This is a genomic window from Thermostichus sp. OS-CIW-32 (genome assembly GCF_054060415.1).
This window is the reverse complement of record NZ_JBSSDD010000002.1, coordinates 167,544-222,002: the sequence shown is the minus strand read 5'-3', so window position 1 is coordinate 222,002 and position 54,459 is coordinate 167,544. Positions and strand designations below refer to the sequence as shown.

Annotated in this window: 61 protein-coding genes, 1 tRNA gene, 1 pseudogene and 1 riboswitch (1 of these 64 cut by a window edge); of the genes and pseudogenes, 39 read left to right on the top strand and 24 right to left on the bottom strand. The window is 58.7% G+C overall.

Features of this window, described 5'->3' with window-relative positions:
- Positions 1–583: 583 nt before the first annotated feature.
- Positions 584–1,252, bottom strand: coding sequence for a RibD family protein (locus tag ACVWY8_RS03635; protein WP_457396050.1), 669 nt, complete (start codon positions 1,250–1,252; stop codon positions 584–586).
- Between the two features lie 112 nt (positions 1,253–1,364).
- Between ACVWY8_RS03635 and ACVWY8_RS03630 the strand changes: the two genes are divergently transcribed.
- From ACVWY8_RS03630 to clpS, 3 genes are all read left to right on the top strand, one after another.
- Complete coding sequence (locus tag ACVWY8_RS03630) at positions 1,365–1,760, top strand: hypothetical protein (RefSeq protein ID WP_414349609.1); 396 nt, start codon at positions 1,365–1,367, stop codon at positions 1,758–1,760.
- A 140-nt stretch (positions 1,761–1,900) separates the two neighbouring features.
- Positions 1,901–3,742, top strand: coding sequence for a hypothetical protein (locus tag ACVWY8_RS03625; RefSeq protein ID WP_457393036.1), 1,842 nt, complete (start codon positions 1,901–1,903; stop codon positions 3,740–3,742).
- Positions 3,743–3,919: 177 nt separating this feature from the next.
- Positions 3,920–4,225, top strand: a complete 306-nt coding sequence (clpS, locus tag ACVWY8_RS03620; RefSeq protein WP_011434126.1) for an ATP-dependent Clp protease adapter ClpS — start codon at positions 3,920–3,922, stop codon at positions 4,223–4,225.
- On the opposite strand, the gene cobT is transcribed toward clpS, so the two are convergent.
- Complete coding sequence (cobT, locus tag ACVWY8_RS03615) at positions 4,174–5,301, bottom strand: nicotinate mononucleotide-dependent phosphoribosyltransferase CobT (RefSeq protein WP_457393038.1); 1,128 nt, start codon at positions 5,299–5,301, stop codon at positions 4,174–4,176. The two genes, clpS and cobT, sit on opposite strands and share 52 nt — an antisense overlap.
- A gap of 150 nt (positions 5,302–5,451) precedes the next feature.
- On the opposite strand from cobT, the gene ACVWY8_RS03610 reads away from it, so the two are divergent.
- The 4 genes from ACVWY8_RS03610 (at position 5,452) to ACVWY8_RS03595 (ending at position 7,582) form a co-directional block, all read left to right on the top strand.
- Positions 5,452–5,775: a DUF1825 family protein gene (locus tag ACVWY8_RS03610; RefSeq protein ID WP_011434128.1), complete on the top strand. Its 324-nt coding sequence runs from the start codon at positions 5,452–5,454 to the stop codon at positions 5,773–5,775.
- A 29-nt stretch (positions 5,776–5,804) separates the two neighbouring features.
- On the top strand, positions 5,805–6,254 hold the full coding sequence (locus tag ACVWY8_RS03605) for a Fur family transcriptional regulator (protein ID WP_457393040.1): 450 nt from the start codon (positions 5,805–5,807) through the stop codon (positions 6,252–6,254).
- Positions 6,251–6,754, top strand: coding sequence for an AbrB family transcriptional regulator (locus tag ACVWY8_RS03600; protein WP_414330730.1), 504 nt, complete (start codon positions 6,251–6,253; stop codon positions 6,752–6,754). The genes ACVWY8_RS03605 and ACVWY8_RS03600 overlap by 4 nt, the downstream gene beginning before the upstream one ends.
- Positions 6,755–6,886: 132 nt before the next feature.
- Complete coding sequence (locus tag ACVWY8_RS03595) at positions 6,887–7,582, top strand: chorismate pyruvate-lyase family protein (protein WP_457393043.1); 696 nt, start codon at positions 6,887–6,889, stop codon at positions 7,580–7,582.
- On the opposite strand, the gene ACVWY8_RS03590 is transcribed toward ACVWY8_RS03595, so the two are convergent.
- Both ACVWY8_RS03590 and ACVWY8_RS03585 read right to left on the bottom strand, forming a co-directional pair.
- A complete protein-coding gene (locus ACVWY8_RS03590; RefSeq protein WP_011434132.1) occupies positions 7,579–8,406 on the bottom strand; it encodes a DnaJ domain-containing protein in 828 nt (275 codons plus the stop codon). The genes ACVWY8_RS03595 and ACVWY8_RS03590 overlap by 4 nt on opposite strands.
- Before the next feature lie 129 nt (positions 8,407–8,535).
- On the bottom strand, positions 8,536–10,107 hold the full coding sequence (locus tag ACVWY8_RS03585; protein WP_457393045.1) for a photosystem II high light acclimation radical SAM protein: 1,572 nt from the start codon (positions 10,105–10,107) through the stop codon (positions 8,536–8,538).
- A gap of 134 nt (positions 10,108–10,241) precedes the next feature.
- On the opposite strand from ACVWY8_RS03585, the gene ACVWY8_RS03580 reads away from it, so the two are divergent.
- From ACVWY8_RS03580 to ACVWY8_RS03570, 3 genes and pseudogenes are all read left to right on the top strand, one after another.
- Positions 10,242–11,621: a serine/threonine protein kinase gene (locus ACVWY8_RS03580; RefSeq protein ID WP_457393048.1), complete on the top strand. Its 1,380-nt coding sequence runs from the start codon at positions 10,242–10,244 to the stop codon at positions 11,619–11,621.
- A gap of 98 nt (positions 11,622–11,719) precedes the next feature.
- A pseudogene (locus ACVWY8_RS03575) lies at positions 11,720–12,273 on the top strand (IS5 family transposase); the annotation flags it as partial.
- A 94-nt stretch (positions 12,274–12,367) separates the two neighbouring features.
- Positions 12,368–13,126, top strand: a complete 759-nt coding sequence (locus ACVWY8_RS03570) for a TIGR00297 family protein (protein WP_457393050.1) — start codon at positions 12,368–12,370, stop codon at positions 13,124–13,126.
- A gap of 185 nt (positions 13,127–13,311) precedes the next feature.
- Here ACVWY8_RS03570 and ACVWY8_RS03565 read toward each other — a convergent pair whose 3' ends face one another.
- The 4 genes from ACVWY8_RS03565 to clpP all read right to left on the bottom strand — a co-directional run bounded on the left by ACVWY8_RS03565 (position 13,312) and on the right by clpP (position 16,663).
- Positions 13,312–13,644 (bottom strand): ribulose bisphosphate carboxylase small subunit, encoded by a 333-nt coding sequence (locus tag ACVWY8_RS03565; RefSeq protein ID WP_011434136.1) that lies wholly within the window; start codon positions 13,642–13,644, stop codon positions 13,312–13,314.
- Positions 13,645–13,652: 8 nt separating this feature from the next.
- Positions 13,653–14,060: a RuBisCO chaperone RbcX gene (rcbX, locus tag ACVWY8_RS03560; RefSeq protein WP_457393052.1), complete on the bottom strand. Its 408-nt coding sequence runs from the start codon at positions 14,058–14,060 to the stop codon at positions 13,653–13,655.
- A gap of 66 nt (positions 14,061–14,126) precedes the next feature.
- Positions 14,127–15,551: a form I ribulose bisphosphate carboxylase large subunit gene (locus ACVWY8_RS03555; RefSeq protein WP_011434138.1), complete on the bottom strand. Its 1,425-nt coding sequence runs from the start codon at positions 15,549–15,551 to the stop codon at positions 14,127–14,129.
- A gap of 509 nt (positions 15,552–16,060) precedes the next feature.
- A complete protein-coding gene (gene clpP / locus ACVWY8_RS03550; RefSeq protein WP_011434140.1) occupies positions 16,061–16,663 on the bottom strand; it encodes an ATP-dependent Clp endopeptidase proteolytic subunit ClpP in 603 nt (200 codons plus the stop codon).
- Between the two features lie 390 nt (positions 16,664–17,053).
- On the opposite strand from clpP, the gene ACVWY8_RS03545 reads away from it, so the two are divergent.
- A tRNA-Glu gene (locus ACVWY8_RS03545) sits at positions 17,054–17,126 on the top strand.
- A gap of 306 nt (positions 17,127–17,432) precedes the next feature.
- On the opposite strand, the gene ACVWY8_RS03540 is transcribed toward ACVWY8_RS03545, so the two are convergent.
- Positions 17,433–17,780 (bottom strand): DUF1815 family protein, encoded by a 348-nt coding sequence (locus ACVWY8_RS03540; RefSeq protein ID WP_011434143.1) that lies wholly within the window; start codon positions 17,778–17,780, stop codon positions 17,433–17,435.
- A gap of 485 nt (positions 17,781–18,265) precedes the next feature.
- Between ACVWY8_RS03540 and ACVWY8_RS03535 the strand changes: the two genes are divergently transcribed.
- Positions 18,266–19,513: a URC4/urg3 family protein gene (locus ACVWY8_RS03535; protein ID WP_457393054.1), complete on the top strand. Its 1,248-nt coding sequence runs from the start codon at positions 18,266–18,268 to the stop codon at positions 19,511–19,513.
- Here the strand turns inward: ACVWY8_RS03535 and ACVWY8_RS03530 are convergent.
- Together ACVWY8_RS03530 and cobO are read right to left on the bottom strand one after the other, a co-directional pair.
- On the bottom strand, positions 19,510–20,913 hold the full coding sequence (locus ACVWY8_RS03530; RefSeq protein WP_457393056.1) for a cobyrinate a,c-diamide synthase: 1,404 nt from the start codon (positions 20,911–20,913) through the stop codon (positions 19,510–19,512). The genes ACVWY8_RS03535 and ACVWY8_RS03530 overlap by 4 nt on opposite strands.
- A 16-nt stretch (positions 20,914–20,929) precedes the next feature.
- The gene (gene cobO / locus ACVWY8_RS03525) at positions 20,930–21,691 is read right to left on the bottom strand and encodes a cob(I)yrinic acid a,c-diamide adenosyltransferase (protein ID WP_457396868.1); all 762 of its coding nucleotides are present in this window, start codon (positions 21,689–21,691) and stop codon (positions 20,930–20,932) included.
- A gap of 131 nt (positions 21,692–21,822) precedes the next feature.
- On the opposite strand from cobO, the gene ACVWY8_RS03520 reads away from it, so the two are divergent.
- Positions 21,823–22,191: a hypothetical protein gene (locus tag ACVWY8_RS03520; protein ID WP_011434147.1), complete on the top strand. Its 369-nt coding sequence runs from the start codon at positions 21,823–21,825 to the stop codon at positions 22,189–22,191.
- Positions 22,192–22,258: 67 nt separating this feature from the next.
- A riboswitch (SAM riboswitch) is annotated at positions 22,259–22,370 on the top strand.
- Positions 22,371–22,668: 298 nt separating this feature from the next.
- Positions 22,669–23,928: a methionine adenosyltransferase gene (gene metK, locus ACVWY8_RS03515; protein WP_457393061.1), complete on the top strand. Its 1,260-nt coding sequence runs from the start codon at positions 22,669–22,671 to the stop codon at positions 23,926–23,928.
- Positions 23,929–23,956: 28 nt separating this feature from the next.
- Here metK and ACVWY8_RS03510 read toward each other — a convergent pair whose 3' ends face one another.
- From ACVWY8_RS03510 to ACVWY8_RS03495, 4 genes are all read right to left on the bottom strand, one after another.
- Complete coding sequence (locus tag ACVWY8_RS03510) at positions 23,957–24,472, bottom strand: MogA/MoaB family molybdenum cofactor biosynthesis protein (RefSeq protein WP_457393063.1); 516 nt, start codon at positions 24,470–24,472, stop codon at positions 23,957–23,959.
- Between the two features lie 34 nt (positions 24,473–24,506).
- Positions 24,507–25,043 carry a hypothetical protein gene (locus ACVWY8_RS03505; RefSeq protein ID WP_457393066.1) on the bottom strand — a complete coding sequence of 179 codons (537 nt, stop codon included), beginning with the start codon at positions 25,041–25,043 and terminating at the stop codon, positions 24,507–24,509.
- A 184-nt stretch (positions 25,044–25,227) separates the two neighbouring features.
- Positions 25,228–27,606 (bottom strand): tetratricopeptide repeat protein, encoded by a 2,379-nt coding sequence (locus tag ACVWY8_RS03500; protein ID WP_457393069.1) that lies wholly within the window; start codon positions 27,604–27,606, stop codon positions 25,228–25,230.
- Positions 27,607–27,975: 369 nt separating this feature from the next.
- A complete protein-coding gene (locus tag ACVWY8_RS03495) occupies positions 27,976–29,988 on the bottom strand; it encodes a hypothetical protein (protein WP_457393070.1) in 2,013 nt (670 codons plus the stop codon).
- A 470-nt stretch (positions 29,989–30,458) separates the two neighbouring features.
- Between ACVWY8_RS03495 and rplC the strand changes: the two genes are divergently transcribed.
- The 23 genes from rplC (at position 30,459) to ACVWY8_RS03380 (ending at position 43,963) form a co-directional block, all read left to right on the top strand.
- Positions 30,459–31,103, top strand: coding sequence for a 50S ribosomal protein L3 (rplC, locus tag ACVWY8_RS03490; protein WP_011434152.1), 645 nt, complete (start codon positions 30,459–30,461; stop codon positions 31,101–31,103).
- Between the two features lie 15 nt (positions 31,104–31,118).
- Complete coding sequence (rplD, locus tag ACVWY8_RS03485; RefSeq protein ID WP_457393073.1) at positions 31,119–32,111, top strand: 50S ribosomal protein L4; 993 nt, start codon at positions 31,119–31,121, stop codon at positions 32,109–32,111.
- The gene (locus ACVWY8_RS03480) at positions 32,104–32,403 is read left to right on the top strand and encodes a 50S ribosomal protein L23 (protein WP_457393075.1); all 300 of its coding nucleotides are present in this window, start codon (positions 32,104–32,106) and stop codon (positions 32,401–32,403) included. The genes rplD and ACVWY8_RS03480 overlap by 8 nt, the downstream gene beginning before the upstream one ends.
- A gap of 49 nt (positions 32,404–32,452) precedes the next feature.
- Positions 32,453–33,337, top strand: coding sequence for a 50S ribosomal protein L2 (gene rplB / locus ACVWY8_RS03475; RefSeq protein ID WP_457393077.1), 885 nt, complete (start codon positions 32,453–32,455; stop codon positions 33,335–33,337).
- Between the two features lie 66 nt (positions 33,338–33,403).
- The gene (rpsS, locus tag ACVWY8_RS03470; RefSeq protein WP_414331934.1) at positions 33,404–33,685 is read left to right on the top strand and encodes a 30S ribosomal protein S19; all 282 of its coding nucleotides are present in this window, start codon (positions 33,404–33,406) and stop codon (positions 33,683–33,685) included.
- A 45-nt stretch (positions 33,686–33,730) separates the two neighbouring features.
- The gene (gene rplV, locus ACVWY8_RS03465; RefSeq protein WP_457393080.1) at positions 33,731–34,102 is read left to right on the top strand and encodes a 50S ribosomal protein L22; all 372 of its coding nucleotides are present in this window, start codon (positions 33,731–33,733) and stop codon (positions 34,100–34,102) included.
- A gap of 36 nt (positions 34,103–34,138) precedes the next feature.
- Positions 34,139–34,909: a 30S ribosomal protein S3 gene (gene rpsC / locus ACVWY8_RS03460; protein ID WP_457393083.1), complete on the top strand. Its 771-nt coding sequence runs from the start codon at positions 34,139–34,141 to the stop codon at positions 34,907–34,909.
- A gap of 55 nt (positions 34,910–34,964) precedes the next feature.
- Positions 34,965–35,432, top strand: a complete 468-nt coding sequence (gene rplP / locus ACVWY8_RS03455; RefSeq protein ID WP_011434159.1) for a 50S ribosomal protein L16 — start codon at positions 34,965–34,967, stop codon at positions 35,430–35,432.
- Between the two features lie 13 nt (positions 35,433–35,445).
- The gene (rpmC, locus tag ACVWY8_RS03450; protein ID WP_011434160.1) at positions 35,446–35,667 is read left to right on the top strand and encodes a 50S ribosomal protein L29; all 222 of its coding nucleotides are present in this window, start codon (positions 35,446–35,448) and stop codon (positions 35,665–35,667) included.
- Positions 35,667–35,918 (top strand): 30S ribosomal protein S17, encoded by a 252-nt coding sequence (gene rpsQ, locus ACVWY8_RS03445; protein ID WP_011434161.1) that lies wholly within the window; start codon positions 35,667–35,669, stop codon positions 35,916–35,918. The genes rpmC and rpsQ overlap by 1 nt, the downstream gene beginning before the upstream one ends.
- A complete protein-coding gene (rplN, locus tag ACVWY8_RS03440) occupies positions 35,915–36,283 on the top strand; it encodes a 50S ribosomal protein L14 (protein WP_011434162.1) in 369 nt (122 codons plus the stop codon). The genes rpsQ and rplN overlap by 4 nt, the downstream gene beginning before the upstream one ends.
- Positions 36,283–36,681 (top strand): 50S ribosomal protein L24, encoded by a 399-nt coding sequence (gene rplX, locus ACVWY8_RS03435; RefSeq protein ID WP_011434163.1) that lies wholly within the window; start codon positions 36,283–36,285, stop codon positions 36,679–36,681. The genes rplN and rplX overlap by 1 nt, the downstream gene beginning before the upstream one ends.
- Positions 36,682–36,747: 66 nt before the next feature.
- On the top strand, positions 36,748–37,290 hold the full coding sequence (gene rplE / locus ACVWY8_RS03430) for a 50S ribosomal protein L5 (RefSeq protein ID WP_414328930.1): 543 nt from the start codon (positions 36,748–36,750) through the stop codon (positions 37,288–37,290).
- A gap of 59 nt (positions 37,291–37,349) precedes the next feature.
- Positions 37,350–37,760, top strand: coding sequence for a 30S ribosomal protein S8 (gene rpsH, locus ACVWY8_RS03425; protein WP_011434165.1), 411 nt, complete (start codon positions 37,350–37,352; stop codon positions 37,758–37,760).
- Positions 37,761–37,793: 33 nt separating this feature from the next.
- Complete coding sequence (rplF, locus tag ACVWY8_RS03420) at positions 37,794–38,339, top strand: 50S ribosomal protein L6 (RefSeq protein ID WP_011434166.1); 546 nt, start codon at positions 37,794–37,796, stop codon at positions 38,337–38,339.
- A gap of 7 nt (positions 38,340–38,346) precedes the next feature.
- Positions 38,347–38,715 (top strand): 50S ribosomal protein L18, encoded by a 369-nt coding sequence (rplR, locus tag ACVWY8_RS03415; RefSeq protein ID WP_457393085.1) that lies wholly within the window; start codon positions 38,347–38,349, stop codon positions 38,713–38,715.
- 18 nt (positions 38,716–38,733) lie between these two features.
- Positions 38,734–39,270: a 30S ribosomal protein S5 gene (gene rpsE, locus ACVWY8_RS03410; protein ID WP_011434168.1), complete on the top strand. Its 537-nt coding sequence runs from the start codon at positions 38,734–38,736 to the stop codon at positions 39,268–39,270.
- Between the two features lie 37 nt (positions 39,271–39,307).
- Positions 39,308–39,760 (top strand): 50S ribosomal protein L15, encoded by a 453-nt coding sequence (rplO, locus tag ACVWY8_RS03405; RefSeq protein WP_414406639.1) that lies wholly within the window; start codon positions 39,308–39,310, stop codon positions 39,758–39,760.
- Between the two features lie 152 nt (positions 39,761–39,912).
- The gene (secY, locus tag ACVWY8_RS03400; protein WP_457393088.1) at positions 39,913–41,211 is read left to right on the top strand and encodes a preprotein translocase subunit SecY; all 1,299 of its coding nucleotides are present in this window, start codon (positions 39,913–39,915) and stop codon (positions 41,209–41,211) included.
- Complete coding sequence (locus tag ACVWY8_RS03395; RefSeq protein ID WP_414406637.1) at positions 41,211–41,792, top strand: adenylate kinase; 582 nt, start codon at positions 41,211–41,213, stop codon at positions 41,790–41,792. The genes secY and ACVWY8_RS03395 overlap by 1 nt, the downstream gene beginning before the upstream one ends.
- 38 nt (positions 41,793–41,830) lie before the next feature.
- Positions 41,831–42,604: a type I methionyl aminopeptidase gene (map, locus tag ACVWY8_RS03390; protein ID WP_414344308.1), complete on the top strand. Its 774-nt coding sequence runs from the start codon at positions 41,831–41,833 to the stop codon at positions 42,602–42,604.
- Positions 42,605–42,734: 130 nt separating this feature from the next.
- Positions 42,735–42,959 (top strand): translation initiation factor IF-1, encoded by a 225-nt coding sequence (infA, locus tag ACVWY8_RS03385; protein ID WP_011434173.1) that lies wholly within the window; start codon positions 42,735–42,737, stop codon positions 42,957–42,959.
- A 23-nt stretch (positions 42,960–42,982) separates the two neighbouring features.
- The gene (locus ACVWY8_RS03380; protein WP_457393090.1) at positions 42,983–43,963 is read left to right on the top strand and encodes an alpha/beta fold hydrolase; all 981 of its coding nucleotides are present in this window, start codon (positions 42,983–42,985) and stop codon (positions 43,961–43,963) included.
- Between the two features lie 157 nt (positions 43,964–44,120).
- On the opposite strand, the gene ACVWY8_RS03375 is transcribed toward ACVWY8_RS03380, so the two are convergent.
- The 7 genes from ACVWY8_RS03375 to ndhN all read right to left on the bottom strand — a co-directional run bounded on the left by ACVWY8_RS03375 (position 44,121) and on the right by ndhN (position 51,319).
- Positions 44,121–44,960, bottom strand: coding sequence for a PRC-barrel domain-containing protein (locus ACVWY8_RS03375; protein WP_457396814.1), 840 nt, complete (start codon positions 44,958–44,960; stop codon positions 44,121–44,123).
- 108 nt (positions 44,961–45,068) lie between these two features.
- A complete protein-coding gene (locus tag ACVWY8_RS03370; protein WP_414330180.1) occupies positions 45,069–46,217 on the bottom strand; it encodes a glycosyltransferase in 1,149 nt (382 codons plus the stop codon).
- A gap of 93 nt (positions 46,218–46,310) precedes the next feature.
- On the bottom strand, positions 46,311–46,763 hold the full coding sequence (locus tag ACVWY8_RS03365) for a QcrA and Rieske domain-containing protein (RefSeq protein WP_414408871.1): 453 nt from the start codon (positions 46,761–46,763) through the stop codon (positions 46,311–46,313).
- A 235-nt stretch (positions 46,764–46,998) separates the two neighbouring features.
- Entirely contained in the window at positions 46,999–47,568 is a 570-nt protein-coding gene (locus ACVWY8_RS03360; RefSeq protein ID WP_414422398.1) for a Uma2 family endonuclease, read from the bottom strand.
- Between the two features lie 237 nt (positions 47,569–47,805).
- Complete coding sequence (locus tag ACVWY8_RS03355; protein WP_457393324.1) at positions 47,806–49,692, bottom strand: R3H domain-containing nucleic acid-binding protein; 1,887 nt, start codon at positions 49,690–49,692, stop codon at positions 47,806–47,808.
- A gap of 54 nt (positions 49,693–49,746) precedes the next feature.
- Entirely contained in the window at positions 49,747–50,787 is a 1,041-nt protein-coding gene (locus ACVWY8_RS03350; protein ID WP_457393095.1) for a Light dependent period protein LdpA domain-containing protein, read from the bottom strand.
- An 88-nt stretch (positions 50,788–50,875) separates the two neighbouring features.
- The gene (gene ndhN / locus ACVWY8_RS03345; RefSeq protein WP_414344253.1) at positions 50,876–51,319 is read right to left on the bottom strand and encodes an NAD(P)H-quinone oxidoreductase subunit N; all 444 of its coding nucleotides are present in this window, start codon (positions 51,317–51,319) and stop codon (positions 50,876–50,878) included.
- Between the two features lie 275 nt (positions 51,320–51,594).
- Here ndhN and msrB point away from each other — a divergent pair, with 275 nt between their 5' ends.
- Together msrB and ACVWY8_RS03335 are read left to right on the top strand one after the other, a co-directional pair.
- Complete coding sequence (gene msrB / locus ACVWY8_RS03340) at positions 51,595–52,086, top strand: peptide-methionine (R)-S-oxide reductase MsrB (RefSeq protein WP_414384090.1); 492 nt, start codon at positions 51,595–51,597, stop codon at positions 52,084–52,086.
- A gap of 49 nt (positions 52,087–52,135) precedes the next feature.
- Positions 52,136–52,939: an FTR1 family iron permease gene (locus tag ACVWY8_RS03335; protein ID WP_457393098.1), complete on the top strand. Its 804-nt coding sequence runs from the start codon at positions 52,136–52,138 to the stop codon at positions 52,937–52,939.
- Positions 52,940–53,337: 398 nt separating this feature from the next.
- Here ACVWY8_RS03335 and ACVWY8_RS03330 read toward each other — a convergent pair whose 3' ends face one another.
- A complete protein-coding gene (locus ACVWY8_RS03330) occupies positions 53,338–53,550 on the bottom strand; it encodes a CP12 domain-containing protein (protein WP_011434185.1) in 213 nt (70 codons plus the stop codon).
- Between the two features lie 256 nt (positions 53,551–53,806).
- Positions 53,807–54,459, bottom strand: partial view of an energy-coupling factor ABC transporter ATP-binding protein gene (locus ACVWY8_RS03325; protein ID WP_457393101.1) — the 3' portion only. Its footprint extends 28 nt past the window's final position; the window shows 653 of its 681 coding nt (coding positions 29–681); its start codon lies beyond the right edge, outside the window; the stop codon is at positions 53,807–53,809.

Genomic DNA, 54,459 nt, shown 5'->3' with positions numbered 1-54,459 from the left:
ACGGCATCCCGCAAAACCTGCGGCCACAGCCAGAACTTGGGCAGCCCGAACAGAGCGAGCCCGCAACACCAAAACCCAACCTAGGTAGGCTAGGGGCCTCAGCAGGCCTGCAAGAAGAAAAGCAAGCGATATAGGTTCATAGCTTGCCCCTATCCCGGCGGATGGGAGGGAGGGCATTCACAACTGTTCCTAAGCCTGTCGTGGGCCGTAGAACAGATGAAGTCTTTTCTTTCTAAGGAGAGCGCTCGGGAAAATCTCCACACCACTCGCCCTCAGGTGGGGCTATTCTGCCCTCTGCCCTATGGGGGATGTCAATCCCAAGCCAGGGATCCAACAGGACAAAAGCTCTCCATTGGCCTTGATGGGATCGGAAAAAACGGCGCGATCCCGTTACGTTTCTCAGGGTGTAGTCGCCTGAACCTTACCCACCTCCACTTTTCCACAGAAACCCCCGATGCCGCCCCCCGAGGAAAAAGCCCTGTGGAAAACGGCCCGCCCGCCTGTGGAAAGCCTGGGGAAAACCTGTGGATTTCTGGGAAATCTGAATTTGTCCAAAAATTTTTGTGTTTGTGTCGAGCATTTCTCAGGGCCACTCAACTCCGTAGCGCAAAAACAGCTCCTTGGAGCCACGGCGGCATTCCAGCAGCTCCAACTGGGGCGGGGATCCCTGCACTTGCCAACCCTCAATGCTGGCAGGCGCATCGGCATATCCACTCAGCAGCACCGGAGCGAGGGTAACCCACAGCTCATCCAAGGCCCCTGCCTGGAGAAATGCCCCCAAAAGCCGCCCCCCGCCCAACAACCCCACCCGTTCAATGCCCAAGCTGCGCAGGCGCGCCAGCCGTGCCGGCAGATCCCAATCGGCAGCCACCCAGATATCCTCAAAGCCGGTTCGGTTCTGCCAAATTTGGGATCCCTTGGGAGTTGTCCACAGCCAACGGGTGAGGGGCTGGCGAAAAAACGGCAAATCCTCAGGAATATCCCCGCTGTCGGAACAGATGATCGTCAGGGGCTGGGGAGAGAGGCCCTGAGCGGTTCTGCGTTGGATCAACTCGGGATCCCGAATACGCAGACTGGTGCCGTAGGCCCGCAGAGTGGCTGCCCCCATGATCAAAGCCTGTTGCTGGGCAGCTTGGGTTTCCAAATGCCGATAGTCCTCAGGGCTGCTGAAGGAGGGCCTCTGCGCTCGATGGGCTGCGATCTTTCCATCCAAGCTCTGGGCGAAGATGGCTACCAAATGGGGACGATTCAAAGACAAGATTGCTGAGAAAGGGTGGGCAAACCCTACAAATTGACCAGAATAGAGTCAGGCATCGCCGGGGGAACCGTGGCACCGGTCACCAGAGCGCCCACGCGGAACGGATATGCTAGGGACATTTCAATCCTCCACCATCCGGGTTGAAGTCGAGGCCAGTGCATCGACCGTGCAGCGCTGTCTGACAGAGGTGGGATTGTTGCAGCAGTGGATCTGGCCCCAGCAACTGCAGGGATCCCTTCCCGAAAGGCTGGAGCTGGGCAGCACCTTTGCGGCCCAATGGGGCCCCCTCTCGATCATGCACCAGGTGGAAACCCTGCTGCCGGAACGGCTGCGCCTGCTGATGTGGGGAGGAGCCGATGGCTACTGTGACTGGCTGTGGGGGAACGGCTGGGTGCAGTTGCGGGTAGAGGCCGTCTCTCTCCTGCCCTTGGGCTTGGGACAATTGCTGATGCTGCGGCGGCTGCAACAGTTTGCCCAAAGCCAAGAACAGCGCCCCTCTTAGGACTTAAAAAGCGACCTTCCGGCAAAATCCGTGGATCCTCGGCTTGACAAAATGCGTTTCGGTTGCAGCATGCTACTTCTCTAAGGATTTTCCACTACGATAGTTGTAGCAGAGCTTACTCTTCCCGTCCGAGAGGCCCGATGAATCCGCCGACCAGCCCCACCCCAACCGCCATTGAGCAGGAAAAGTTTGAGATCCGCTTGGGAGAAGCCCTCAACCGAGCAGGACTGCTCACCCCCGCCCAACTGGCTCAGGCCATGTGGGAAAAGGCCGACAACCCCTTGATGTTGGGGGAGCTGTGTATGCAGCACGGCTGGATTGCCCCCCAAGATCTCTATCCGTTGATCCCGGTCGAACTGGTGCGTATCGGCGAGATCTTGATGCTGCATGGGTATCTGGAGCTGGAGCACATCCATCAGGCTCTGATTCAGCAGCGGCAGCACCCGGAGCGCAAGCTGGGGGAGATCTTGGTGCAGCAGGGCTGGGTGCAACCCCACTGGTTGGAATGGGCCTTGGACAAGCAACAGCGGCTGCGGCGCCAGAAAGGAGCTGCCAACAGTTGGGAAGTGATGGTGGAGCAGTGGTCCACCATTCCCGATCAGCCCCCTCTTTATGTCTCCCCTCTACAGGTAGCCCAAGAGACCTACAGAGTTACCCAGCAATACAAAGCCCAGCTGGAGCGCTACCAAGAGCAAATTGCCACCTTAGAAGCGCAACTGGAGCAACAGCGGCAGCAGCAACAGCTCCTGGTCGAACAATCGCTGCAGCAGGTTGCCGACCATCAAGCCCGCCAGCAGGAACAGCAGCAGCGCATTGCCCAATTGGAAGCCCAAATTCAACAGGAGACTGAACAACAAAAGGCTGCCCAGCAGCGCATTCGGGAACTGGAGGAGCAACTCCAAGCCCAGCAAACTCAGGGATCCGCGCAATTGCAAGCCGCCCAAGCAGAGCTGGAGACCCTGCGGCGCCGCTGCCACGAGCTGACAGAATGGCAATCTCAAGCCAAACACAAGCTGCAAGAGCTGGGATCCCGATTGCAGGAGCAGCAGAAGATACAGCAGGCTCAGGCACAGCAGCTCCAAGAGCAAACCCACCTGCGTCATACTCTGCAGCAAATGGAAGCCCAAGTGGCCGCCCTGAACCAATCGCTGCAGGAGCACCAACATCAACTCCAACTGGCCCAGTCCACGAAACAGCGCTTAACTGCCGACCTGGCCCACGTTCGCCAAGAAGCTGCCGAGGCCACCCACCGCCTGCAAGTGCAGCTCCAAGAAACCCAAGCCCAACTGCGAGAAACTCAAGATCGCTTGCAGCAAGCCCAAGCCCAAGTGAGCCAGCTCCAGGCCCAACTGCAGGCGGCCCAAGCGGAAAACCGTGCTCTAGCCGCAGCGGTAGCCGAAGCCCGACGAACTTCCCCACCTGCAGCCGCACCGACCCCAGCTTCGGAGAAAGCCCGGCCAGAGGCAGAGGATCTCAAGGCCCTGACCGTAGCCGACTGGGCAGCGGAGCTGAGTGCCCCAGAAAGCGAATTGCCCCCGCAGCAGTATTTGGGGGAAGAGGACTTGGAAGCCTTGCAGCGAGCCACCCCCTGGGTACAGCGGGTATTGACCCAATTGCGGGCGGCTGGCCTAATCGACAATGCCGGCATCGAAACCGTCATTCACGCTTGGGAAAAGGAAGGGGGCACCTTCACGGATGTGCTGGCCCACCACAGCGGCCTCAAGCCGGAGACCGTCAAATTTTTCAGCGAAGGGGGCTACTCTGTTCAACTGGCGGGGGGACGCCACGTGGCCGACTACCTCAAGGCTTCTGGATTGGTCAGTGCCACCCAAATCGAACAGATCCAGAAGCACCTGCCGCCAGGGGGATCCCTGTGTCAGGCCCTTGCCCAAGCCGGGATTCTACGCCGGGCCACTGCCCTGTATTTCGAGCGCCACTTCGGCGGGCAAAAGCCCCGCCGCCCGCTGCGGGAAGAGCTTTAGAGGAACCATGCTCTATCGCTGACGCCAACGACCGACAAGGGATCCGAATACAGACACAAGCTGCCAACAAGATGCCAATTAGACTAGAAACTAGATAGAGATAGATCATCAGAAGCGACCGGTTTCTCACCCCTGAGAGACCCAAGTTACTCGGTAGTTGTGTCGATCTCTTCTGCTATGACTACGGAAGCTCCAACTCGACCTGCTCAGCAGTTCTCGCCCTCGAGAACCCAGGTTCGCCAGCCCTACCCCCACTTCAAGGTGATCGTCTTGGATGACGATTTCAATACCTTTCAGCACGTTACGGAATGTCTGCTGAAATACATCCCCGGCATGACTTTGCCCCTAGCGCGGCAACTGACCGTGCAGGTGGATGCCGAAGGGCAAGCAGTTGTTTGGGTCGGCCCTCAAGAACAGGCGGAGCTCTACCATCAGCAATTGCTGCGGGAGGGGTTGACCATGGCCCCCTTGGAGCCGGCCTGAAGCACCAGGCGTTCGTAGCTGCGCTCAACTGCTGCCAACAGCTCCGCTTGGCCCCAACCGGCGTAAAGGCTGCTGGCAATGGCCAGCCCACCCGCCCCCACCCCTTCCTTGACATAGCCCCGCTCGTAAGCCTGTAGAGGCAGATAGCGGCTATTGGCAAAGCTCAGTTGGGTGGCCAAAAGGGGAGCAACCCCCAACAACTCTGCCAAGGCCACCGTATTGCCCGAGGGATCCTCTGCCACCCAGCGGGTGGTTCCCACCACCACGTTCTCTGGGGGCCAAGGGATCCCCTGCTCTTCCCCCCAGCGCTGCATCAAGGCCAGCACTGCCAGCATTTGGGTTCCCCCTGCCAGCAGCACCGCTCCCCGTTGCGCTGCGCCCATCGCCAACCCGGCCACAAAGGGCTGCATGGGATCCCCCACTGCCGCCACCACCTCAGCAGCAGAAGCTCCCCTTGGCAGACGGGCCAATCCCTGCCGGGCCAAGGCCAGCTTTTGGGCGTGGTTGCAGACCGGGTGGCTGCTGTTTACCATGCCCTCTGCTGCCCACCCCAGTCCCAACAACACCGCCAGCGCCGTGGTGGTGCCCCCTGCCACACACTCCCCAATCACACAGTAGCCTTGCTCCAGCCGGGATCCGCGGTCGTACCCTTCTTGCCAAAGGGATCCCACCTGCTCCAAAGACAGAGCCTGTCCTGTGCTCAAGCAGCGGGCCACTCCCCCAGAGCTCACCATTTCTGCCCCCGGCAAAGGTTCCGGCAAGCCACAATCGAACACTCGGCACGGGATCCCCAACTCCCTCAGGATGGCGCAGCTGATCACCACTGGGGAAGGATAGCCATCCGGAGAGGTGGGCAAGCGGTGAGAATGGCCCGCCAGCAACACTTCCCCATCGGCAAGAGCTGTGTAGCGACGCAAGGAGGGGGTAGCGCCGGCAGCCGAAATGCCCGGAACAAGAGCCGTTTCGGTAAACCCCAAGCAGGTCAGAAACAGAGGTCGGGATCCCTGCACCCGTTCGCACCACCGCCGGGCCACAGCCGGCTGAGTGTAAGCCTTAACGCAAGGAAACGGAAGCATACCGGACACCGAGGCAAACAAGCCAGAGTCTATCCTGAGCCAGAAGGGCGGGATCCCGTACTCGCAGGAGGGGTTGCCTCCTGCTGAGGCAATCGGATTCGGATAGGATGGGTATACCCAATGCAGTTTATTCAGGGCAAACGGAAGGCCATGAGCTTCTTCGACTCTGAGATCGTCCAAGAGGAAGCCAAGCAACTGTTTCAGGATTTCCAAAACCTGATGCAGCTTGGTCAACGGTACGGCCAATTCGACCGGGAAGGCAAAAAAATCTTCATCGAACAGATGGAGGAGTTGCTGGAGCGCCAGCGCATTTTCATGAAGCGGCTGGAACTCTCCGACGACTTTATGGCTCAAATGACCATCAAACAACTGCAAACTCAGCTTGGGGGGTTTGGGCTCTCCCTGACCCAAATGTTTGACCAAATGCACCAGACCCTAGAGCGCATGAAAGCTGAGGCAGACGCTGAGCGTTGACCCCCAAGAACGACCTACACGAAGGGATCATGTCTTCTTCCCGCCAGACCCGCAACCAGAAATTGATTCTGGAGGTGCTAGAGCATCGTTCACAACCCCTTTCGGCGCAAGAGATCTTTTTGGAGTTGCGCAATGCCAACCACACCGTCGGTCTGGCCACGGTTTACCGAGTTTTGGATGCTCTGCGCAATGAGGGCAAGCTGCAGGCGGTCAACTTGGGAGATCAGCAAACCTACTACCAGGTTCTGCCCAGCAATGGCCACAACCGCCATCACCTGATCTGCACCGAGTGTCGGCAGGTGGTGCCTTTGCCCGATTGTCCGGTGGAAGATTTGGAGGCACAGCTTTCCAGCCGATACCAATTTGCGATCGAGTACCATGTGCTTGACTTCTACGGCGTCTGTGCCCAGTGCCGTAGAGGGGTTGGGCCAAGCCCGGACTCACGGCGTTCCTCTTTTCTCAAAGCTAAGCCCAAATGATGAGCTATCTCTGGACGGTGTTGATCGGGCTGGCCGGCGCCCTGATCGGGGTCAAGCTGAGGCTTCCGGCAGGAGCGCTGGTGGGCTCCATGGTGGCGGTGGGTCTGGTGAATGTTTGGGGAGCGATCCCGATTCCCGCTCCCCCAGCCGGGATTCGCTTTGCCATGCAGGTGGTATTGGGCATCCTCTTGGGTACCAAGCTCACTGCCGATACGCTTTTGGCCCTAAAAGATCTGTGGCGACCAGCCCTGCTCTGTACAGTGATTGCGGTGGGCACGGGGGTCTTGTCGGGGTACCTGATCTCCCGTTGGCTGGGGATCGAGCGCTTGACTGCCATCTTGGGCACAGCTCCGGGGGGCATTTCCGACATGAGCTTGATAGCCCTGGATATGGGAGCCCAAACCAGCACAGTGGTGGTCATGCACTTGGCACGCCTGATCAGTGTCGTCGTGGTCGTCCCCTGGGTGGTGCGACTGCTCGTTCAGCCGGGCACGAGTTAGCTAGACCGCCGGGAAGCCCCGCCCTCTGTGCATCAGCATGAGTGCCGGAGTATGTCACGAAAGTCCTCGGAGCAGAGACGGCGGGTGGGTTAGACTAGGGGCGATACAGAACTTAACAACTGAACCGCCGCCTTGGAACTTTCCCCCTCTCCCCTCACCTGCCATGCCGCCGCTGCCGGATCCCCTTGGAGCGCTGCTCTCCGTTCTGCAGATGGCTCTTTGGGCAATGTCTCCTCTGGCCAAGGCGATTGGTGGCCTCTACAGCTGCATTGGCAGGGGGAGCCAGACCCGGTACAGCCTGAGCTGGTGCAGGTGGATCCCGTGCTGCGCTTGCTGCTTTTGGGGGATGGCTTTACCACCCGTAATCTTGCTGCCTTGATCCAAGAGCCGATTCAGGCTCATCTGCTGGACACGGGCCGGGTTGATTTACAGGCAGAGCAGGGCACTGCCCCCAAGTCCATGCAACAGCTGGCCAGAGATTTGGGGCGGCTGGGATCCCCTTTGATGCGGCGGCGGGTTTGGCTGTGCGGAGTAACCTCTCAACAGCCCTTGCTCTATGCCACCTCTTGGTGGAACTCCGAACATCTGGTTCAATACTTGCCCCATCCCGATCGGCCCATTGGCCAAAATCTGATCCAAGAAAAACTGGAGACCTTTCGCGAGCTGCGCGGCCTTTACCACGGCGAGGCAGACCCGGTTGCCCGGCTGCTGCAGTGTCCCGGTCCCTTCTGGGCTAGGCATTATCTTTTGTTGCACAGGGGCCAGCCTTTGACCGTCATCTACGAGGTGTTTTCTCCACGGCTGGCCGCAAGGGCCCTGTCCCGCTAGCGCGACGGAGACCTCCAACGGCGCACGGCTGCGGTGATGGCGGCTGCCACCTGCGGATCCAATTGGGCGCTGGCGGAGATGCGCTGATAGTCCTCTGGGGTCAGTTGATGGGCGACGATGATCTCGGCAGCAGCAGCCTCAAACTGTTGTTCGATTTGCCGACGTTCCTCGCTGCTGTTGGCCTGTTGGAGGCGATTTTGGGTGCTCTCCAGAAGAGGTTGCACCGCCAGGAGGGTGCGGGCAAAGCGGTCAATCTGCTCAGAAGAAGGTGGAGAGGTGGCTTCAGAAAGACTAGCCGGGGCCGAGGTCATCGTCTCTGAAGAGGTTGCGGGCAGATCCCCATCCCATCCGGAGTCTGGCCTGGGCGAGGGAGAGGGATCCGGGTTGGCAGGAGCCTGGAGGGCCACTCTGCCGGCTGCGTCCAAGTCTTGGGCCGGGTTGAGGGCATTCCAAAGGGCCAAGCCCGCCAAACACAGAGCAGCCCCTATCAGTCCAGCACTCAAGAGGGCGAGCCAACTGACAGAGGTCGCAGTCGGCTCAAGCACCACCTGCACCGGCGCATGAGGAGGCAAGGGTTTGGACATGAGGCTGAGATCGTAAGCCCGACGCTGCTGGCTATCGCTGAGAACTCGGTAGGCGTGTTGTAGCTGGAGGAACTCCCGCTGGGCCAACTGCCGCAACCCTGCGGGGATATCGGCAGGCAACCGATCCGGGTGCAGTTCGCGTGCCCGCTGGCGGTAGGCAGCTTTGATCTCCTCCAGGCTGGCTTGGGGAGAAAGCCCCAGCTGTTGGTAGTAGGTGGGGGAAGCAGGCAGAGTAGGCATGGGAGCAGTTGGTTGCAGAACAGAGGGAGAACCGGCTGCCTTCGAAGGCCAGCCACCTTACCCCAACAGGGATCCCTCCTTTCGGACCAGCATATCCTGCCCGGTTCAGCGAGGCTGCTGGCCCAAGAGCTAAGACACGTAAACCCCTGTTAGAGGCGCGCTCAGGGCTTCTTCCAACTCTGCCAGGCCAAGACGACGCTCCAGAATATCCATCACCTCGCGGCCAAAATCATGGGGGTTGCGATCCCAGGCTTCCAGACACACTTCCCCAAAAAAGGATCCCAGGGGTTCTGGGTTCCAGAGCAGTTTGCGCGCCGTCCAAGGAGTCATGTGCATGGGGTTAAAGCGGTCGTCGATAACACCGATTTTGCGAGCAAAATCTTCTAGATGAGTGTGGGGTTGCAGGCCGATGAAGAAGATGGCCGGCTCAACTTTGTCGCGACCAAAGATGGCTTCCAGCTCGCGATGGTACCGTACTGTTTGCCGAATGGTTTCCGGTCGCTCGTCGATAACATTAAAGGAGTAATTGACCGAAACCAGGTCGTTAAATCCTGCCTGTTTGAGGTAGCGGCAGCTCTCCAGTACCGTGCGCAGGTTATAGCCCATGCGCATTTTGCGCACCAGCTCCTGGGATCCGCTGGTGATGCCGATCTCGAAGTAGCTCATGCCAGTTTTCACCATGAGCTCGGCCAGCTTTGGGGTGAGGTTGTCGGCCCGAATATAGGCAGCCCAACGAATATCGGTCATGCCGGCATCAAGGATTTTCTGCAGCAATTCCTCCGCATCCTCAATGTAGCGGCGGGCAGGGATAAACTGGGCGTCAGTAAACCAAAAGTTTCGCACTCCTCGCTCGTACAACTGCATCATTTCTCGGATCACCTCATCCACAGGGTTGAGGCGCACCTGCTTGCCTTCGATGACGGTGTAGATGCAGTAGCAGCAGTTGTGGGGGCAGCCGCGCTTGGTTTGTACCCCAATGTAAAAGTCGCCCCCTTCTAAGTAGTAGTCAATTTCCGGCCAAATGGCGGTGATGTAGGTGTAATCACAGGCGGTTTTTTGCAGAGGTTGGGGCGGCTCGTGGATCAAACCTGGGCGAGGCTGTTCCAGCTTGGCCCGATAGCAGCGCTCTGCAGCAAGGCTTTGCCCTTGGATCACTTTTTCCAGCAGGGTTTCCCCCTCCCCTACCGAGATGATGGTGCCTTTGGGCAGATAGCGGCCCAATTGTTCGTAGAAGACGCTGACTGCCCCACCTCCCAGCACCGCTTCAGCGTGAGGTTTGTAGCGCCTGGCCCTGCGGAGCCCCTGCCAGACCAGCCGGGTGTTGCGCCAAATCTCGCCATAGTAGGCCAGCACCAGCCTGAGGCTATTCAGGGATCCCCGCAATTTTTTCAGGGGGTTGCGGGCGTAGAAAAACTCAAAAGAGTGTTGCAGTAGATTGCCGGCCCGCCCGTTCACCGGCGCATAGACTTGAATATCCCGCCAAGAGAAAACCAGCAAATCCGGCTGAAACTGATCGATTTGCTCCAGCATGCGGCGGCGAAAATCCAAGGGCGGGAAGGTGCCCATATCGAAGATGCGCTGCTCAACTTGGGGGAACAGCTTGTGGACGTGATCGGCCAAATAAACCACCCCAATGGGAAAAATGGGGTTGCAGGGCAGCCGCACATAGAGGATTTTTTGAATCTTCAGGTTCGAGGCCATATAACCTGAGAGCTTACTTTACATCTCTTCACTCACTCTAATCGCTTTTTGAGAGGCGCGGCGGCAGGGATCCAAAAGGGACAAAGATAAGCTAAAGCTGAAGCAACCAGCAGGGTCGGACCTGAGGAGAGGGTATGGCTCCAGAGCGTCCAATTTGGCACAGTCGCTATCGGCCAGAGCGGCGATTGAGCAAGCGCAGCGGCAGACACACCTATCTGGCCCAGGATTTGCTCACCTCGGAGCAGGTTGTGATCAAGCTGCTGCTCTTCGGGCCAGACTTCGATTGGGCCGACCTGAAGCTGTTCGAGCGGGAAGCCCAGATCCTGCAGACCCTCTCCCATCCGGCCATTCCCCAATACCGCGACCACTTCGAGATCAGCCTAGAGGGAGGACGGGGCCTAGCCCTGGTGCAAACCTACATCGACGCCCCCTCGCTGCAAGAGTGGATGGAGCAAGGGCGGCGCTTTGCCGAGCCGGAGGTGCGGGAGCTGGCGCAAAAGCTGCTGCGCATTCTCGTCTACCTGCACGAACTCCATCCCCCCGTCATTCACCGGGATCTCAAGCCCAGCAACATTCTCTTGGGATCCGACCAGCAGGTGTACCTAGTGGATTTTGGCTCGGTTCAGGCTGCTGCCCCACGGGAGCAGGGATCCTACACTGTGGTGGGAAGCTACGGCTACATGCCCCTGGAGCAATTTGGCGGCAGAACCGTGCCCGCTTCCGACCTCTACAGCCTGGGTGCCACCCTGATTCACCTGCTCACCGGCCAACACCCGGCGGATCTGCCCCAGGAGGGAGCCCGGATTGTGTTCGAGCAAGCGGTGCACCTGAGCCCGCCCTTTCGCGACTGGCTGCGGTGGTTGACGGAGCCTCTGGTGGCGAATCGTCCCGCCTCTGCCCGGCAGGCCCTGGAGGCGCTGGAGCATTTGGATCGTCGTCCCGCCTTGATTCCCTCAGACGCAGCAGCAGTCCCTACTCGACAGCCAGCAGGCAGCCGGATTCAACTGCACAAGTCCGAACAGACCTTTCAGGTGGCGATCCCGGCCCGGCAAACCGATGTTTTGTTGTTGCTGTCTATCGTCTCCTCCATCACCTTTTCCGCGATCATGTTGGTTGGGCTTGTGCCTTTTCCGGGCAATCTGGTGTTTGGCCTATTCATGCTGCCCTTCTGGACGGTGGGGTTGGAGATGGCGGGCAGGATCCTCTACGGTCTATTCGGCAAAGTCCACCTGCAGATCGACACAGAATACATTCGCCTGGTTCACGAGGTGTTTGGCCTGCGCTTTCGCAACGTTCCCCCCAGTCGGCGATGGGATATTGACCGGCTGGAGCTGATCCCACGCCATACCCGACGGGATTCCGATGGGGATCGGGTGGAGGTAAGCCCACAGTTGAACGTCTGGGCGGGCAACCGCAAGTACGAGCTAAAGGATCTGCAAGAGCCAGAGTTGGAGTGGCTGGCCGCGGAGCTAAGCCGTTGGCTGCAGATCCCAGTTGAACGGCAAAAGGTGTAGTCGTTAGGTTTTTTGCATTTAGTTATGATAAGGACAGTTTTTGGGTAAGGTCTGATGAGTTATCTTGCTGCAGATCACAGCAAATAAAATAGCAAAAAATTATAGCTTTCCTGAAAACAGAATCCAGACCCACATCGGCAAAGAGGCAGGATGCAAACAGTTTATCCAAGGCCTGCTGTAATAGCTCGCTCTGGATCCCCGTGGCGCTACCTCCCAAAAAGATATGGAAAATGATACACCAGAGATTCCATCGCTGGAGTTGCTTGGGAGTTTGGGAAAGACCCTGACTTAGAGCATCTTATCCTTGACTCAACTGTCGTTCGTGCTCACCCCTGGGCAGCCGCAAAAAAAGGGGAGCAAGCTTTGGGGAGGAGTCGAGGTGGATACAGCACTCAGATCCATGTGAGTGTGGATGGTTTGGGGAAGCCGTTAGTGTTTAGAATCACAGCAGGGCAAAGCAGGATATTACCCAAGCAGAGGCATTACCAGAGAGTTGGCAAGAAGAGCATACGAAGGTGATAGGGGATAAGATTCTCAGGAATTCAGGGAGAGGATAGACAAGGGAAGGCCGGGTGCTGATTCCTTCTAAGAGGAATAGGAGGGTGGTGGGAGATTTGACCGGCACGTTTACAGGGAGAGGCATTTAGTCGATAAAAGATTTTTTTGCGATTTAACACGGATTGCTATATTGGTGCTTGTGCTGAGAATTATCTGGCCAAATTGCTGTGGCTAAAGTTTAAGGGTATATGTGGCAAGCGTGGCTTCTGAGTCAGTGGGGGGTGGCACTCTGGCTCAACCTGGCTCTGGTGGTGCTGGGTCTGCTGAGCCCTCAGAAGGCTTTGACGCGAGCAGGGGTCATCCACGCGGGCCTGCTGGGCCTGCTGGTGTGGGGGGGGCTGGGGGGGCGGGGCTACGCGGTGGTAGCTGCCTATTTTTTAGTGGGAACAGCCGTAACCAAACTGGGGATCCGGCGCAAGCAGGCGCAGGGGATCGCCGAAAAGCGAGAGGGGGCGCGAGGGCCGGAGAACGTCTGGGGATCCGCTTTAACCGGGGCAGTATGTGCGCTAGGATACGCTTTCTTCCCGCATCCCCTGTGGTGGTTGGGATACAGCGCCAGCTTTGCAGCGAAATTGGCCGATACCGTCAGCAGCGAGGTGGGGAAAGCCTATGGCCGCAAGACCTTTTTGATCACCACCTTCCAGTCCGTGCCGGCGGGCACAGAAGGAGCTGTAAGCCTAGAGGGATCCCTGGCGGGGGTGGCGGCAGCGGCAGGGATGGCCGGGTTGGCCTGGGGGATTGGCGGGGAGTGGGTGGGGGAAAGCCCATTTTGGTTGGGCATCTGCTGGCTGGCTGGGATCCTGGCCACCTTGGCAGAAAGCTGGATGGGAGTGGTGTTGCAACCCCGCCTGGCCTGGATGAGCAATGAAGTGGTGAACGGCATTCAAACAACCTTGGCCGCTCTCCTGGCCGTGGGGTTGGGAGCGCTTTTGGGGATCGGATCCTGAGAACAGGGTTGCTTCGGGACAGTTGCCCAACTCTGGCCCAGAGCAACTGCGCCGCTAACGCCAACACGGGACAAACTGTTGCCCTGCAATCGGGAAGGCTCCCGTTGGATCCCCTCGCATAAGAAAAAGGAGAGAGACGCTCCAGAAGCTCTCTCCCCCAAGCTGGTCAAAACTCTGAACCTCTCTCAGCGCAGGCCGCTGGGCTTGTAGACCAGGAAGCTGAGCACCTGGCACTGCTTAATGTTGTCGAACCCCACCACGCGAATGAAACAGTTGGGGTAGGCGCTGCGGCAAGCCTGCACTTCGCTGAGCACCTCCTGGGGAGAAGTGGCGCTGAACAGGGGCAGCTTCCACAGCGTCCAATAGCGAACCGTTGGTTCAGACGATTCGTTGAACTCTATGGCCGGGATGTAGCCCTGATCCAAGATGTACTGCACCTGCTTGATGATCTGCAGATCCGTCAGCGGCGGCAGATAGGAGAGGGTTTCGTAGCGGCGCTCTTTCGGTAAGGTTTGCATGATGGGTATCACTCCGTTTCGGGTCTAGGGTTTTGTGGGGGGGATCCCGCTTCCGGGTGGGTAACGGGTAGGGATCCTGTTGCTGAGGTGATCCGTTCTAGATGATTGCGGCGGTGCTCCATGTTGGCTTGCTGGATGCCGGCTTTGGCCATTTCCGGCAGGTAATCGACCACCTCCGCAGCAATGTGTTCACGAACGGTCATGATGCGATAGGCCAACTCAGGACGCTCAGCCAGCAAAGCCCGCAGGTAGGCTTCCCCATCCTGAAGGTTTTGCCGAGCGGAGAACTGCTGTAGCCAAAGAGCCCTGGGGGGATCTGTTTCGCTCAGTTGAGCCAGCACCGTGCGCATCGCCTGATAAGTCAGGTAGCTGATCAAGGTCTTGACGGTGTCTTTGGCGATCTGTTTCAGATCCATTGCCGATCCAGGGAGGGAGCCAGTAGGGCAAGAGAACCGTAGGGATCCCTTGCCCCCAGCAGATCTCTAGAGGGTGTCGACGGCCTTGAACTCGAACTTGATTTCCTTCCACAGCTCGCAGGCAGCCGCCAGCTCCGGCGACCACTTGGCCGCTTCCCGGATAATGTCGTTGCCTTCGCGGGCCAGATCTCGACCTTCGTTACGAGCTTGAATACAGGCTTCCAAGGCCACCCGGTTAGCGGTTGCGCCCGGCGCATTGCCCCAGGGGTGCCCCAGGGTTCCGCCGCCGAACTGCAGCACCGAATCGTCGCCGAAGATTTCCACCAGTGCCGGCATGTGCCAAACGTGGATCCCGCCGGAAGCCACCGGCATCACCCCTGGCATGGAAGCCCAATCTTGGGTGAAGAAAATGCCGCGGGAGCGATCGGCCTCTACGTAGTTTTCCCGCATGAGATCCACAAAGCCCATCGTGATGGCGCGGTCGCCTTCCAGCTTGCCCACCACCGTACCGGAGTGCAGGTGGTCGCCACCGGACATGCGCAAACACTTGGCCAACACCCGGAAGTGGATGCCATGGTTCTTCTGCCGGTCGATCACCGCGTGCATGGCCCGGTGAATGTGCAGCAGAATGCCGTTATCCCGGCACCACTTGGCCAAGCTGGTGTTGGCAGTGAAGCCAGCTGTCAAGTAGTCGTGCATGATGATAGGGGCGCCCAACTCCTTGGCAAACTCGGCCCGCTTGAACATCTCTTCGCAGGTGGGCGCCGTCACGTTCAAATAGTGGCCCTTGATCTCGCCGGTTTCCGCTTGGGCCTTGTGGACAGCCTCCATCACGAACAAGTAGCGATCCCGCCAGCGCTGGAAGGGCTGGGAGTTAATGTTTTCGTCATCTTTGGTGAAGTCCAGGCCGCCCCGCAGAGCTTCATACACGGCCCGCCCGTAGTTTTTGGCAGAAAGGCCCAACTTGGGCTTGATGGTGCAGCCCAGCAGCGGACGGCCATACTTATTCAATTTGTCCCGCTCCACCTGAATGCCATGGGGAGGGCCCTGGAAGGTTTTCAGGTAGGCCACCGGGATCCGCACATCTTCCAGCCGCAGCGCCTTTAGGGCCTTAAAGCCAAAAACGTTGCCCACAATCGAGGTGAGCATGTTGGTCACCGAGCCTTCCTCAAACAGATCCAGCGGATAGGCGACGAAGCAGAAGTACTGGTTGTCTTCGCCGGGAACCGGCTCGATGTCATAGCAGCGGCCCTTGTACCGATCCAAGTCGGTCAGCAAATCGGTCCATACCGTTGTCCAGGTGCCCGTCGAGGACTCAGCCGCCACGGCTGCCCCCGCCTCTTCGGGAGGAACACCCGGCTGAGGAGTAACCCGGAAACAGGCCAAGACGTCGGTATCCTTAGGCGTGTAGTCGGGAGTGTAATAGGTGAGTCGGTAATCCTTCACACCGGCTTGATAGCCGCTTTTGGATTGGGTTGCTGAGTAGGCCACGTTGATCTCCCTCTGAACGAATTACAGAACCAGAAAATGCCCTTCACGGATGCAACCAAGAGGAAAAAACCCAGGGCCAAAACTCGAGACCGCCGAGTTTCCGTGAATAAGACCGCCCCACAACCATGAGGCCAAAGTTGGGCTTTAAGACACTCTTCATCCCGGCGGATGGAAGCCCTAAACCCTTCTTTTCGAGCGCCTTCAATTACTAGCTTCGACTCCCTGGATTTGCAAATCCAGCGGAAAGGAATTTATACAGCGCCTAAGCTAGAATCTCGGCAAACACAACTCTATATAGGTTTAATCCTAAGCTACCATCCGCAATAATGGGCTGATCATTACTTTCTTTATGAGTTTGATTAGTTTAATTAAAGTGAGGCCCCCTGCTTCCCGCTGAGAATACAGATTTCTTTGGCTTTCTTAATATCCTTTGGGTGGAATCCCTGGCCAAAACCAAAAGCTCCCTTCTTTGAGGGAGCGGAGCAAGTCCACCCACAGGATCTGGAGGGTCAAGAAACGGCTGCCAGGGTTGGCTGGGGTCTCTTGCTGATCACCTGGTCGATAAGGCCGTACTCTTTGGCTTGTTCTGGGGTCATGAAGTTGTCGCGGTCGGTATCTCGTTCGATGCGCTCTAGAGGTTGGCCGGTGTGGTAGGCCAGCAGGCTATTGAGGCTGTTTTTGATGAAGAGGATCTCTTTGGCCTGAATTTCAATATCGGTAGCTGGCCCCTGAGCTCCACCAAGGGGTTGGTGGATCATGATGCGGGCGTGGGGAAGGGCAATGCGCTTGCCTTTGGTGCCCCCTGCCAGCAGAAAAGCTCCCATGCTAGCAGCCAAACCAATGCAGATGGTGGAGACATCCGGCTGAATGTGCTGCATGGTGTCGTAAATGGCCATGCCGGCATAGACAGAGCCACCGGGGGAGTTGATGTAGAGGTAGATGTCTTTTTCGGGGTCTTCCGATTCCAAGTAGAGCATCTGGGCCACAATCAGGTTGGCAATGTCGTCGTCCACCTGGGTGCCCAAGAAAATGATCCGATCCCGCAAAAGACGCGAGTAGATGTCAAAGGCGCGCTCGCCTCGCGCAGATTGCTCAATAACGGTGGGAATCATGCCAGTCCAAGCGATGGGTCAGTCCTTACTAGTGTAGTCTAAGCCACTGGATGGATGCTTTGCTTAGGACGGCTCACCGGCCTTGCTCGGTACCGGGCTCGACGGGGTGTGAGTCTGCTAGAACAGCAGAGAGATGGGGTGGTTGTGGCGGGATCCCTCTTCTTCTGGGATGTGGAACGGGTCTGAGGTGTGGCTCTTTGTGATGTGGTGAGGTGAAGCCAAGATGGACGTGATCCCAGATGAACCGATTGTGATTGCCAGCCTGCTGAGCCTGGCTTTGCTGGGGATCTTGATTCTGAACTTGGCAGGGCGTGGGTCTGGGGATGCAGATTAAAAGGTTGACAAGCTTACTTATCCTTCTTTAGGATTAGGATCGCCTTGTCGGAGAGCGCCCCCATCGTCTAGAGGCCTAGGACACATCCCTTTCACGGATGCGACAGGGGTTCGAATCCCCTTGGGGGTATTGGGTCAGAGTTATAAGATGAAGCCGTCAACAGGGGATCCCTGGCAGCGGTGACACCTTACTCAGACTTTACTCAGAGAGGCTTTGCCGCCACAAACCACTCCAGATACAAGCTGGGAGAGCGGGTCATCTGGGATCCCCATACAAGCGGCATGGGCAGCCAACTGCCACTCCCTCGAGGGGGATCCCTATTCCACCCTTACTCCTCAACAGGGGAAAAATCTCCAAAGCAGCGGCCTAGAAGGTTAGGCTTAGTTGTCCAATCGGCTACGGCTTGGGTTTGAGCAGACCTAGGGCCTGCCAGGATCAGGTGCTGGCCACCAGAGCTTCAGCCGGCGTGGCGGCGACCAACAGCTCATCTTTGATAAGCTCTGCCAGCTCCTGCAGTTGGCGAATCGCCTCTGCCCCTTCCAATTTCATAAGCTCCCGGTCATCCCGCATTTCTGTCCAGCTAATGGAGCACTCGGAAACCAAAAAGCGGATTAGGTGCCCCTCTCGTAAACTGACCATAAACGAGGCACTCTCGAAAGACGTACCACAGGTGTAGCAAGAGGCTGGGTAGCCCCGCTTCTCCAAAACGATGGCCAGAGCCTGCAAACTCATCACCAGATCTTGAACATAGCTGCGGTATTGTTCCGCCAACCGTGTGAACATCACACTCCTCCCTAACGGATTGGCACTTTTGGGGCTTAGCCTAGCTGCAAATGACCTAACTAGTAATTTATGCTTAGGACTAGGATTACATCTATCATAACAATCGACAATCCCTCAAGGAAGTGATTAAGGCCACAGAGTAGGCAAGGTCTACCTCAGTGAAATGTAGTATTCAACACTTCTCTTAACAAAGACATCAAAGTTTACTCCGAGTCAACACTCTTATCGACTGGGATCCTCACTCAGTGCTCGCCCAGTCTTTTCTCAAAATGGCTCAGCGGCTGCTCGCGTCAGCAGGACAGTTGCCTCAAAGCTTTCTCTTGCAAGGGTCTCACCGATCGCGAAGTAAGACGCGGTCTTTTGACAAGAGACCGGCGGGAGTGTCAAGTGGGCCAAGGCTTGCAGACGAATGCAGATCAAGGTGGGTTCCCGCCCGATTATGCTGAGAAAATTCTCGGCATGGACAATTGAGAAGGAACGGCTTGATGCTGACACCTGTTGATCTGGAAAAACGAGTGGCTTATTTGCAGAGTCCCCAAGCCATTCGGGATCGCTGTCAGTTGCTATTGGAAAGGGTTTTGGCCGGTGAATCAGAGCACTTTCGCCTCGACCTGAATCAGATGGGATCCGTAGCCGACTATGTGATCACCACAATGCGGGCCCATTATCCCAACGGGGAAATTCCCTTCCACAGCCGCTGGCAACATTTTCAGGTGGGATCCGGGGAGCGCCTAGCCCGTTTGGAAAATCGACTTAAAGACATGGATCCGCTGGAGCGGCTGCGATGCAAGTGGGATCTGGCCATCGTCAGCGTGTTGCTGGACGCAGGGGCAGGCTCTGCCTGGAAGTACCGGGATCCAGAAGGTCAGGCGGTGGTGGGTCGTTCCGAAGGTTTGGCCTTGGCCAGTTTCGACTGGTTCTGGCGAGGTGGGTTTTCCAGCGATCCCCAGCAGCCTCTGCAGGTGGATGCGGCGGGCCTGGAGCGGATCACCTTGGCGGATTTGGCAGCAGCTTTCCAGGTGGGATCGGAAAATCCTTTGCTGGGACTGGAGGGGCGCTGGCAACTGCTGCAAAGGTTGGCACAAGCTTTGTGGGCTCAACCTCATTACTTTGGATCCGGTCACAATCTTCCCCGTCCTGGCCGGTTGTGGGACGCCATCCAGCCTGAGGATCCCAGCGGTGGGATCGAGGCAGCACAGGTCTTACAGGCGGTTCAGAGGGGGGTTGGCCCCATTTGGCCTGGGCGAGTCTCGCTGGCCGGGATCCCTCTGGGGGATGTCTGGCCCTATCCCCACCTGCCCCAAACGGAGCCGGGGAGCCATTGGGTGCCTTTTCACAAGTTGTCCCAATGGATGACCTATTCCCTGCTGGAGCCGTTGCAGCAGGAGGGGATCCCGATCTGGGGTTTGGATGAGCTGACGGGTTTGGCGGAGTATCGCAACGGGGGGCTGTTTGTGGATTTGGGGGTGATCCAGCTCAAGCAGCCGGAGATTGGGCAGCAACCGCATCCCCCAGATTCGACGGTGATTGTGGAGTGGCGGGCCCTGACGGTGATTTTGCTGGATCAAGTTGCCTCCTTAATCCGGGAAAGGCTTGGCTGCTCTGCCCAGGAGTTGCCCCTGGTGAAAATACTGCAAGGGGGAACCTGGACGGCAGGGCGGCAAATCGCTGCCCAGCTCAGGCCAGATGCTTCTCCCCCCATCCAACTGCTCAGCGATGGCACGGTTTTTTAGGGATCCCCTTTCGAGATTCTTAAGAAGTTCTGTAATAATCTCAGGGCCAAATCAGGACGGGATCCCCAGTGCAGATGCAGGTACGAAGCGTGAAGGCGCTCGGTGGCCCATCCTTCCTGTTGAAGCTGGGCGGGGGATCCCCAGCCATAGATTGGGCTGGGGGAGATGGGGGTGCTGCGGGAGCGGTGAAATTCATGCCCGCGCAGGCGATCCCCGGCTGGGGCCAGCAGGGTTGGGCGCAAAACGGCAGCTGCGCGGTAGCCCAAACACAGCCGGTCGGCCATGTCTACTGTGATGGGCAACAGCCCGGCCATCGGGTAGGTCTTTCCCTGAAAATCGGTAAGGGATTGGCCCAGCACCATCAGTCCGCCGCACTCGGCGTAGAGGGGTGGGTGGGTGGGCGGGGGAGGTTGTTGGTTAATTCTCTCAGATAGAGGTGCTGCAAACAATTCCGGGAACCCTCCCCCCAGCAGCACGCCGTCGCAGGGATCCGGCGGCCATAGTCCCACCTGGAGGGGGGAATACTCCAGCAGCTCGGCCCCACAGGCCCGCAACAGATCCAAGTTGTCGGCGTAGTAGAAGTTAAAGGCGTGGTCTTGGGCCACCGCCACCCGTACCTGTTCGCAGCGGCGGGGCGGAGTCCTTTCGGTGAGAGGGGGGATCCCTGGCCACAGCTCTCCTACCGCTGGAGGAAGCCTCCGAATGAGGGGCAATAGGCTATCCCAATTGACGTGTTGCTCGGCCAGCTCGGCCCAGGCAGCTTGCCAGTGGGGGAAGTGATCCAGTTCTGAGACAGGCACCAACCCCAGGTGTCGGCTGGGCAACCGCAAATCCTCCCGCCGGGGAAACTGGCCCAAGACTGGGATCCCCGCTGCAGCCGCTGCCTGCTGCAAGATTTGTCCATGCCGCTCCGAGGCCACCCGGTTGAAAATCACCCCAGCAATGGAGAGGCGGGGATCCCAGCGGCTCAAGCCGTAGAGCAAAGCGGCCACCGTCGTTCCCATGCCGCTGCCATCGATCACCAGCACCACAGGGATCCCGAGCAGGCGGGCCACATGGGCGCTGCTGGCAAAAAAAGGCTCCGTTCCGCCCTCGGGGAGGGGTAGGGATCCAGGCGCTCGCCCATCGAAGAGGCCCATCACCCCCTCTACAATGGCTCCATCCTTGCCCTGGCAATGGTGGCGAAAGCAGCGCTGCACAAAGTCCTCGTCGGTCAAGAAGGGATCCAAAGTGCGACAGGGGATCCCGCTCACCGCCGTGTGAAACAGAGGATCAATGTAATCCGGCCCCACCTTGAAAGGTTGGATGCGCAGGCCCCGTCGCCTCAGAGCGGCCAACAGAGCCAGAGTGATGGTGGTTTTGCCGCTGCCGCTTGCTGCCGCCGCCAGCAGAATGGCCATCTTTCCTGCCCAAGGGTTAGAACTCGATGCCGATTTGCGCCTTGATCCCCTGGTCACGGAAGGGATGCTTGACCAAAGTCATCTCCGTCACCAGATCGGCTCGGTCGATCAACGCTGCCGGCGCGCCCCGCCCCGTCAAGATCAGGTGAACCCGCTCCGGTTTCTCCGCTAGCCCGGCCAACACCCTGTCCGGCGAGAGATATCCCAACTTGAGGGCGACATTGATCTCATCCAGAAGCACCAACTGAAACTCCCCGCTGGTGAACAGCTCCCGCCCCTTTTCCCAGGCCGCCTGTGCATGGGCGATGTCCCGCTCCCGATCCTGGGTTTCCCAGGTAAAGCCCTCTCCCATGGCGTAAAAGGCTATTTTCCCCAGGCCCAGCTCTGGATGCTCGGCCAACTTTCGCAACAGCTTGGCTTCCCCCGGATCCCAGGCCCCCTTGATAAATTGCACCACCCCCACCGACAGCCCCTGGCCGAGGGCGCGGAAGATCATGCCAAAGGCAGCCGTGGTCTTGCCCTTGCCCTGCCCCGTGTGCACGATGATCAAGCCCTTGTCATCTCGCATGCCCGACAGACGCTGCCGCTGGATCTGCTGGCGTTTTTGCATTCTTTGGCGATGCCGCCAGTTTGGGTCAGCCTCTGTGCCCGGTGAGCTATCGCAAGCAGCCTCAAGTTCTGTTGTCGAGGGGGGCAGGGGCTGGGATCCCGAAGCCGGTGCAGGCCAGCCAGACAGGGCGGGTTGGGCCATAATCATAAAAATTGAGATTCGCCACACAAGCTGAGGGGAAGGTGCTGTGCCTACGGCAGGGGAACTGCACCACTGGCGCGACCGTCGGGGCAAACCCAAGTTCCCCACAGTGAACCGCCTTTATCCTAATCCCTCATCTGGTTGCATTGGCTGGGATCATGAGAGAACCGGCTGCTGCTTTCCGAGATAGCCTGCTAATGTACTGCTTCATCTGGGCAGTGCTGGCAATAGGGTGTTTTCAAGTCTTGCCCCGCATCCAAGTCGTATCTGCCGCCGAGTTGCAACCGTGGCTAGCGCCCAGCTACTTTGCAGGTCTGGGGGGATCCCTATTGGCAGCCTTGGGATCCCTGTTGGCCATCTCAGCCGAAACGACGCCAAATCCTGCCGACAAAAAGCATCTGCACCGCTTGGCTTGGGGATTGGGGACAGTTGGCTTTCTCGGCGTTCTCTCCCCCCTGGGCTTGGCCGGCGCATTCTTTCTCAAAGCCGCTCAGGGGACAGACTGGTGGCAGGGTCTGTTTGGCTGAAGCCGCCCACAGCTTATTTTTTTGACAAATGGGCGGAGGTTGGGGGTACTATAGGGACAAGTTCCGTTCTTTATCCAGAGCAGACTGAGGGACCAGGCCCAATGAAGCTGCGGCAACCCGGCGGAAGCCTCCGCTACGGTGCCAATTCCTGCGGTTAGTCAGTAACCGAAAGATAAAGGCAATAAAGTTTTCTCTAGAGGATAGCCCTCTTTGGCGGGGGACTTTTCTGGCAACTTTATCCTTTAGCAGCTCCCATAGCTCTGGTCGCGGCAGCGAGGCAAGGCCTTCGCGGCAGTGCTGGTGCGTCAGCGGTGCAGAACGCTTGCTGGTTGCTGGGCCTTTCCTCTGGCTGAGTTGGGGCTGGTGCGGAGCACCTGGGGATCCCTGGCCGGCTCTTTCTCCGACGGATAATGAACGAGCGGGTGAGCCTTGTTTTTTGTTCAGGTTCTCAGTTCTAGCTTATAAGGAGAAGGTTCGTTGTCCAAGTCGTTCTTGTTTTCCTCGGAGTCGGTGACGGAGGGGCACCCCGACAAAATCTGCGATCAGATCTCCGATGCCATCGTGGATGCCCTCTTGACGGCGGATCCCCTCAGTCGGGTGGCCGCCGAGGTGGTGGTCAATACGGGCCTGGTTTTGTTGACCGGGGAGATCACCTCGCAAGCGCAGGTCAACTTCACCCGTCTGGTGCGGGACAAGGTGGCCGAAATTGGCTATACCGATGCCAAGAATGGGTTTTGTGCAGAAAGCTGCGCGGTGTTGGTGGCTTTCGATGAGCAATCTCCCGATATTGCCCAAGGGGTGAACATGGCCCTGGAAAGTCGCGGCTCCCAGGAAGATCAATTCGACTTGGTCGGGGCCGGGGATCAGGGGTTGATGTTTGGCTTTGCCTGCGATGAAACTCCCGAGTTGATGCCCTTGCCCATTAGCTTGGCCCACCGCCTCAGCCGCCAGTTGGCCACGGTTCGCAAAAACGGCACCCTGCCCTATCTGCGCCCGGATGGCAAAACGCAGGTGACTGTGGTCTATGAGGAAGGTCGCCCGGTGGGCATTCACACCCTGCTCATCTCCACCCAGCACACACCCACGATTGGCGCCATTACGGAAGAGGCGGCGGTGCAAGAGCGGATCCGCGCCGATCTCTGGGAGGCAGTGGTCACGCCGGTGTTTGCCGAGCTGCCCATCAAGCCGGATAGCCACACCCGCTTCCTTACCAATCCCACCGGCAAGTTTGTCATCGGCGGCCCTCAGGGAGATGCGGGCCTGACCGGGCGCAAGATCATCGTCGATACCTACGGCGGTTATTCTCGCCATGGGGGCGGGGCCTTCTCCGGCAAGGATCCCACCAAGGTGGATCGCAGCGCTGCCTATGCGGCTCGTTACGTGGCCAAGAACATCGTGGCAGCTGGCTTGGCGCAAAAATGTGAAGTGCAGGTGAGCTACGCCATTGGGGTAGCCCGCCCCATCAACATTTTGGTGGAAACCTTTGGCACAGGGCGCATCCCCGACGAAGAGCTGTTGCGGCTGGTGCAGCGCCACTTCGATCTGAGGCCGGCAGCCATTTTGGCCCAGTTCCAACTGCGGGAGCTGCCCCGCCAACGGGGGGGACGCTTCTACCAAAATGTAGCGGTCTATGGTCACTTCGGGCAAACTCACCTGGATCTGCCCTGGGAGCGCACCGATAAAGCCGCTCTGCTGCGGGAGGAGGCTCTTGCCAAGGCGACTGCCCTCTTGGCCTAAGAGGGGATCACTAAGACGGCCTGCTGCCTCAATGCTTGCCCTGGTGCAGTTGCTTAACCAGGTGGGGTAGCTCCGGCAGGATCAGGCTGCGCATAGCCAGTTGCACGGCTGCTGGGGAGCCAGGCATGGAAAAGATCAAGCACTTTCCGTGGATCCCGGCGATGGCCCGAGAGGCGATGGCCCGACTGCCAATCTGGGCATAGCTGAGCTGGCGGAAGATCTCCCCAAAGCCGGGCAAGGTCTTTTCCAGGAGAGCCTCGATGGCGTCGTAAGTGGTGTCGCGGGGGGCGATGCCTGTGCCACCATTCAACAAGATCACCGGCAGGGATCCGGCCCAATCCTGAACCTGCTCTCGAATGAGCTGCGGTTCATCTCGGAGAATGCAATATCTCTCCACCCGGTGGCCGGACTCCTGGAGGGCTGTGCAGATAAACTGGCCGCTGTGATCGGTTTCAGGGGTGCGCGTGTCGCTGACGGTGATCACCCCACAGGGCAAGGAGGCAATGTGCTCTGCACCGCTGTCGCAATCAAGGGGAAAGGTCATGGCGGGGATCCCTGAGGAAAAGGTGGCAAACCCATCAAGACTGTCCCTGAGGAGGCTCGGCAGGAGTTGGCGGGTCAACGACCGTCTGCGGAATCTCCGGGAATGTGCTCTGCACCTCTGTCGCGAACGATGAGGACTCTGTCCCACTGGCACGAGGGGACTGGGCGAGCAGGCGGCGCAGCTTGGGGGGAAGCTCCTGCAACTGCTCCAACAACAAGTTTAGAGATATGGCCGGTTCTCGGGAAAACAGGGATCCCGCGGGGGGTACCGGCGGCAGAGGAGAACAGGCAAAGGCAGCCGCAGCCAAAGAGCGGATCCGCTCCTGCTGCTCCTGCCAAAGGAACTGGCCGATTTCTGGGGGAAAGGTAAGATGAGGAGAGCCGCGACGCTGCCAAAGGCGGAGAAGCTGCTCCACAGAGGCGGCCTTGTACCGCCCCTGGTAGAGGGCTTCTAGCAAGGCTGCCGGGATCCAAAGATCCGGGAACAACTGGCTCCAGCGCTCCACCCAAACCTGGCTGGGTTGACCTTCCAGCTCAAACCCATAGTGCTCCAGAAAGGTGGCAGGATCCATCAGCCCATGGCAGCCCAAGGAAACTCAACCCAAGCTAGTCCAGATCCGCCGAGACAAAGGGGAGATAAAGCCTTTCTCCCTGGATCTCGCAAGACAGCTCTCGTCCAAGAATACCCCTATTTGCCTTTCATGAAGGCTCTGTGAAGAGGCTATAAAGCTGCAAAGCTGCGGTACGCTTAAAGACTCAGTGGCTGACGGGCCCCAGCTCAAGCGCTGCCTCCAGAGCGCGCTCGCTATCAGGAAACTGCGTCAGCAGCCGTCCTAGGAAGGCGACATCTCCCGTCAGGCCGTACAGAGCCATGAGCACATCCCCAGCATGGCGGCTCTGGGGGAAGCGGTTCAGCAGCTCATTGCCGGCGTAGATCGCCTGGCGGGCATAGCCATCCTGCAGGGCTTTGGCTTCCAGAAAGTAGCTGTAGCTGAGGCTGCCAGGATCCACGTAGTCCGGCAGTGACGTGTCGAACAAGCTGGTATCTTCTGTCACTCCTGGGGGGAAGCCCGGCAGCGGATAGATGGCTGCCGTTTCCTCGGGAGGGTAGGTGGTGTACTGGCGGTAGAGGATCAGCACCTGCCGGTACAGGCTTTCTTCCTGAAGATGGGCAGGGGCGGTGGGATCCGCCAGCACAGAGCCGAGTAACTCTGCTGCTACAGCATGGTGATTGGCCCGCTGATAGTCCGATAGAGAACTGGAGGAAGCTGGTTGCGGCGGCGCGCTTCCATCAGCATCCCCACTCAGGCCACCGGCACGGGTTTGGTTAAACAGCCACAGGTACCCATTGCGCCAACCGTCGGCAGCGGCCCAGTGGGCGGCCAGTTGATAGCGTTGTTGGGGAGTGGATTGGGCTTGCCAACGGCTCAATTGGCGCCAGCGTTCTCGTTGGGCCTGGATTTTCGGTTGCAGAGGGGTGCGGCTGGCGGGCACGGGATCCCAGTCGTCCAGCCAGTAGCCGCCATCCAGCAAGGGGTAGCGATCCAACACAGCATCCAAAGCCAGATTTTCCGTCAGCTGCAGGGCTAGGTCGTAGCGGTGTTCGCGGGCGAAGCGAACCGCCAGAGCATAGCGGACGGCGGCGGCCAGAGGATGCTCGCCGTGGCGGTCGAGAAAAGCTTGCAACTCGCTGGGGGTTGCACCGCTGTCTAAGAGCAAAAGCAGGCGGCGGCGCAAGACGTAGCGCATGTCTCCATCGCCGAAGGGATCCGCCAGCCAATTGGCCAAAAGGACCAGTGCTTCTTCCCTTTTGCCCTGCCACTCCAAGGTGCGTGTCAGCCAGAAGAGGGCATCGTCGGCACCGGGATGATTCGGGTAGACGGTCAGCCAAGTCCGCCAAAGGGTCTCTTCCTCTGCCGGGGGGAAAGGCCGCGGGATCGGTTCGCCGGTCTCGGGGTTGTAGAGGGAATGGCCAAAATAGCTGCCCCCCCGAATGCGGGCGTATTCCCGGCAAGCTTGCGTAAAGCGGGAATTGGGAAAAGCTTCTGCCAACTGCAGCAAAACCAGGTGGTCGTCGATGCCGTGAAGAGAGGCAAAGTCCTCGTTGAGAGCCTTCTGCAGCAGCGGCTCCCCGCTGGGATCCCCTTTTAAGTAGAGAAGAGCCGCCGCCAAAAACCGCTGCGGGTCAGCATCATCGCCCACCACGCTGCGCAGCAACACCTGAGCGGCAGGGGGGAGAGTTTCTGGATCCGCTATCTGCAGCAGAAAAAAGTGTCGGGATGGGGGCGGTAAATCTTCGTACAAAGGGCGCACCGTTTGCACCGTCGGCTGTTCTAGGATCAACACTTGGCCGGCACGCCCATAAACATCAGTGTATGGAGAAACATTCCCCGCAACCCGCTGCCGCACCGCCTGCACCTGCGACAGCGCCCAAGAGGGGATCCTTTCCTCCTCGTAGGGCAAGGCGCTCAAGAGTTTCTTTGCCCGCTGCGGAGAGCTGCTTTCCAAGGCGGGGAGCAGCGCTCTGTAGACCTGATCTCGCAAGGGAAATTCTTCTTGGGTCAGCAAGCTGTTGAGCCAGTTGAGATTAAAACTCCACTCGGGGCTATCGGCTTGGATCCCGGCCAAGGCCAGCTCGGTGAGGCGCTGCACCGACTCTGGCCGATCCAGCCCAAACAGCTCGTATTGAGGCGCAATCTCCTGCCCGCTTGAGTAGTCATAGCCCCCGAACAAAGCTGCTGGGGCGAAAAACTGAGCCGAATTTTGCCGCAGCCGATCCTCCAACCACCAACGGCTGTAGGGCAGGCCATGGCTTTGCAAGGTGTAGAAGGCGTAGCTGCGGCGGCTCGGGTCGGCGGATCCCCCCCAGCGGGCCAACACCGGATAGGTAAGAGGAAACCAGCGATCACTTTGGCCGGGATCGAACGCTGGCGAGCCTCCATAGCCAAACTCAGAAAAGACGGTGTACCGATAGAAGATCAGATCCCGGTGCATCTGCAGCCGTAGCCGCTGCAGTAAGGCATAGCCCCCCGCTCCTAACCCCGCCAAGAAGCCGGCAGTGAGGGCCACCATTGCTACGGGACGAAGGGGAAAGCGGCGGGACGAGGGCGCAGCAGGAGGGGTAGCTGGATTCATAAAACCCAATCCAAATCAAAGCAGGCGCCCCCACTCTACTCGATACTCGACTGTGTTGGAAGACAGAGGGAATGCCCACAGCCGTTTCCAGCCGGCTTGAGACGCCGGCCCTCTGCGCCACCCAAGGTCATCAGTCTTACCCCTGCCTGAGAGGGATCCCGGCCAGCCATTTCTTGGAAAGGCTCTGCTGTATTGCTTTATCGTTGTTTCAAACAAGATTAAGACACTTTGCCGCCGACTCCTACCCCCACAATAAGAGGGGCGGCTGCGCCGCTCTTCTAAAACCCTTGCCTTTGACCATTCCTGCAGTGCATCCCCCGATTTCTTGGAGGCCTGAGTTGCCAGCACCCTTTCAGGATAGGCTCTCCCTTAGCCGGCGGTTGCCATGGCCTTCAACCCCTTCAAAATCAGGTAGTCCAGAATACTGGTGTTCTCCTCGCCGCGATAATTAAAATTGGAGCGCACCAGCCACAGCCCCTTCTGAGTGCGGCAACAGAGGTTCAGCAGCGTGCGGGCCAAAATCTGTTGACGCGCCTGTAAATCCCGCGCCGCATCGAAAACCTCCCCGTCCCATTCCGGCGTCAGCACACGGCTGTTGTAGAGCACATGCCAGAGGGAGCGGGACCAGCTGGGGTTGGTGATATCAAACCAAAATTGGTAATCCGCCTCCAAACCCCGAGTGATGTAGGCCCCCGGAGTTGCAACTACCAAGTAACGGGAATAGTCGGGCTCGAAGCGGCTGCTGCTGGGGGTCTGTCCCGAGCGGATCATGGCCAAAAAGGCGGGATCCCCTTCGGCAGGGAAGGCCTGACGAAACCGCCGTGCCGCTTCCATCAACACGCGCAGCAGCTCTTGATCCTGAGGGGAAGCAATCACCGAGGCCAAGTGATCGGCAAAAAACTGCTGGAAGAAAGCGGCCAATGAAGGGCCGGGATGATAGCCGCGCAGCCAATCGAACAGTCGCTGGTAGCGCTCCAGGTTGGCAAACCCCACCCGCTCCGGCTGCCGTACTGCCGTTCGGGGACGCAGAGAACGCCCCACCGGATCCCAGGTATCTTCGGCCAACAGAGCTGCCCGGATGGGATCCAGCCCCAGCACCCAGCTCAACATCAGCCGCCAAGCCGGCAAAGTGGGAAAAGCACCCCACTCGGGATGGGCCAATTCTGCTGCCGTCAGCACCGCCCGCACCAAGGGATAGCGGATCAACGCCGGGAAGGGGGCAATCGACAAAACCGGCACTTCCGACAACTGCTCCTGCAAGCTCAGGCTCACCCCCACATCCATACGGGGCAGCAAAACAGCAATGCGATGGGCCGGGATCCCGGCCCCCAAAAGCCGGCGAATTTGAGCAACCATCACCTCCACTGCCGCAAACTGGGTCTCTTCCTCCAGCGTTTGCACCAGCGGCAGTCCTCCCCCCTGCGGCTCGGGCAGCGGATGAGAAAACTGGGGATCCAACACCCGCGCAATCTGCACCCCTAAGCGGATCATGCCTGCTGAAGCGCGATGGCTCCCCTCCAGAAACCGAACCTGCGTTTTTGCCATCAAGAAGTCAGCTACTGCCTCTGGGATCCCGGTCAAAGAGACCCCGCCGCCGAGGGTGTAGCTGAAAAATTGGCTTTGCAAATGGGCTTGCCCCTGCCGGTAAAACTCCAGCGCCACGGCACAACTGTCTTCCGCCTGATCCACAATCAGGTGATCCCACTCTTGCCAAAACTCCGCCAGCGGCAGGATGTGCTCGCCAAACAGCCGAATTTGCAGGCCAAAATCCAGGGATCCCAACCGAAGTGCTGCCTCCCACAGCCGCCCCACACAGCAGCCCATTGCCTGCAAAGCCTCTGCCCGCCGCGGATCTGCCTCCTCGGGCCAAGCCCGGGCCAGCTGGGATCCCACCACCTCTGCCGGCAAACCCGAAGCCCCCGCAATATAAGCAGCACTGCTGATCTGATCCCAGATCTGGAACTCCTTGAGCCCGACCCCGGCAAAGGCTTCCCCATGCCGAGGGCACAAAGCGCAGGCTCGTTCGCAGAGAAATTGAGTGAGATCTTTGGCCAAGGGGATCGGCTCAAACTGAGGAGGCAACTGAGGAAGGCGGGCACACACCTGCGGCCAATGATCGGCCAGAGAGCGCCCAACCCGCTGCAAGAACGTCTCGATCCGCCACGGCCCCACCAAGCCCGAACTGGACTGCTGCAAGCGCCGCAACACCTCATCCGCTTGCCGTTGACTCCGCACCAAAAACAAGACCCGGCCCGGATCGGATCCCGCCTGCAACAAACTTCGATAGTGATCCACACAAGCCTGGGTCAGCCCACTGCCTGCCCAGCCCATCACACTTTGGAAGGGAGATGGCTTCCCTGGCCAATGGCTCTTTTCTTCCACTTGAGCTGCCCTTACTCTCTCCGGCCTCTCCAACCAACCCATTTTCTCAGCAAAAGTCTGGACAAACGGGCCTTCGCTTCATTATGATTGTTTTCCGTTGCCAACTGAGTCCATCCGCTTTGGCGACCCGGCGCGCTGCTACACCAGATACTGCCTCTTTAGCAGGTAAGTCTGAGCAGCTCTCAACAAAAGCAGTTTGGCGTGCAGCTTTGGGGGTGAACTAAGCAAAAGGCTCAGCGTTGCCGGCGCTGAACTTGGCCTCGGGGGATCCCTACCTTGCTCTTTCGCCTCAGCCGGCAGACTCAGCTTTGTCTTGAGCTTCCTGCTGCCACGCTATTGCTGTATGCCTATCCATCCGGCTAACTGAGCCATTGGCCTACGGCCCGCTTCGCGAACGGCTAGCCGATTGTCGGAGTGAGCTGGCTCTCAGTTGATGAAAACGAGTCGTTCAGGCTCGATTGGAGGTTCTTGTGGCACTTGGCATCCTCGGAAGAAAAGTCGGCATGACCCAGATCTTCTCTCCAGAAGGGCTGGCCATTCCGGTCACTGTCGTGCAGGCGGGGCCTTGCACCGTGACCCAGATCAAAACTCAAGCCACAGATGGCTACAACGCCATTCAGTTGGGCTACTTGCCCACTGCCGAAAAGCATCTCACGCGGGCGCAGCGGGGCCACCTCACCAAAGCGGGGGTGACAGAGCTGCTGCGCCACCTGCGGGAGTTCCGGGTTGACCAGCCAGAAGCCTACCAGTTGGGGCAGAAAATTACCGTCGAGATGTTCTCCCCTGGCCAATTGGTGGATGTGGCCGGTACCTCCATCGGGCGAGGGTTTGCCGGCTATCAAAAGCGCCACCACTTCGGTCGTGGCCCCATGTCCCACGGCTCCAAAAACCACCGCCGACCGGGCTCCATTGGCGCCGGTACAACCCCAGGCCGCGTGTTTCCGGGGATGCGCATGGCGGGGCGGTTGGGAGGTGGCCGAGTCACCACCCGCAAATTGCAGTTGGTGCAGGTGGATCCAGAGCGGGATCTGCTGGTGATCAAGGGTTGCGTGCCCGGGGTAGAAGGAGGGCTGCTGGAGATCACCCCTGCCAAGCAGGTGGGCAACAAGCGTTAGGGGAGGGATCCCTGGGTGAAACCAAGGTTGACCGGCATCCGCAAAGACGAGGGAACCATGGCAAGTTGTGTGGTGAAAAATTGGCAAGGGGAAACGGTGGGCAGCGCGGAGCTGAGCCTCAAAGTTGCTCGTCCCGAAACAGCCGCCCACATCCTCTATCTGGCACTGCGCCGGCAGATGACCAATGCTCGTCAGGGCAACGCCCACACCAAGACCCGAGCTGAGGTGCGCGGCGGCGGTCGCAAGCCTTGGAAGCAGAAAGGCACCGGTCGGGCCCGTGCCGGCTCCATCCGCTCCCCACTTTGGCGCAAAGGGGGGGTGATCTTCGGCCCCCGCAAGCGGGAATACAACCTGGCCATGAACCGCAAAGAACGGCAACTGGCCCTGCGCACCGCTCTGCAAAGTCGGGTGGAAGACCTGATCGTCGTGGAGGATTTCCAGGAGCAGCTCAACCCGCCCAAAACCCGTGCTGTGGCCCAGGCTTTGCTGCGCTGGGGGGTGATGGAAGATCAATCGGCTCTGCTCATCGTTGCCGAACGCTCGGAAGCGGTAGAGCGGGCTGTGCGCAACATCGCCCGCGTCAAGCTGATTGGCCTGGATCAGATCAACGTCTTCGATCTGCTCAACGTCGATTGGGTGCTGATCACCGTTTCTGCCCTAGAGCAACTCAAGGCCCGTTGGGGATCCGACGCTGCGCCGGCAGTTCTGGAGACTCCCTCTGAGGATGCACCTCAGGCCGACCTAGCCGAAGATCAGGCCCTGCCCGGAGATGGGCCGGAAGATCAGGCCGTTCCAGAAAGCGAACACGAGGAAGCAGAGCAAACCCCAGCCCAACCTGAGGCCCAGGAAAACCAAGCTGCCCTCCAAGGACGTCCAGCAGATCCGCAGGGGCCAGAAGAGCAAACCGAAGAGCCCCAAGATCCAGCAGAAGAACTGGCTCAAGGAGCAGAGCCGTCAACGGTAGAAGAGGCCGAAACAGCCCCAGCAGAGGAGGAAAGCGATGACTGAGAGCAAGCGGATCCTGGCCGACGTCCTGTTGCGCCCCGTCATCACCGAAAAGGCAACCGCCTTGAAGGAGCAGCGCAAATACGTCTTTGAAGTGCTGCCCACTGCCACCAAGCCGCTCATCCGAGCTGCTGTCGAAGAAATGTTCCGCGTGCGAGTCACTTCCGTCAACACCCTGAAGCCCCCGCGCAAGCAGCGGCGGGTGGGCCGCTTCGTTGGCTATCGCACCCGTCCCAAGCGAGCCATTGTGACCTTGGCCGAGGGAGATTCCATTACCCTCTTCCCGGACACCTAACCCCCCTTTTTGAGTTGTTGTCATCCCATCCCCCACCCCTACCCGAGCCATGGGCATTCGTACTCTCCGACCTTACACCCCCAGCACCCGTCACATGACGGTCTCTGACTTCGAGGAGCTGTCCCGTGACGAGAACGGCAAGCGGCCCAGACCGGAAAAGTCGCTGCTGCAATTTATTCACCGCAAGAAAGGGCGCAACAACCGTGGCGTCATCACCTGCCGGCACCGCGGTGGTGGCCACAAGCGGCTTTACCGCATCATCGACTTCCGTCGCGACAAGCGGGGGATCCCGGCGACCGTCAAAACTGTGGAGTACGATCCCAACCGTAGCGCCCACATCTGCTTGGTGGAATACGAAGACGGAGAGAAACGCTACATCCTCGCTCCCCGCAACCTAGAGGTGGGAGCCACCATCATGGCCGGGCCAGAGGCCCCCTTTGAGATCGGCAATGCCATGCCCCTGGAGCGGATCCCCTTGGGAACGGTGGTTCACAATGTGGAGCTGTATCCCGGTCGCGGCGGGCAGATCGTTCGCGCCGCCGGGGCTGGCGCTCAAGTGGTGGCCAGAGAAGGCAAATATGTCTCCCTCAAGCTGCCCTCCGGCGAAGTCCGCATGATCCGCGGCGAGTGCTACGCCACCATCGGCCAACTGGGCAACGTTGACCACAACAACATCAGCCTGGGCAAGGCGGGTCGTAGCCGTTGGTTGGGGCGCCGTCCCAAGGTGCGTGGCTCGGTGATGAACCCTGTGGATCATCCCCATGGCGGCGGGGAAGGGCGAGCCCCCATAGGCCGCAGTACCCCTGTCACCCCTTGGGGCAAGCCCACCCTGGGGTACAAGACCCGCAAACGCAACAAGCCCAGCAACAAATTCATCGTGCGCGGTCGCCGTCGCGGAGGCCGCCGGGACAAGGGCGGAAGGGCTGCTCAGTAGCCGCTGGCCATTCGCTCCCCGAAGCTTTTTCGACAGTGAATTGCTTATCAAACGGTTGAGGTTCTTATGGGACGTTCGCTGAAAAAAGGCCCCTTTGTGGATGCCAAGCTGCTTCTCAAGGTGGAGAAGATGAACGAGCGCAACGAGAAGCACATGATCAAGACCTGGTCGCGGGCCAGCACCATCTTGCCGGTCATGATCGGCCACACCATCGCCGTTCACAACGGCAAGCAACACGTGCCCATCTACATCACCGATCAGATGGTGGGTCACAAGCTGGGGGAATTCGTTCCCACCCGTACCTTCCGCGGTCACGCGGGGAGCGACAAAAAAGCCGCTCGCCGTTGAGAGGAATAACGAACAGGAAAGTATCGAGTAGGCAAGGAGAGGGCCATGGCCGATTCATCCCCTGAGGTTAAAGCGGTAGCCCGCTATATCCGTATGTCCCCCTTTAAAGTGCGGCGGGTGTTGGATCAGATCCGTGGGCGCACCTATGCCGATGCCCTGATTCTTTTGGAGTTCATGCCCTACGCTGCCTGTGAGCCGGTTCGTAAGGTGCTGCGCTCGGCGGTGGCCAACGCAGAGCACAACAACGGCTTGGATCCCTGGGATCTGGTGATCAGCCAGGCCTATGCTGATCAGGGGCCCGTCCTGAAACGGTTTCGCCCCCGCGCCCAAGGGCGGGCCTACCCCATTCGCAAGCGCACCTGTCACATCACCATCGCCGTCCGGCCCATAGGAGCTGAAGTGGTGACAGCTTCCTAACCTTCCGTATTCCCAGACCTCTACCCCTTAACCACCATGGGACAGAAGATCCACCCCACCGGTTTCCGCCTCGGCGTGATTAAAGAACATCGCAGCCGCTGGTTTGCCGATCCAGCCCGCTATCCAGCCCTGTTACAGGAGGATGATCAGATTCGCACCTACCTGACCCAGCAATTGAGCAGTGCTGGCTTGGCCGATATCCAAATTGAACGCAAAGCAGATCAAATTGACCTAGAGATCCGCGCTGCTCGCCCTGGGGTAGTTGTGGGTCGGGGCGGATCCGGCCTAGAGACTTTGCGCCAAGGTCTACAGAAAGAGCTGTCCGCGCTAGCGGGACAAAGCCCTGGTTCACGAGGTGGCGGCGAACGAACCATTCGCATCAATGTAGTAGAGGTCACCCGTGCCGACGCCGAAGCGACCTTGCTGGCGGAAAATATAGCCCAACAGTTGGAACGGCGGATTGCTTTTCGCCGCATCGTGCGCCAGGTAATCCAACGGGCCCAGCGGGCAGGCGTACAAGGGATCAAAATCCAAATTGCCGGGCGTCTCAACGGGGCCGAGATTGCCCGCACCGAATGGACGCGGGAGGGGCGGATCCCTTTGCATACTTTGCGGGCCGACATCGACTACGCCGAGCACCTCGCCCACACCACTTTCGGCATCATCGGGGTCAAGGTCTGGGTCTTCAAAGGGGAAGTTCTGCCCGGGCAGGAACGCCACGAACAGAAGTTTCCCCTGCAACAGCCCAAACGTCGGCAGCAGCGGCGGCGGCCCACCTTTGAAGATCGCTCGGCTCAGGAGGCCTGAGGGCCAACACCGGAACGTCCAGGGATCCCTATCGCAGTTGACTTAAGGAACGGCCATGTTAAGCCCCAAACGCACCAAGTACCGCAAGCAACAGCGCGGGCGCATGAAAGGCAAAGCGACCCGTGGCAACCGCATCAACTTTGGGGAATACGGCCTTGTGGCCCTAGAACCCGCCTGGATTACAGCTCGACAGATCGAGGCCAGCCGTCGGGCCATGACCCGCTATGTTCGGCGGGGTGGCCAAATCTGGATTCGCATCTTTCCCGACAAGCCCGTTACTCAGCGAGCTGCTGAAACCCGCATGGGATCCGGCAAAGGCAACCCTGAGTACTGGGTTTGTGTCGTCAAGCCGGGCCGTATCCTCTTCGAAATGGGGGGAGTGGCAGAGCCCATCGCCCGCGAGGCCATGCGCCTTGCCGCCCAGAAGCTGCCCATTAAGGTCAAGTTTGTAACCAAAGCCGACTTTGAAAAGCCAGAGCCCGCCCAGGCAACGGCTTCAGAGGTGGCCACCAGCAGTGTATGAGGAGAGTTCAGCCATGCCCATGCCCAAAATTGCTGATGCCCGTGCTTTATCGGACGAAGAGCTGAGCAACGAAATCTACGCCGTCAAGAAAGAGCTGTTTGAGCTGCGTTTGCAGCAGGCCACGCGGCAGTTGAACCAGCCCCATCTCATCCGGCTGCGCAAACACAAGCTGGCGCAACTACTAACTGTGGAGGGAGAGCGTAAGCGGGGCAAACGCCCAACCAAGGAGGAGTAATGGCTGTTCGGGAGAAGATTGGCATTGTTGTCAGCAACAAGATGCAAAAAACGGTGGTTGTTGCTGTGGAAAATCGAGTTGCTCACCCGAAGTACGGCAAGATCGTCGTCAAGACCAAGAAGTTTAAGGCCCACGACGAGGAAAACCGCTGTCAAGAAGGGGATCTGGTGCGCATCACGGAAACCCGTCCCCTTAGCCGCACCAAGCGTTGGCAAGTTGCCGAAATCCTGAGGGAGGTGAAGAAACTATGATTCAGCAGCAAACTATGCTGACGGTGGCCGACAACACCGGTGCTCGCAAGATGATGTGTATTCGCGTGCTGGGCAGCAGTGGCCGTCGCTACGCCAGCTTGGGCGATGTGATCATTGGTGTCGTCAAGGATGCCCTGCCCAACATGCCCGTCAAAAAATCCGATGTTGTCAAGGCCGTTGTTATCCGCACCGTCGATACGGTACGTCGCCCTGACGGCATGTGCATCCGCTTCGACGACAATGCTGCCGTGATCATCAACAATGATGGCAATCCCCGTGGAACTCGTGTTTTCGGCCCTGTAGCCCGCGAGCTGCGGGAGAAAAACTTCACCAAGATCATCTCCCTGGCCCCGGAGGTACTCTGATGGTTCGCCCCCTCAAACCCAGCCAAATTCGGCGCTTAGTTCGGCGACCGGGCATTCGCAAGCACCGCAACAGCCTGCGCTACAAAATGCGTATCAAGCAAGGGGATACCGTTCAGGTGATCTCTGGCGATGATAAGGGCAAAATCGGCGAGGTGCTGCGCGTTTTTCCCGAGCGCAACATGGTTTTGGTGGAAGGGGTTAACATTGTTACCTACCACCGCAAACCTCAGCGAGAAGGAGAAAGTGGCCGGATTGAGACCAAGGAAGCCCCCATTCCCGTCTGCAAAGTGATGGCCTATTCCAAGAAGCAGGAAGTGGCCAGCCGCATCGGCTATCAAATCACCGCCGATGGTCGCAAGGTTCGCGTCCTTAAGAAAACGGGTGAGATTCTCGACTAAGCTTTTGATCCCTTTCCACCATTGGTTTGGCTCTGACCCAGCCCAGAGCCACAAGGAGAAGCCACCATGCCCCAGCGTCTGCAAATCCACTACAACACCGTCATCGTCCCCAAGCTGCAAAAGGAGTTGGGCTACACCAACATCCATCAGGTGCCCCGCCTGGAGAAGATCGTCATCAACCGCGGCTTGGGGGAAGCTTCCCAAAATGCCAAGGCTCTGGAATCTTCCATTGCCGAGATCAGCGCCATCACCGGTCAGCGTCCGGTGATCACCCGCGCCAAAAAGGCAATTGCCAGCTTCAAGATTCGCAAGGGCATGCCGGTTGGCCTGATGGTAACCCTACGGCGGGAGCGCATGTATGCGTTTTTGGATCGCCTGATCAACATTGCTCTGCCCCGTATCCGTGACTTCCGCGGCGTCAGCCCCAAAGCCTTTGATGGACGAGGCAACTACACCCTCGGCATCCGCGAACAACTGATTTTTCCCGAAATCAACTATGACTCTGTGGATCAGTTGCGAGGTATGGATATTTCAATTGTGACCACTGCTAAAACCGACGAAGAGGGCCGTGCCCTGCTCAAAGCGTTTGGCATGCCCTTTGCCTCCTAGGTTGCCCACCCTGACTTTTCTTGATCTGCATCGATCTTCCGAGGAGCACTGACCCACCGATGGCCCACACCAACGACACGATCGCCGATATGCTCACCCGCATTCGCAATGCCACCATGGCTCGGCACGAGTCGGTGGCAGTTCCGGCCACACGCATGACCCGCAGCATCGCTCGCGTTCTTCATGAGGAAGGGTTCGTCAGCGAATGGAAGGAGGAGGGAGAAGGGATCCAAGCCCGAGTGGTGTTGCGATTGAAGTACAAGGGCAAAGGCCGCAACTGCAGGCCCATCATCAATGGCTTAAAGCGGGTGAGCCGACCCGGCCTGCGGGTTTACCGCAACCACAAAGAGCTGCCCCGAGTGCTGGGAGGAATTGGGATCGCCATCATCTCCACCTCCAACGGCATCATGACCGACCGGGAGGCTCGTAAGCAGGGCATTGGTGGTGAAGTCCTCTGTCTTGTCTACTAGACCTTAAGTTTTCTCTGGTCAGGAGTTTTTCCCATGTCCCGTATCGGTAGACGCCCCATCGCCCTTCCTGCCAAGGTGGAGATCCAGATCGACGGCCAACACATTGCAGTGAAAGGCCCGAAAGGTCAACTGTCCCGCAGTTTGCCGCCCTTGATCACAGTCCAGCAAAACGCTCAGATGCTCACGGTCAGCCGTCTCAACGATTCTCGTCCTGCCCGCCAACTGCACGGCCTCTGCCGCACCTTGGTCGCCAACATGGTAGACGGAGTGTCCAAGGGATTTGAGCGGCGGCTGGAATTGGTGGGCGTGGGCTACCGGGCTGCCATCCAAGGCAGCAAGTTGGTTTTGAACGTTGGCTACAGCCATCCTGTGGAGATCCCCTTTCCCCCTGGCATCCAAATTGCCGTTGAGGGAAACAACATCATTGTTGTCTCAGGCACAGATAAAGAACTGGTGGGCAATACTGCCGCCCGTATCCGAGCCGTCCGGCCCCCAGAGCCCTACAAGGGGAAAGGGATCCGTTATCTAGGGGAACAAGTTCGCCGCAAGGCAGGTAAATCGGGGAAAGCGAAGAAGTGAATAGCCTATGAAAGCCAGCCGCAAAATCACCACCCAACGTCGTCATCGGCGCATTCGCCGCAAAGTCTTCGGCACTGCCGAGCGGCCTCGCCTGGCCGTGTTTCGCTCCCATCGACACATCTACGCCCAGGTGATCGACGATGTAGCCCAGCATACCTTAACCTCCGCCTCCACCTTGGACACGGAGCTGCGCGAAAAATTCAAAGAAACCGGGACGGCTACTCAAGAAGCGGCTGCCTTGGTGGGCCGCTCAGTTGCCGAACGAGCCTTACAGATGGGCATTTCCCGCGTGGTTTTCGATCGGGGGGGCAAGCTCTATCACGGGCGCGTTCAGGCTTTGGCAGAAGCTGCCCGAGAAGCAGGGTTACAGTTCTAGCTACTGAGGACATAGCACATGGCTGAGCAGAGGGAACGTCGCAGAAGCAAAAAAAACCGCGAAGAGCAACCCACCGAGTGGCAAGAGCGGGTCATCCAGATTCGCCGCGTCACCAAGGTGGTCAAGGGCGGCAAGAAGTTGAGCTTCCGCGCTGTGGTGGTGGTCGGCAACGAGCGGGGCCAAGTCGGGGTTGGCGTGGGCAAAGCCAACGATGTGATCGGAGCAGTGCGCAAGGGAGTTGTGGACGGTAAAAAACACCTGATTGAGGTGCCCCTCACCAAAGGTTTGTCCGTACCCCATCCCATGCAGGGGGCAGGCGGCGGTGCCACTGTCTTGGTCATGCCAGCAGCTCCTGGCACAGGAGTCATTGCAGGGGGGGCAGTCCGCACCGTTCTGGAGCTGGCGGGTGTACGCAACAGCTTGGCCAAGCAACTGGGATCCAGCAACCCCCTTAACAATGCCCGTGCCACCATCGATGCGCTGCGGCGGATGCGTACCTTCAAGCAGGTGGCCCAAGACCGAGACATCGATGTGCGCCGCCTACTTGGCAAGTGATGGACAGGTATATCGAGCAAGTGAGCTAGAGGTAGACATGCGACTGGAAGACATTCGGCCTCAAGCAGGTTCGACGCGGCGGCGGCGGCGGCTAGGTCGTGGCGTCTCTGCTGGACAGGGAGCCTCCTGTGGCAAGGGGATGCGGGGGCAAAAGGCCCGCAAGGGGGGCAGTACACGGCCCGGCTTTGAAGGGGGCCAGACTCCCCTCTACCGGCGTTTACCCAAGCTTAAGCATTTCCCTCGCTACAGGCGGCGTCTGGAATACACCCTGGTCAACCTGCGCGCCTTGGCGGATCTGCCTGCCGGCAGCGAGGTCAGCCTGCAAAGCTTAATGGAACGAGGGATCGTCACCACCAACGATGGCCCGCTGAAGATCTTGGGAGATGGGGAAGTCAGCGTGCCCCTGACGATCAGGGCGGCGGCTATTACCGCTTCAGCCAAAGCCAAGATCGAGGCAGCCGGAGGTCGGGTGGAAATCTTGGGATCCTAGACCCCTTCTTCCCGTTGCTCTGGCCGGCTTCTGCCGGGTGGCGCTGAGTTGCACTTTTTTGATTTTGCTTTGATTTTGCCGACTGCTCCACCAGCAGCGTAGAGTGGTAGATAGCTAACCTTGCCCTTTGCTCCCGCGAGATTCTCTTCCCTATGGTTGACACACGAGGTTCCGCCCCCTCTGCCCAAGAGACCTTTATGCAGATGGCTATGGCCTCTGGCCTGCGCAGCCGTCTGTTTCTCACCTTGGGCTTGCTGCTGTTGGTCAGACTGGGCATTTACATCCCCATTCCCAGTATCGATCGGGCCCGCTTTGCCGCCGAAGCTGCCAACAGCCCTGTGTTTGGCTTGCTGGATGTCTTCTCCGGCGGGGGGATTTCTGCTTTGGGAATTTTCGCCCTTGGGATCCTGCCCTTCATCAATGCCTCAATTATCATGCAGTTGCTGGTCTCGGCCATTCCAGCCTTGGAGAACCTGCAGAAAAACGAGGGAGAACAGGGGCGGCGGCAGATTTCTCAGTACACCCGCTATGTCACCTTGGTTTGGGCCATCATCCAGGGCATTGGCATTTCCTTTTGGGTGCGGGAGTTTGCCAGTACCACCAATGAGTTGGCCTTCATGGCCTCCACCACCCTGGCTCTGGCGGCGGGATCCATGTTTGTGATGTGGCTGGGAGAGATGATCACGGAGAAAGGGGTGGGAAGTGGCCCTTCGCTCTTGATCTTCGTCAACATTGTTGCCACTCTGCCCCGTGCCCTCGGACAGACTATTAGCCTGGCCCGTGCCGATAGCAGCACCATCGGTGGCATCTTGCTGTTGCTGGCAATCTTTTTGGTCACCATTGTCGGCATTGTCTTTGTCCAAGAAGGCAGCCGCAAGATCCCGATCGTCTACGCCAAGCGCCAGGTGGGCAACAAGCTGTTCCGCGAGCAGAAAAGCTATCTGCCCCTGAGGCTAAACCAAGGGGGGGTGATGCCGATCATCTTTGCCTACTCGGTGATGTCCCTGCCTCTGGCCTTGGCCCAGTACACCCAAAACCTGACCTTGGTGCAGGTGGCCAACTTCCTATCCCCCACCTCCTGGTTCTACATTCCCTTCTATTTCGTGCTGATCCTCTTTTTCAGCTACTTCTACACCTCTTTGCTCATCAACCCGGTGGATCTGGCTCAGAACTTGAAGAAGATGGGAGCCAGCATTCCGGGAATACGTCCGGGCAAGGCCACTGCTGAGTATGTCGAAGGGATCCTCAACCGCCTGACGCTGCTGGGGGCTTTGTTCCTGTGCGCGGTGGCCATCATCCCGACGACGGTGGAACGGGCAACCGGCATCACCACTTTCCAAGGTTTGGGGGCGACCTCGCTACTGATTTTGGTGGGGGTGGCGATCGAGACCTCCAAGCAGATCCAGACTTATGTCATCTCACAACGCTACGAAGGGATGGTCAAACAGTAGTGCCGAGGTTGATCTTTCTGGGGCCGCCGGGGGCGGGCAAAGGTACACAGGCGGAGCGGCTGGCGGCCATTTACCACACGCCCAAAATTTCCACAGGCGATCTGTTGCGGGCCGAGGTGAAAGCCCAAACGCCCCTGGGGTGCCAGGCCAAGGTTTACATGGATGCGGGAGAGCTGGTGCCCGACGAGGTGCTGATCGGAATGGTGAAGGGGCAGTTGCAGCAGTCTCCGGAGCAGGGTTGGATCCTGGATGGATTTCCTCGCACCTTAGCCCAGGCAGAAGCCTTGGAAGAGCTGCTGCAAGAGCTGGGACAAGATTACGACTACGTCCTCAACTTGGAGGTGCCGGATGAGGTGGTGGTGGCCCGGCTGCTGGCCCGTGGCCAGGAACAGGGGCGCAGCGATGATGCGGATCGGTCAGTAATTCTCAAGCGGCTGGAGGTCTATCGGCAGCAGACGGCTCCCCTGATCGATTTTTATGAGGCCAAGGGGCGCTTGCAACGGGTCAACGGCAACCAGCCGGTGGAATCCGTACAGGAACATCTGCAGGCTCTTTTGGAAGGCTTCAGGAGGACGGCGTGATCAGAGCAGGAGCTGGAAATCCCTCCCAGCGGCGGGGCATGCAGCTTATTGAGATCAAATCTCGCCGCGAAGTGGAGAAAATGCGGCGGGCCGGTCGGGTGGTGGCCCAAGTATTGCAGGAGATCGCGGAGCGCCTAGAGCCGGGCTGGACTACGGCAGATATCGATACCTATGCTGAGAGACGGGTGGCCCAACTCAATGCTTTGCCCAGTTTCAAGGGCTACTACGGCTTTCCCGCCTGCGTTTGTGTCAGTGTCAACCATGAGGTGGTGCACGGGATCCCCAGTCCCCGTAAAGTGGTGCAGCCGGGAGATGTGGTCAAAGTGGATTTTGGTGCCATCGTCGAGGGCTGGCATGCGGATTCCTGTATCACCATCGGCCTGGAACCCCTGAGCGACGCAGCTCGGGATCTGATCGATACTGCGGCCAAAGCCCTGCAGACGGGCATCGACTGTGTGCGCCACGGCGTTTGGCTTCAGGATGTCTCGGGTGCCATTGAAGATTACATCGAGGGGCGGGGCTATTCTGTGGTGAAGCAGTATGTTGGTCACGGGGTGGGGCGCAACCTACACGAGGAGCCGCAGTTTCCCAACTATCGCACCCGCGATCTGCCCAATCCCAAGCTGCGCTCCGGCATGACAGTGGCCATTGAGCCGATGGTGAATGCGGGGGGAGAGGCAACCCGAGTGTTGCCAGACCAATGGACGGTGGTCACAGTAGATGGCTCTTGGTCAGCTCAGTTTGAGCACACGGTCTTGGTCACCGAGTCTGGAGCAGAAATTTTGACCGATCGCACGCCTTTTCAGTCCTAAGGGATCCCCTGATGAAGGACTGCAACGGTTAGGATAGAAGAGATGGAGTATATTTTCATTTCTTAACAGCGCGTGTCGTCACGGCTGTGGATTGTTCTGTTGTTTGTTATGTTGTTTTTGGGAGGGCTCATTGTCTAAGGAAGATGCCATTGAAATGGAGGGGGTCGTTACCGAATCCCTGCCCAACGCCATGTTCCGAGTGGATCTGGACAACGGCTTCAACGTGCTCGCTCATATCTCCGGCAAAATTCGCCGCAACTACATCAAGATCTTGCCCGGCGACCGGGTCAAGGTGGAGCTGAGCCCCTATGACCTCAACAAAGGGCGCATCACCTACCGCCTTAAGAAAAAGTAGGTTCCCTAGCTGGGCTGCTGAGGATGAAAGAGCTGAGCCAAGTTCTCAAGATCGGGCTCTGGACTACTGTCGGCGGGTTGGGTGCTCTAGCCGTTTTCAACGCTTGGATCTCTTCCCAAACTCAGCCTCTGCAGAGCCTGCTGCCGGGAGAGGAAAGGCATCACTTCTGGCGCGGCCATCGCCTGTTTTACAAGGTCATGGGATCCGGCCAGCCGTTGTTGTTGTTGCACGGCATTGGGGCAGGCTCCTCCAGCTATGAGTTTCGTGCCATTATGGCGGAGCTGGGGCAGCACTATCAAGTCTATGCTCTGGATTTGTTGGGGTGGGGCAACTCAGAACGTCCAGATTTGGAGTACACCGGCAGTCTCTACGCCGAGATGATCTGGGATTTTGTCCAGCAGGTGATCGGGCGACCCTGTCACGTCATTGCCAATTCCCTCTCGGCAGGGTTTGCGCTGCGCTCGGCCCGTCTACAACCCCACCATTGGCAGAAGCTGTTGCTCATCGCCCCTCTGGGAGACAACAGCCTCATCCCCGATGCGCTCGGGATCCCTTTGGCTCAGATTGCCTATGGATTTCTCAGCCTGCCCGTTCTGGGGTTGGCCTTCTACAACGGCATCACCGCCCCCTGGAGTGTACGCTTGTTTACAGAGCAGAGCTTGTTCTCCCCCAGCTACGCCCTGGATGAGGCGGTGGTGGACTACTATTACCGGGCAGCTCACCAAGCGGGGGCTCAATTTGCCCCCCGTTCTTTTCTCACCGGCAGGCTCAATTTGCCCATCCAAGACGACTTTCGCGTGGTGGCCAAGCCCATGGCTCTGGTCTGGGGAGAACAAAATCGTCTCACCGGCCCAGAACAGGCAGAGCGGTATCGCGCTTTGCGCCCGGAGGTGCCGATATACCGGTTGCCAGGGGCTGCTTTTCCGCACATTGAAGCGCCGCAGACCTTTTTGTCGGTGGCTTTGCGCTTCTTGGCCGAAGCCGATCCTGCCCTGCCGGGATAGACAGATGGGGGATCCCTTCACCCCTTGGAAGAAAACAGCTGGGGATTGACGCAAGAAGCAGCCCTGACATCAGGGGGAACGACCGTACTCTCGGCTGACGCGACCACCCCCAGCCACTTCCCTGAGGGGAAAGGGGAGTTGATACAAGCCCGGCAACTTAAGTGGGCTCCCCGGCCTTATCCTCCCAGGGATCACTATCCACAGGAGTGGAGCTGGAAGGGGGAGGGGTCTCTTCTTTGGCATACTCCTGTTCCCAAGCCGGTTGTTCGGGGGCGGGTGCGGGCTCAGGTGGACGAGGACGCACAGGCTGCGGCTCAGGTTCAGGCTCTTCTTCTGCGTAAACGTCTTCTTCTTCGGCTTCGTATTCCTCGTCGTATTCTTCTTCGTAATCTTCCTCGACAGCGGAACTCTCGACAGCACTGGGCAGGGCAGGAGCAGGGCTAACTCCGGCTTCCCAAGGGGGCTTGCCGATTCCCAGGGTTTCCAAAATCCCCTTGGCCAGTTGGGTTAGGCGGGTCTCGGCGCCATCGGCAACAATAAGGCGATCCCCGCCCACAGAGACAATCTCGTCAGTGGAGAGCAGATAGGTGCTGAGGATAAAGCCAGGTAAAAAGGTGAGGCCAAGGTTGGAGAGCACCAAGCCCGTGATGATGCCGGAGACGGAGTTAAACTCAAAATCCTTAACTTTGCCGAGGCGGATCCCTTCTTCGGTTACCACCTCGCTGCCAACCACGCGACTCAGGCCCTCCAAATCCAAGTTATCGAAAACTTCTTCGCTGGGGACAAGAACTGCATCCTGACCCAACGCTGTTACTTGCCGCAGCTCCATCAAACGGGGGGATCCGGCAAGGGCTTTTTCCAGCACCCCCAGCACCAGAACCTGCTTGGCTTCCAGATCCGCCCAAACTTCGCTGACTACCCCAAGCCGGGCTGCGTTGCCCTGGCTGATCACCTGCGTTCCCAGAACCTGTGACCGCCGACGAACCTCTGATCGCACCAGCGCAACAGATCCTTTCCCAGTCGTCATGATGGTTTCCCCGTCGTAAGTCAAAACGTTCCCGTTGTTGGGCTGCGTGTCTGACACAGTTCGCCAGAATTAAGTAAGTTAATAGTACCACTGCCTGTCTCCTCCCTCGCGGGCTGCCCAGGTGGGATCCCGGCCAATCTGCCTGCTCCAGGCCAGAAACTGCTCTGCCATCGCGCCCAGGGAATAGTGCTCTTCTGCCCGTTGCCGACAGCGGCTCCTGTCGATGTGATCTAGGCGCTCTACAGCCTCTGCCAAAGCTGCCACGTTGTCCGGCTCGACGATCCAGCCGGTTTCTCCATCGCTGACAATTTCCGCGGGCCCACCCCGGCGGTAGGTAATCACCGGCACGCCACAGGCCAAAGCTTCCACCGCCACCAAGCCAAAGGCCTCCACCCACTTGGGGGTCATGATCAAGGCTGAGCATTGCCCCAAGATCCGCTGCATTTGCGGGGTGGGCAAAAACCCTCGGTAATCCAATTGGGCATGCGGGTACTGCTCTTGGATCTGCTGCCAGTAGCCTGGCTCTTGCAGGTGGCCTAGGATCACCACCGGCCTTCCCGTCTTCTCGGCTAGGGCAGCACAGTCTTCTAGGCCCTTCTCCGGGGCAATGCGGCCAATCCAACACAGGGATCCATTCCCTTGGGGCACAAAGTCGTAGAGGCGCAGATCCACCCCGCAGGGCAGATAGACAAAGGGATCCCGACCTGCCGCCATCTCGGCTCGGGCAAAGGCAAAGGTCTGGGCTTGCGCCCGCGAATGCACCGCCAGCCGACCAGGGTAGCGATGGGCAATGTGCTCTAGAGCCTGATCGACGGCATCGCTGAGGGATCCCATGCTAACAATGTGGGCCACCGGGGTGCGGAAAAAATCCGTCAAATAAAACGAGAGCCAATCGTAGCTCCAGTTCACGATTAGATCGAACTGGTCTTGCAGGTGGGCAGCCCGCTGCCACAGGTTGGCCAGCAGAGAGGGGGTGTGGATCAGAACCGGCTGATCGCGGCGCTGGGTTTGCGCATAGGCCGGGGGAAGGCCCGCCACCGGCTCGATCACCTCCTCCGGCAACTCCGCCATTCGGGATCCCACAGGGGCCAACACCCGCACTTGGGATCCCATCTGGAGTAAGACACGAGTCAGGTTGGCAAGATTGAGCTCCACACCACCACCGGCCCCGGATCCCAGAGGTCCAACAGGGGTGGAGAGGAACAGATAGCGGTAGGGACGAGCCATAGGGAGAGCCTCGGTAGCTCAGCCCATTGTCTTCTCAATCCGGATACCCGACTCCTTTTGCCTGGCCTCAAAGCCCACAGCCTGCCCAGAACTTTATGAGGCTTTGGCTACAAAAATTTCTCCCTTCTCCACCTTGACCTTGTAGATGGCCAGGTCTGCATTGGCCGGGCCACGGGTACGGCTGCCATCGGCAGCAAAAGCCGAGCCATGACAGGGGCAGACAAAGTTCTCCCCCCGCCAGTTCACATCACACCCCGCATGGGGACAGGCGGCATCCAAAGCCAGCAGAGAATCTTCTTTTTGCGGATCCCCGACCAGCCAGAGGGTGGCGGTGTTTTTCCCAAAGGCGTTTTCCACCTTGAAGGGGCCATCTTTGAGATCGGCCAGAGTGGCAACTTTCACAAACTCCGGCTCAGAAGCCTTAGAGCCAGAAGCAGTTCCCTGGGCCAGGGCAAAACGGCGCCGGGTAAACCCAGGTAACCAACCCACCAACGAGCCAAAACCGAGAGCCAGCCAGCGAAGAAAACCACGACGATTGTTGTACATGGCTATGTGTCCTTGGAGGTGTGCGAAATGTAGGTCATGAGCCAGCAAAAGACCGGCCCCTTCAGAAGGGATCCCCGTACAAATGCTGCCCTTAACATTTTGTTACACCGGAACAGTTTCGGCCAGGGCCAAGCCGCACTTTTTCCGGCTAGAGTACGCAGCAGCAGGCATCTTGGTTGCTTCATTGATTTGGCCGATGGGATGGGATCCCTTTCGGCTGTTGTACGCCTGGAGCCTAGGGTCGGGAGGTAAACAGCTCAGCAACCGTGCAGACAAAGCCGGGCAACAGGGGAGAAGACAACGCATCCTGAGCCAACAGCGTTTCTACCAAGACCAACTGGGCCTGTTGTCTGCGATACACCTCTACTCTCTGAGCCAGCCGATCGACGATCCAGTACTCTTGCACCCCATGCACAGAGTAGAGTTTCCGTTTTGCCAAGCGGTCTCGATCCTCATGAACTTTTCCAGGTGATAGGACTTCAACCACCAGCTCAGGGGCACCCCGAAAATGTCCTGCTTCATCTTGAATCTGGGATAGCCGCTCATAACTAACCCAAACAACATCGGGAGACACATTATCAAATTCGGAAAAGAGGATCCCTGGCATGATTGAGGGTTCTCCCAATCCTGTTTCTAGCGACCACCGATGCAGTGCGGAGAACAAACACCCGATAATGTGCTGATGTTTGTGATGAGGAGAGCGAGTCACCAGCAGTTCTCCGTCGATGATCTCGTAGCGGATCCATTCATTCTCTGGAAGAGCCTCGATATCCCGAGTGGTCCAGCGTACTTCTGTAGCAGTCATTAGCTATCCCTATAGCAATAAATGGTGCTATGCCCAGGGCACCCTGCTGCTGTACCTACGACACTGGGCCGACACCTGCAGCGCTGTCGCAACGGCGGGAACCACACTTGGCGTAGCCAAATCTTAACCCAGGATCCCGTTCACAGAAGCGAGACGGAGTCCTTCCTCTCTAACCACGACGGCTCAATGGGTAGAGCTTCTACGGAGCTGGACTATTGGCTGCGCTATCGTGTGGGGCTAGTTGGGATAGATGCGCAAGCGGCGGTTGGGCTCTTCGCCAAAGCTTTGGGCCCGCAGGTGGTAATGTTCCACCAACTGGTGTTGGAGCTTGCGGATCAGAGGCGAACGGGGCAAAAGTTCCACCGGCTGAGACTTGGGAATGACAATTTGCTCCACCGCCAGGCGGGCTTCTTCCAGAGCTTCGGTTTCATCGCCTGAGCTGGCGCGAATGAACAGCTCCAGGTCGGAATCGGATCCCTCTTCGCTTTCAATGTTGAGAATATGGCGCAGGGCGCGAGCCAGGGCAATCAGAGTATTGGCCTTAACGGTGTGAATCGGGATCTGGCGGGAGTGGGCCATCTGCTGGATCTTGGAACGGCTGCGCACCTGGGATCGCAAGGCCAAGACAATGTCTGCCTCGTCTAGATCTTTGGTGACATCCGCCGACAGTTTCAGGGTTTGGATCACCTGCTCCAGGTAGAAGCGGCTCACTCCGTAGGGGTAGATCATCAGCGGCCCATCCGGATTCTGCTGCCGTCCTGTCGGGGCTAGGGCGGATCCCTCCCAGTCCAAATCTTCTTCTTCGTCAGAGCCGGATTCCGCTTTGGATTCGGCCACCACCTGAGCGGCAGGACGGGATCCCGCCGGCGTTAACGGGACAGAGTCCTCTTGCCTATCCAGGAGCAAACCCGATGCTCCTCCCTGTGGCGAGCGACTTTCAAGCGGCTCTGAAGGCAGAGCTTCCATCCGTCCAGAGCGTTGCCATCCTCCCCGCTCCCGTGCTGCGGAGATTGTGCTGCCGGCAGGGGGCCATTGGGGGCCAGATAGAGCCGGGCGCCCGTTTGCGCCAGCGGTGCTCCGCACTATCACCACCTGGCCGCGTTCGTCTAGACTGCGGGTTTGGGTCAGGGGCTCGCGGTTGCGCAAGAGGCGATCCACAGTGGCGGCCACATCTTCATGGATGACCCAGCGGGATCGCTCCAGCATCTCTATGGCAATCTCAAACGTAGGGGGAGCTTTGCGCTCCAACACACTCTTTTGAGAGCCGCGCCGCCGCGCCTCTTCATCTCCTAGGGTGACGGATTGGATCCCGCCTACCAAGTCGGAGAGGGTGGGATTTTTGATCAGGTTGTCGATGCGGTTGCCATGGGCAGTGGCCACCAGTTGTACCCCCCGCTCGGCAATGGTACGAGAGGCCAAAGCTTCCAGTTCAGTGCCGATCTCGTCGATGACCACCACTTCGGGCATGTGGTTCTCCACCGCCTCAATCATCACCTTGTGCTGCAGCTCTGGGCTGGCCACCTGCATCCGTCTGGCCCGGCCAATGCCCGGGTGGGGCACATCGCCATCGCCGGCAATCTCGTTGGAAGTGTCGATAATAACCACTCGTTTGCCCAGCTCATCCGCCAGCACACGGGCAATTTCCCGCAGGGCCGTGGTTTTGCCCACCCCTGGTCGGCCTAGCAACAGCATGGAGCGCCCCTGTTCCACCAAGTCGCGGATCATGCTGATCACGCCGATAACGCAGCGACCCACCCGACAGGTGAGGCCAATGATTGTGCCTTGGCGGTTGCGGATGGCACTGATCCGGTGCAGGGTAGAGGCAATGCCTGCGCGGTTGTCACTGCTGAACTCTCCAACCCGGCTGATCACCTGATCCAAGTCGGCCCGGGTGATCACGTCCTCGGAGAGGTAATCGGCAAAGCCGGGGAAGCGGGCTTCGGGACGGCGGCCCAAATCCAGCACCACCTCCACCAATCGATCCAGGTGAGGATGCTGTTCTAGGCGCTCGCGAATTGGAGCCGGCAGGATATCCAAAAGCTTGCTCAGGTCGTCGCTGTATTGAACCTGGCCGGGAAAGCCGGTACGTTCACGTAAGCGGTGCGGAGCACTTTCCGGATCCATCGACGGACTTGGGGTTGAGGGCTGTACGGGGAAACTCATGGCTGAGCAACGTCGTTAAACGCAGGAAAAACAGGTTTGCCTAAAAGCAACGGATCGCCGCTTTACTTGCTGCACCAACTGCTTGGCCAACGGGATCCCTGCCACCAATCCAGGATTCCATCCTGACTCCGATGAGCTGTGAGCTGGCTCTTCCAGATAGGCTGACACCAACTGTCGCGCATAGCTGCCGAAGGCCACCCCCGCCACTGGCCATCGGGGATCCAACAGCGGCACCGTTTGGGCGTTGGTTCCTCCTGCCAATTGCACATAGCCCGGCAGGCCCATGTTCAGTACCTTCTCGGCCAACTTTAGGGCAGCTTTGCCGGTGCCAGCTCCAATATCCCCACTCATAGGCCGGCCATCCACCTGCCAGATCAACACCTCCGGCAAGGGATCCATGAGGGCCAGCAGATCCCTCAAATAAGCCTCTAGGCCCGGACCATCGTTAAAGCTAATCGAGATGGCCTGGAGCTGAGGTAGCCAGGGCTTCAGGGATCCCCACAATTGCTCGAATGGCCTCTGGCGACCGATGCAGGTGTGAATCTCCACCGCTTGAATGCCCAGCTCGACCAAAGGCGGCAAAACTTCTGACAAAGCGACCTGGTAGCCGAAGGTAGCAATGCGCCGGTGGGGGCAAACCGGCTCGCAGCGCCCACAGCCGTAGCACAGCTCTGTCTGGATGTGGACTTGAGCAGGAAGGGCTGCCTGTGTCAAGGCATGGGGAGGACAGACTGCCAAACAAGGCTGAGGACAGTCGGCAGGACAGACGGGAGCCGTCAGCACCGCCTTGCGGAAATGCACGTCTTCACCGTCATTGACGCTGACCATCAACCAAGGGGATCCCGCCTGGGGATCTTCGGCTTGTGCCCGTTGGATCCCTTCTTGAGCGGCCCGCACAATGGCCGGATCGGCAGCAACATCAATGCAATCTGCCCCGGCCAGCGTGTAAAGGAAAGCCAGCTCCCGAACCGAGGGCAAGTGGTGGAAACTTGCACCGCAGATCAACTTAAACCAGGTACCCTGTTGCAGCGAGGCGGTTGGCAAGGTCACAGGCACAAGAAGCCGCTAGCAGGATGGGAATCTGAGCCGCAGGCCATCTATTTGAGATGGTAGCAAAGAAATTTCCAGGATCCTGAAGAGAGGTTCAGGCGCTCTGCAGAGGTTGCCAACGAATTGACCGTTCTCGGCCCAGTTCCACCACAAACTTCACTCCCTTGTCTTCCCGACTCAGCTTCACCAGGTAGGAGAGTTCCTGTTGGCTGAACACATGCCCCTCGTAAAACCAAAACACCAACCCCTTAGCTTTTGGGGGCAAGGTGGCCCGATACTGCTCGATCAACGCGGGAAAGAAATAGGTGCGCCGCTCCGATTTGCCCAGCGTGGCAGGCCGTACCCCATGAATGCGCGTCAAATAGCTGGCCAGATCCCCGATTCCCTTACTGGAGAGGGTGACCACCTCATACCCAGCTCCGCGCAGCCGCCGCAGGTAGTGCCCTTCGGATCCCCCCTCTGGGGTTACAAAGATGGCCAAAGCCCCAGATTGCTCCAGTTGCTGCACAAACTTTGCACCTGAGCCGACCAGCAGCATAGGAAGAACTCCATTACTCGTCTAGGGTTGGACAAGCAGCCCACCTGTGCTCATTGTAACGGGATGGCGCCTGAAGCTGGGGATAGAAGCTGCCAATGGAACCCATAGAATACTGGCTATCTCCCTGTTTTGCAGAAGGGAGCGTAAAGAAGGGTTAAGATACGGGTAACCTGCTTGCAGGTCTCAACCCACAGGTGGCGGACAAAGGCGGATGGATCCCCCTAGTAGGGATGGCCTCCCCGCCACTTACACAGCGACAACAGATGAACCTCATCATGCGACGACGCGAGCTGTTGACCTTGGCGGTGGCCGGGTTGATTACAGCACCCCTCAGCTTAGCAGGAGAGCAAAGAGCAATGGCCCAACAGACTTATCCCTTCACCAAAACCGACGCCGAGTGGCGGCAACTGCTCACCGAAGAGCAATACTATGTGCTGCGCCAAGAGGGCACTGAGCCCCCCTTCCGCAACGCTTACTACGACAACAAGGCCCCAGGTATCTATGTCTGTGCCGGCTGTGGTCAGGAGCTGTTTTCCTCAGCGGCCAAGTACGACAGTGGCACCGGTTGGCCCAGCTTTTGGGAGCCGATTGCTCCCCATGTGATCGGCACCAAGACGGACTGGAAATTGTTTGTGCCCCGCACGGAAGTCCACTGCTCTAACTGCGGTGGGCATCTGGGGCATGTGTTTCGGGATGGCCCCCCACCCACGGGTTTGCGCTACTGCATCAATTCTGCTGCCCTCAAGTTCATCCCAGCCACCACTTAGAAATCCTCTTGGCTCCAGCTAAAACTGAGCCGCCTGTCTGGGTGAGCCTATGTCGGACTACACGTTCCTGGATGCTGCTTCGATTCTGCTGCGGGAGGGCCTGGAAGCTCTCTTGGTGCTGGTGGCACTGCTGGCCCTTATGAGCAAGAGCGGGCAATCGGCTCAGAAGCGCTGGGTGTGGATAGGGGGATCCGCAGGCTTGCTGGCAGCGGTGATGCTCGGCCTGCTGGTGAAGCTGTTTTTCCAGCAGATGCTCACCCACACGCGGCAAGAGGTGCTGGAAGGGATCACCGGGCTGGCGGCAGCAGGTTTGTTGTTTTCGGTCAGCCTTTGGTTGCACCGCCGGGCTGCAGTGGTTTCTTGGCAAACCTTTGTGCAGGAACAGGCGCAGGTGGCACTGGCCACCGGTCAAGTGTTTTCCTTGGCTTTTCTGGCATTTATGGCGGTGTTTCGCGAGGGGGCGGAAACGGTGCTGTTTTATGTGGGGTTGGCCTCTTCCCTCTCGGCAAAAGATTTTTGGGCGGGGATCGGCCTGGGATCCCTGGTGTTGGTGGCACTGGCGATCTTGCTGCTGCAGGTGGGGCTGAAATTGCCGCTGGGAGTTTTTTTCCGGGGTCTAAGTCTGCTGATTTTCTACTTGGGCTTTAAGTTTTTGGGCAGTGGCTTGCACGCTCTACAGGTGGCGGACTGGCTGCCCATCACTCCTCTTGTTGGGATCCCAAAGCTGCGCTGGCTGGGCATATATCCCACTTGGCAGACGCTGCTCCCCCAACTGGTGCTGCTGGGAATAGCTTTCGCCTTGTGGGTGAGGCAATGGCTGCGGGCTGATTCTGCTCAGAGGCTTTCTTCGTGAAAAACGCTCTCCACCGGCACTGGGGATCCCATAAGCCATAAGTTTGATGAATCCCTGTCCTGGTTTTGATGGATGGCAATGATGCAGGTCACAATTTCATAGTCGTTTCAGGTTGGGACAAGGCGACCGAGGTACTGGGAAAAGCCTTCTGGCCCTGTGCATCTAACGTTTTAAGTGCGGGTGCAGTGTCCTGGTTTGAATCAAAATGACCCTAAAAAGAAAGCGCTCTGTACGTCGCGCCTGAAACCGCACCCAGTCAAGCCTTCCAGTCCAAGAAAGCAAAGCCTACCGGCAGGGATCCGGCAGGCCGCTGGATTTTGTCGGAGATCCCCAGTAGGAAACCCTGTCGATCGCTACGGAATCGACAGAGAGCATCCACTCTGTGGGGTTCCCGAGAATCAGGTATCGTAGACCCGGCATTCAACAGCATCTGGGTTTTCGGCGCAGTGCTGCTCTAGGCTGCTGGGAGTCCTCGGCTGGTGGCTGCGAGCTGCCAGCACTTCTTCAACTGCGTCCCAGGCCGCACGGCAGTGGGGATCCCCTTCGCCGTACTCAGAGCAGACGTTGCGAGCATTTTCCAGCTCTTTGGCGATCACTTCAGACAGTCCCATGTTCTCAAGCTCCTTTAGACTAGATGGGGCCGGTGGCCCGCTGATGTAACCGGCTGACGCAAATCTGCAGGGATCCAGCGTAATCCCGGATCAACAAGTAGAAACCAGCCGATCCAGACGGGGAATAAGTTCAGGATAATGACCTTGTGCCAACCGAATTGATCAACCGGATACATTACCCATTCTAAACAGTGACGGCAGGGGGGTGCAGCTGCGCTTTCGCGATCTCTTTGGGATCAGGATGCGCAGGGATCCCTCAGGCCCCAAACAGTTGTTCAATCCGTTGCCGCACCTGCTCTGGGGATCCCTGTTGACGCACTTGACCTTCCGAGAGCAAAATCGCCCCGTCTGCCCATTCCAGTTCCGCCAGCCGATGGGTTACCCAAAGGGCGGTGATGCCTTCTTGATCCACCAGTTGCCGGATGCACCGCAGCAAATCCGCCTGGCTGTCGGGATCCAACAGGGCTGTGGGCTCGTCCAAAAGCAGCACCTCACTGCGCCGGGCCAAAGCCCCTGCCACCGCCACTCGTTGCTTCTGTCCGCCGCTGAGGCCGTGAATGGGCCGACGGATCAGGTGCTTCAATCCCACCTGCTCCAAGGCCGTTTCCACCCGCCGGTGAATTTCCGCCAAGGTCAGAGCCTCTGCCCCCAAGCCAAAGGCCACATCGGCTCCCACCGTGGGCATGAACAGTTGGTGATCCGGATTTTGAAACACATAGCCCAGCCGACCGCGAATCTCCAGGCGGCCCGAAAGGGGCCGAGGATGGGTCAGGGATCCGGACAACAGTTGCAACAAAGTGGACTTGCCGCTGCCATTGGGCCCCAACAGCATCCACAACTGGCCCTTGGGAATGACAAAACTGCACGCCTGCAAAACCGGCGGACGTTCCGGCCAAGCAAAGGTCAGGC

Coding starts and splice junctions, on each gene's coding strand:
- ACVWY8_RS03630 (WP_414349609.1), top strand. CDS start 1,365: ATGCTAGGGACATTTCAATCCTCCACCATCCGGGTTGAAGTCGAGGCC.
- ACVWY8_RS03625 (WP_457393036.1), top strand. CDS start 1,901: ATGAATCCGCCGACCAGCCCCACCCCAACCGCCATTGAGCAGGAAAAG.
- clpS (WP_011434126.1), top strand. CDS start 3,920: ATGACTACGGAAGCTCCAACTCGACCTGCTCAGCAGTTCTCGCCCTCG.
- cobT (WP_457393038.1), bottom strand. CDS start 5,301: ATGCTTCCGTTTCCTTGCGTTAAGGCTTACACTCAGCCGGCTGTGGCC.
- ACVWY8_RS03610 (WP_011434128.1), top strand. CDS start 5,452: ATGAGCTTCTTCGACTCTGAGATCGTCCAAGAGGAAGCCAAGCAACTG.
- ACVWY8_RS03605 (WP_457393040.1), top strand. CDS start 5,805: ATGTCTTCTTCCCGCCAGACCCGCAACCAGAAATTGATTCTGGAGGTG.
- ACVWY8_RS03600 (WP_414330730.1), top strand. CDS start 6,251: ATGATGAGCTATCTCTGGACGGTGTTGATCGGGCTGGCCGGCGCCCTG.
- ACVWY8_RS03590 (WP_011434132.1), bottom strand. CDS start 8,406: ATGCCTACTCTGCCTGCTTCCCCCACCTACTACCAACAGCTGGGGCTT.
- ACVWY8_RS03585 (WP_457393045.1), bottom strand. CDS start 10,107: ATGGCCTCGAACCTGAAGATTCAAAAAATCCTCTATGTGCGGCTGCCC.
- ACVWY8_RS03580 (WP_457393048.1), top strand. CDS start 10,242: ATGGCTCCAGAGCGTCCAATTTGGCACAGTCGCTATCGGCCAGAGCGG.
- ACVWY8_RS03570 (WP_457393050.1), top strand. CDS start 12,368: ATGTGGCAAGCGTGGCTTCTGAGTCAGTGGGGGGTGGCACTCTGGCTC.
- ACVWY8_RS03565 (WP_011434136.1), bottom strand. CDS start 13,644: ATGCAAACCTTACCGAAAGAGCGCCGCTACGAAACCCTCTCCTATCTG.
- rcbX (WP_457393052.1), bottom strand. CDS start 14,060: ATGGATCTGAAACAGATCGCCAAAGACACCGTCAAGACCTTGATCAGC.
- clpP (WP_011434140.1), bottom strand. CDS start 16,663: ATGATTCCCACCGTTATTGAGCAATCTGCGCGAGGCGAGCGCGCCTTT.
- ACVWY8_RS03540 (WP_011434143.1), bottom strand. CDS start 17,780: ATGTTCACACGGTTGGCGGAACAATACCGCAGCTATGTTCAAGATCTG.
- ACVWY8_RS03535 (WP_457393054.1), top strand. CDS start 18,266: ATGCTGACACCTGTTGATCTGGAAAAACGAGTGGCTTATTTGCAGAGT.
- ACVWY8_RS03530 (WP_457393056.1), bottom strand. CDS start 20,913: ATGGCCATTCTGCTGGCGGCGGCAGCAAGCGGCAGCGGCAAAACCACC.
- ACVWY8_RS03520 (WP_011434147.1), top strand. CDS start 21,823: ATGAGAGAACCGGCTGCTGCTTTCCGAGATAGCCTGCTAATGTACTGC.
- ACVWY8_RS03510 (WP_457393063.1), bottom strand. CDS start 24,472: ATGACCTTTCCCCTTGATTGCGACAGCGGTGCAGAGCACATTGCCTCC.
- ACVWY8_RS03505 (WP_457393066.1), bottom strand. CDS start 25,043: ATGGATCCTGCCACCTTTCTGGAGCACTATGGGTTTGAGCTGGAAGGT.
- ACVWY8_RS03500 (WP_457393069.1), bottom strand. CDS start 27,606: ATGAATCCAGCTACCCCTCCTGCTGCGCCCTCGTCCCGCCGCTTTCCC.
- ACVWY8_RS03480 (WP_457393075.1), top strand. CDS start 32,104: ATGACTGAGAGCAAGCGGATCCTGGCCGACGTCCTGTTGCGCCCCGTC.
- rplB (WP_457393077.1), top strand. CDS start 32,453: ATGGGCATTCGTACTCTCCGACCTTACACCCCCAGCACCCGTCACATG.
- rpsS (WP_414331934.1), top strand. CDS start 33,404: ATGGGACGTTCGCTGAAAAAAGGCCCCTTTGTGGATGCCAAGCTGCTT.
- rplV (WP_457393080.1), top strand. CDS start 33,731: ATGGCCGATTCATCCCCTGAGGTTAAAGCGGTAGCCCGCTATATCCGT.
- rpsC (WP_457393083.1), top strand. CDS start 34,139: ATGGGACAGAAGATCCACCCCACCGGTTTCCGCCTCGGCGTGATTAAA.
- rplP (WP_011434159.1), top strand. CDS start 34,965: ATGTTAAGCCCCAAACGCACCAAGTACCGCAAGCAACAGCGCGGGCGC.
- rpmC (WP_011434160.1), top strand. CDS start 35,446: ATGCCCATGCCCAAAATTGCTGATGCCCGTGCTTTATCGGACGAAGAG.
- rpsQ (WP_011434161.1), top strand. CDS start 35,667: ATGGCTGTTCGGGAGAAGATTGGCATTGTTGTCAGCAACAAGATGCAA.
- rplN (WP_011434162.1), top strand. CDS start 35,915: ATGATTCAGCAGCAAACTATGCTGACGGTGGCCGACAACACCGGTGCT.
- rplX (WP_011434163.1), top strand. CDS start 36,283: ATGGTTCGCCCCCTCAAACCCAGCCAAATTCGGCGCTTAGTTCGGCGA.
- rplE (WP_414328930.1), top strand. CDS start 36,748: ATGCCCCAGCGTCTGCAAATCCACTACAACACCGTCATCGTCCCCAAG.
- rpsH (WP_011434165.1), top strand. CDS start 37,350: ATGGCCCACACCAACGACACGATCGCCGATATGCTCACCCGCATTCGC.
- rplF (WP_011434166.1), top strand. CDS start 37,794: ATGTCCCGTATCGGTAGACGCCCCATCGCCCTTCCTGCCAAGGTGGAG.
- rplR (WP_457393085.1), top strand. CDS start 38,347: ATGAAAGCCAGCCGCAAAATCACCACCCAACGTCGTCATCGGCGCATT.
- rpsE (WP_011434168.1), top strand. CDS start 38,734: ATGGCTGAGCAGAGGGAACGTCGCAGAAGCAAAAAAAACCGCGAAGAG.
- rplO (WP_414406639.1), top strand. CDS start 39,308: ATGCGACTGGAAGACATTCGGCCTCAAGCAGGTTCGACGCGGCGGCGG.
- secY (WP_457393088.1), top strand. CDS start 39,913: ATGGTTGACACACGAGGTTCCGCCCCCTCTGCCCAAGAGACCTTTATG.
- map (WP_414344308.1), top strand. CDS start 41,831: ATGCAGCTTATTGAGATCAAATCTCGCCGCGAAGTGGAGAAAATGCGG.
- ACVWY8_RS03380 (WP_457393090.1), top strand. CDS start 42,983: ATGAAAGAGCTGAGCCAAGTTCTCAAGATCGGGCTCTGGACTACTGTC.
- ACVWY8_RS03370 (WP_414330180.1), bottom strand. CDS start 46,217: ATGGCTCGTCCCTACCGCTATCTGTTCCTCTCCACCCCTGTTGGACCT.
- ACVWY8_RS03365 (WP_414408871.1), bottom strand. CDS start 46,763: ATGTACAACAATCGTCGTGGTTTTCTTCGCTGGCTGGCTCTCGGTTTT.
- ACVWY8_RS03360 (WP_414422398.1), bottom strand. CDS start 47,568: ATGACTGCTACAGAAGTACGCTGGACCACTCGGGATATCGAGGCTCTT.
- ACVWY8_RS03355 (WP_457393324.1), bottom strand. CDS start 49,692: ATGGATCCGGAAAGTGCTCCGCACCGCTTACGTGAACGTACCGGCTTT.
- ndhN (WP_414344253.1), bottom strand. CDS start 51,319: ATGCTGCTGGTCGGCTCAGGTGCAAAGTTTGTGCAGCAACTGGAGCAA.
- msrB (WP_414384090.1), top strand. CDS start 51,595: ATGCGACGACGCGAGCTGTTGACCTTGGCGGTGGCCGGGTTGATTACA.
- ACVWY8_RS03335 (WP_457393098.1), top strand. CDS start 52,136: ATGTCGGACTACACGTTCCTGGATGCTGCTTCGATTCTGCTGCGGGAG.
- ACVWY8_RS03330 (WP_011434185.1), bottom strand. CDS start 53,550: ATGGGACTGTCTGAAGTGATCGCCAAAGAGCTGGAAAATGCTCGCAAC.